This is a genomic window from Maribacter sedimenticola (assembly GCF_900188415.1).
GTDB lineage: Bacteria > Bacteroidota > Bacteroidia > Flavobacteriales > Flavobacteriaceae > Maribacter > Maribacter sedimenticola.
In genome coordinates this window covers 282,764-335,514 of record NZ_FZNV01000001.1, presented here as the reverse complement: position 1 = coordinate 335,514, position 52,751 = coordinate 282,764, and the positions used below count along the sequence as shown (strand labels likewise).

46 protein-coding genes and 1 tRNA gene are annotated in these 52,751 nt (G+C 38.3%); 22 read left to right on the top strand and 25 right to left on the bottom strand.

All coding sequences use genetic code 11. The features are described from left to right. Both CHB68_RS01415 and CHB68_RS01410 read left to right on the top strand, forming a co-directional pair. A partial coding sequence (locus CHB68_RS01415; protein ID WP_218822471.1) for a hypothetical protein occupies positions 1-582 on the top strand: 582 nt, incomplete at its 5' end. 26 nt (positions 583-608) lie between these two features. After that, the gene (locus CHB68_RS01410; protein ID WP_089258835.1) at positions 609-1,760 is read left to right on the top strand and encodes a gliding motility-associated C-terminal domain-containing protein; all 1,152 of its coding nucleotides are present in this window, start codon (positions 609-611) and stop codon (positions 1,758-1,760) included. A gap of 16 nt (positions 1,761-1,776) precedes the next feature. Here CHB68_RS01410 and recQ read toward each other — a convergent pair whose 3' ends face one another. The 5 genes from recQ to CHB68_RS01385 form a co-directional block, all read right to left on the bottom strand. Then, positions 1,777-3,861: a DNA helicase RecQ gene (recQ, locus tag CHB68_RS01405; RefSeq protein ID WP_089258833.1), complete on the bottom strand. Its 2,085-nt coding sequence runs from the start codon at positions 3,859-3,861 to the stop codon at positions 1,777-1,779. Positions 3,862-4,122: 261 nt separating this feature from the next. After that, the gene (locus CHB68_RS18850) at positions 4,123-4,338 is read right to left on the bottom strand and encodes a GIY-YIG nuclease family protein (RefSeq protein ID WP_394339885.1); all 216 of its coding nucleotides are present in this window, start codon (positions 4,336-4,338) and stop codon (positions 4,123-4,125) included. 219 nt (positions 4,339-4,557) lie between these two features. Then, entirely contained in the window at positions 4,558-4,890 is a 333-nt protein-coding gene (locus CHB68_RS01395) for a single-stranded DNA-binding protein (RefSeq protein WP_089258831.1), read from the bottom strand. Positions 4,891-5,143: 253 nt separating this feature from the next. After that, complete coding sequence (locus CHB68_RS01390) at positions 5,144-5,836, bottom strand: GNAT family N-acetyltransferase (RefSeq protein ID WP_089258829.1); 693 nt, start codon at positions 5,834-5,836, stop codon at positions 5,144-5,146. A gap of 45 nt (positions 5,837-5,881) precedes the next feature. Further along, entirely contained in the window at positions 5,882-6,517 is a 636-nt protein-coding gene (locus tag CHB68_RS01385) for a CatA-like O-acetyltransferase (protein WP_089258827.1), read from the bottom strand. A gap of 208 nt (positions 6,518-6,725) precedes the next feature. On the opposite strand from CHB68_RS01385, the gene CHB68_RS01380 reads away from it, so the two are divergent. From CHB68_RS01380 to CHB68_RS01350, 7 genes are read left to right on the top strand one after another with little or no spacing between them, the layout of a single operon-like run. Then, positions 6,726-6,935: a CDGSH iron-sulfur domain-containing protein gene (locus tag CHB68_RS01380; protein WP_089258825.1), complete on the top strand. Its 210-nt coding sequence runs from the start codon at positions 6,726-6,728 to the stop codon at positions 6,933-6,935. A gap of 21 nt (positions 6,936-6,956) precedes the next feature. Further along, positions 6,957-7,844, top strand: coding sequence for a sugar phosphate isomerase/epimerase family protein (locus tag CHB68_RS01375; RefSeq protein ID WP_089258823.1), 888 nt, complete (start codon positions 6,957-6,959; stop codon positions 7,842-7,844). Then, positions 7,841-9,004 carry a mandelate racemase/muconate lactonizing enzyme family protein gene (locus CHB68_RS01370; protein ID WP_089258821.1) on the top strand — a complete coding sequence of 388 codons (1,164 nt, stop codon included), beginning with the start codon at positions 7,841-7,843 and terminating at the stop codon, positions 9,002-9,004. Before CHB68_RS01375 ends, CHB68_RS01370 begins: the two co-directional genes overlap by 4 nt. 3 nt (positions 9,005-9,007) lie before the next feature. Next, positions 9,008-9,502, top strand: a complete 495-nt coding sequence (locus tag CHB68_RS01365; protein WP_058104161.1) for a VOC family protein — start codon at positions 9,008-9,010, stop codon at positions 9,500-9,502. Further along, positions 9,495-10,460: a 2-hydroxyacid dehydrogenase gene (locus CHB68_RS01360; protein ID WP_089258819.1), complete on the top strand. Its 966-nt coding sequence runs from the start codon at positions 9,495-9,497 to the stop codon at positions 10,458-10,460. Before CHB68_RS01365 ends, CHB68_RS01360 begins: the two co-directional genes overlap by 8 nt. A gap of 11 nt (positions 10,461-10,471) precedes the next feature. After that, positions 10,472-10,912: an SRPBCC family protein gene (locus CHB68_RS01355; protein ID WP_089258817.1), complete on the top strand. Its 441-nt coding sequence runs from the start codon at positions 10,472-10,474 to the stop codon at positions 10,910-10,912. 58 nt (positions 10,913-10,970) lie between these two features. Further along, positions 10,971-12,518 (top strand): M20/M25/M40 family metallo-hydrolase, encoded by a 1,548-nt coding sequence (locus tag CHB68_RS01350; RefSeq protein WP_089258815.1) that lies wholly within the window; start codon positions 10,971-10,973, stop codon positions 12,516-12,518. 9 nt (positions 12,519-12,527) lie between these two features. On the opposite strand, the gene CHB68_RS01345 is transcribed toward CHB68_RS01350, so the two are convergent. After that, positions 12,528-15,116, bottom strand: a complete 2,589-nt coding sequence (locus tag CHB68_RS01345; protein WP_089258813.1) for a cyclic nucleotide-binding domain-containing protein — start codon at positions 15,114-15,116, stop codon at positions 12,528-12,530. A 219-nt stretch (positions 15,117-15,335) separates the two neighbouring features. Between CHB68_RS01345 and CHB68_RS01340 the strand changes: the two genes are divergently transcribed. The 6 genes from CHB68_RS01340 (at position 15,336) to CHB68_RS01315 (ending at position 18,114) form a co-directional block, all read left to right on the top strand. After that, a complete protein-coding gene (locus CHB68_RS01340) occupies positions 15,336-15,920 on the top strand; it encodes a pentapeptide repeat-containing protein (RefSeq protein WP_245838740.1) in 585 nt (194 codons plus the stop codon). Between the two features lie 22 nt (positions 15,921-15,942). Beyond that, the gene (locus tag CHB68_RS01335) at positions 15,943-16,161 is read left to right on the top strand and encodes a DUF6500 family protein (protein ID WP_089258811.1); all 219 of its coding nucleotides are present in this window, start codon (positions 15,943-15,945) and stop codon (positions 16,159-16,161) included. A 6-nt stretch (positions 16,162-16,167) separates the two neighbouring features. Continuing rightward, positions 16,168-16,740 (top strand): hypothetical protein, encoded by a 573-nt coding sequence (locus tag CHB68_RS01330; protein ID WP_089258809.1) that lies wholly within the window; start codon positions 16,168-16,170, stop codon positions 16,738-16,740. 98 nt (positions 16,741-16,838) lie between these two features. Beyond that, positions 16,839-17,219 carry an SMU1112c/YaeR family gloxylase I-like metalloprotein gene (gloA2, locus tag CHB68_RS01325; RefSeq protein WP_089258807.1) on the top strand — a complete coding sequence of 127 codons (381 nt, stop codon included), beginning with the start codon at positions 16,839-16,841 and terminating at the stop codon, positions 17,217-17,219. A 52-nt stretch (positions 17,220-17,271) separates the two neighbouring features. Next, positions 17,272-17,763: a DUF6265 family protein gene (locus CHB68_RS01320; protein ID WP_089258805.1), complete on the top strand. Its 492-nt coding sequence runs from the start codon at positions 17,272-17,274 to the stop codon at positions 17,761-17,763. Then, entirely contained in the window at positions 17,764-18,114 is a 351-nt protein-coding gene (locus CHB68_RS01315; RefSeq protein ID WP_089258803.1) for a hypothetical protein, read from the top strand. 62 nt (positions 18,115-18,176) lie between these two features. Here the strand turns inward: CHB68_RS01315 and CHB68_RS01310 are convergent, their stop codons facing one another. Further along, positions 18,177-18,641, bottom strand: a complete 465-nt coding sequence (locus CHB68_RS01310) for a CBS domain-containing protein (RefSeq protein WP_089258801.1) — start codon at positions 18,639-18,641, stop codon at positions 18,177-18,179. 120 nt (positions 18,642-18,761) lie between these two features. Here CHB68_RS01310 and CHB68_RS01305 point away from each other — a divergent pair, with 120 nt between their 5' ends. From CHB68_RS01305 to CHB68_RS01290, 4 genes are all read left to right on the top strand, one after another. Beyond that, entirely contained in the window at positions 18,762-21,050 is a 2,289-nt protein-coding gene (locus CHB68_RS01305; protein WP_089258799.1) for a M28 family peptidase, read from the top strand. After that, entirely contained in the window at positions 21,040-21,849 is an 810-nt protein-coding gene (locus CHB68_RS01300; RefSeq protein WP_089258797.1) for an NAD-dependent epimerase/dehydratase family protein, read from the top strand. The genes CHB68_RS01305 and CHB68_RS01300 overlap by 11 nt, the downstream gene beginning before the upstream one ends. A 125-nt stretch (positions 21,850-21,974) precedes the next feature. After that, positions 21,975-22,349: a hypothetical protein gene (locus CHB68_RS01295; RefSeq protein ID WP_089258795.1), complete on the top strand. Its 375-nt coding sequence runs from the start codon at positions 21,975-21,977 to the stop codon at positions 22,347-22,349. A gap of 133 nt (positions 22,350-22,482) precedes the next feature. Next, complete coding sequence (locus tag CHB68_RS01290) at positions 22,483-23,187, top strand: hypothetical protein (protein WP_089258793.1); 705 nt, start codon at positions 22,483-22,485, stop codon at positions 23,185-23,187. Between the two features lie 49 nt (positions 23,188-23,236). On the opposite strand, the gene CHB68_RS01285 is transcribed toward CHB68_RS01290, so the two are convergent. Next, positions 23,237-23,731, bottom strand: coding sequence for a nuclear transport factor 2 family protein (locus CHB68_RS01285; protein WP_089258791.1), 495 nt, complete (start codon positions 23,729-23,731; stop codon positions 23,237-23,239). Next, the gene (locus CHB68_RS01280; RefSeq protein ID WP_089258789.1) at positions 23,718-24,218 is read right to left on the bottom strand and encodes a hypothetical protein; all 501 of its coding nucleotides are present in this window, start codon (positions 24,216-24,218) and stop codon (positions 23,718-23,720) included. Before CHB68_RS01280 ends, CHB68_RS01285 begins: the two co-directional genes overlap by 14 nt. A gap of 64 nt (positions 24,219-24,282) precedes the next feature. On the opposite strand from CHB68_RS01280, the gene CHB68_RS01275 reads away from it, so the two are divergent. Beyond that, positions 24,283-25,230: an NAD-dependent epimerase/dehydratase family protein gene (locus tag CHB68_RS01275; RefSeq protein ID WP_089258786.1), complete on the top strand. Its 948-nt coding sequence runs from the start codon at positions 24,283-24,285 to the stop codon at positions 25,228-25,230. A 17-nt stretch (positions 25,231-25,247) separates the two neighbouring features. On the opposite strand, the gene rimK is transcribed toward CHB68_RS01275, so the two are convergent. The 6 genes from rimK to CHB68_RS01245 form a co-directional block, all read right to left on the bottom strand. Continuing rightward, positions 25,248-26,618 (bottom strand): 30S ribosomal protein S6--L-glutamate ligase, encoded by a 1,371-nt coding sequence (gene rimK / locus CHB68_RS01270; RefSeq protein WP_089258784.1) that lies wholly within the window; start codon positions 26,616-26,618, stop codon positions 25,248-25,250. Between the two features lie 39 nt (positions 26,619-26,657). Further along, positions 26,658-28,184 (bottom strand): bifunctional GNAT family N-acetyltransferase/carbon-nitrogen hydrolase family protein, encoded by a 1,527-nt coding sequence (locus CHB68_RS01265; protein ID WP_089258782.1) that lies wholly within the window; start codon positions 28,182-28,184, stop codon positions 26,658-26,660. Between the two features lie 125 nt (positions 28,185-28,309). Further along, positions 28,310-28,633 carry a hypothetical protein gene (locus tag CHB68_RS01260; RefSeq protein ID WP_089258780.1) on the bottom strand — a complete coding sequence of 108 codons (324 nt, stop codon included), beginning with the start codon at positions 28,631-28,633 and terminating at the stop codon, positions 28,310-28,312. Positions 28,634-28,635: 2 nt separating this feature from the next. Next, a complete protein-coding gene (locus CHB68_RS01255; RefSeq protein ID WP_089258778.1) occupies positions 28,636-29,613 on the bottom strand; it encodes a deoxyhypusine synthase family protein in 978 nt (325 codons plus the stop codon). Continuing rightward, complete coding sequence (gene speB / locus CHB68_RS01250; protein WP_089258776.1) at positions 29,600-30,538, bottom strand: agmatinase; 939 nt, start codon at positions 30,536-30,538, stop codon at positions 29,600-29,602. The genes CHB68_RS01255 and speB overlap by 14 nt, the downstream gene beginning before the upstream one ends. Before the next feature lie 121 nt (positions 30,539-30,659). Next, a complete protein-coding gene (locus CHB68_RS01245; RefSeq protein ID WP_089258774.1) occupies positions 30,660-32,072 on the bottom strand; it encodes a type III PLP-dependent enzyme domain-containing protein in 1,413 nt (470 codons plus the stop codon). Between the two features lie 478 nt (positions 32,073-32,550). Here CHB68_RS01245 and CHB68_RS01240 point away from each other — a divergent pair, with 478 nt between their 5' ends. After that, positions 32,551-33,288 (top strand): hypothetical protein, encoded by a 738-nt coding sequence (locus CHB68_RS01240; RefSeq protein WP_245838737.1) that lies wholly within the window; start codon positions 32,551-32,553, stop codon positions 33,286-33,288. Positions 33,289-33,319: 31 nt separating this feature from the next. Here CHB68_RS01240 and CHB68_RS01235 read toward each other — a convergent pair. Next, positions 33,320-33,391 (bottom strand) — tRNA-Arg (locus CHB68_RS01235). Between the two features lie 69 nt (positions 33,392-33,460). Further along, complete coding sequence (locus CHB68_RS01230) at positions 33,461-34,036, bottom strand: RidA family protein (RefSeq protein WP_089258772.1); 576 nt, start codon at positions 34,034-34,036, stop codon at positions 33,461-33,463. 242 nt (positions 34,037-34,278) lie between these two features. Between CHB68_RS01230 and CHB68_RS01225 the strand changes: the two genes are divergently transcribed. Then, positions 34,279-35,523, top strand: coding sequence for an MFS transporter (locus CHB68_RS01225; protein ID WP_089258770.1), 1,245 nt, complete (start codon positions 34,279-34,281; stop codon positions 35,521-35,523). A 58-nt stretch (positions 35,524-35,581) separates the two neighbouring features. Here CHB68_RS01225 and scpA read toward each other — a convergent pair whose 3' ends face one another. The 8 genes from scpA to CHB68_RS01185 all read right to left on the bottom strand — a co-directional run. Continuing rightward, positions 35,582-37,744, bottom strand: a complete 2,163-nt coding sequence (gene scpA / locus CHB68_RS01220; protein WP_089258768.1) for a methylmalonyl-CoA mutase — start codon at positions 37,742-37,744, stop codon at positions 35,582-35,584. Beyond that, positions 37,737-39,110, bottom strand: a complete 1,374-nt coding sequence (locus tag CHB68_RS01215) for a methylmalonyl-CoA mutase subunit beta (protein ID WP_089258766.1) — start codon at positions 39,108-39,110, stop codon at positions 37,737-37,739. The genes scpA and CHB68_RS01215 overlap by 8 nt, the downstream gene beginning before the upstream one ends. A 116-nt stretch (positions 39,111-39,226) precedes the next feature. Beyond that, positions 39,227-40,030, bottom strand: a complete 804-nt coding sequence (locus CHB68_RS01210; RefSeq protein WP_089258764.1) for a DUF6503 family protein — start codon at positions 40,028-40,030, stop codon at positions 39,227-39,229. Positions 40,031-40,253: 223 nt separating this feature from the next. After that, a complete protein-coding gene (locus CHB68_RS01205) occupies positions 40,254-40,406 on the bottom strand; it encodes a YqaE/Pmp3 family membrane protein (protein ID WP_089258762.1) in 153 nt (50 codons plus the stop codon). A 143-nt stretch (positions 40,407-40,549) separates the two neighbouring features. Continuing rightward, positions 40,550-41,500, bottom strand: coding sequence for a DUF4382 domain-containing protein (locus tag CHB68_RS01200; protein WP_089258760.1), 951 nt, complete (start codon positions 41,498-41,500; stop codon positions 40,550-40,552). A gap of 265 nt (positions 41,501-41,765) precedes the next feature. Continuing rightward, positions 41,766-43,721 (bottom strand): OmpA family protein, encoded by a 1,956-nt coding sequence (locus CHB68_RS01195; protein ID WP_089258758.1) that lies wholly within the window; start codon positions 43,719-43,721, stop codon positions 41,766-41,768. Positions 43,722-43,733: 12 nt separating this feature from the next. Then, entirely contained in the window at positions 43,734-44,672 is a 939-nt protein-coding gene (locus CHB68_RS01190) for a PorP/SprF family type IX secretion system membrane protein (protein WP_089258756.1), read from the bottom strand. 30 nt (positions 44,673-44,702) lie between these two features. Beyond that, positions 44,703-52,751 (bottom strand): gliding motility-associated C-terminal domain-containing protein (locus CHB68_RS01185; protein ID WP_179213119.1); only part of this gene is annotated, 8,049 nt, incomplete at its 5' end.

Here is a 52,751-nt window from a genome sequence, read left to right as displayed (position 1 = left end):
ACCAACGGTACGGATGGGGCAAGTGCCTACGAAATTGCCGTAGCGGACGGATACACCGGTACGGAATCGGATTGGCTATTGAGCCTACAGGGTGCGGATGGTATTGATGGGACCACGGCAATAGTCCAAAATTTAGATAGTCCCACTACAACCACTACCCTTAGCACATCTGCCTTGGCATCTTACTTACAGATAGAAATTTTAAGCCAATCAAGTGTATTCAGCACCAGTGACCTTTTAGGTTCCAGTGCCTTAGAATTAAGTCTTGTAGCACATACCTTTAACCCGGTAATAAGTAATGTATCGGGAGCTAGATACGTAGGTGAAATTCAATGGGAAATTTTGGAAACCTTGGGAATTTTCAAGAATAGATTTGCCATTTACGTCAATGGAAACCGTGTTACCCCAATTTTAAATATTTGGCCAAACGTAATCAACCTTACCTCTGCCCCTACCAGTAGATTTTTTGAATACACTAGTAATGGCAATGATGTCATAGAATTAAGAATAGCAAGAGCTGTTGCCGCCATTGGTGTAACACAAGTACTAAATGCCCAGCTAAAACTAAAAAGAGCATTATAATTATTTAACAGACAGCTTAGCAAATTATGCAAAAGAATACACATTTTTATTTAATGATATGGGCCGTGATGACAACATTTGTCATTCAAGCACAACAAATACATAACACCGGGAATATACAAATACATGCCAACAGCCAAGTAGGTATATTCAATTCTATTGTTAATGAAGGATCATTTCAAAGTAATGAAGGGTTAGTAGGTTTTTATGGAACTTCTGGTTTTAACGTAGCTGGATCCAATGAGCTGAATCTATATGATATTGAAATTGCCAATGAAGAACGTATTGTCCTGAACACCCCTATTGCCGTAAAAAGTAACGCCAATTTCATTGTTGGGGATATAGAGACAAGTAAAGTTATAGACCAAAATTATTTGCAATTTGGTGAAAGTGCCTTTTACAATGGGTCCAGTAATTTTTCCAAAGTAAATGGTTTTGTGAAAACACACGTAGAAACTAGTTTTATATTTCCTGTTGGTGATGACGTATTGTTAAGACCTATGTCGGTTGTTACTACCGGATCGCCATCAACTTATACAGGTTGCTATATCTTTGATAATGCAACTTTGTATAACCCGTTTAATACTGATAACGAGGTAATAGCGATCAACACCAATGAATTTTGGTTGTTAAAAGGTGATAACAATACATCGGTAACGTTGCAATGGAACGATCGTAGCGCATTGGAAACCATAGCTGAAAAAAGTGCCGATATTTGCATCGTAGGGTTCGAAATAACCACTTCAACATGGCGAAATCTGGGTAGCATAAATAGTGTTGGTGACTTGGATAATGGTTTTGTCACCTCGCAAACATTTATACCCAATGAATATGCCGCTTTAACATTTGGTGTCATTAAAACTGAAGGACAACCTCAAAACGAACTTTCCATGAAAGGATATCATTATTTGGTAAGTCCAAATGGGGATGGAATCAACGATACATTCATCATTGATGAATTGGCAGAATATGAAAATAATGAACTTCAAATTTATGACAGAAATGGTCTGTTAGTGTATAAAGCTCAAAATTATACTGACGAATTTGATGGTTTTACAGGAACCAATATAAGCGCTATCAGTAGAAATAAAGGATTGCCCCAAGGTATTTATTTTTACATTGCCAATGTTAATGGTGGTGAATTCTCTATACAAGGCTTTTTATATATAGACCGATAAATAAGTATACCGTAATCTAACTTTCCAAAAGATATAAGCAAAGTTTGATTTTCCAGTATGGTATTTGCTCTTCAAAGAATTCAAAATAATCCCTTAGGCCCTTAGCTTCGGTTAATTCTGTTTTGGCGGTTTCCACTTTGGAAATTTCATCGGCACTTACAAACTGATTTAAATCAAGTTCCTCACCTTCTGCATGCTTTTTCATTAAATGTCCGTAGATAGTATTTTCAGATAGGTTTCTAGCGGTGGCAATTTCAGCGATCGTCAAACCGTCATTGAATAGTTCAAAGGTGTGGTCGTGGGTTTTCCGTTTGGTCCTTTTTGTCCCAAGATGTTTACTAATTTCCTCTATGAATACATCGGCATATTTATCCAATTTGGCCTGCCCTACCCCGGTTACCTCCATAAATTCAGTAGTAGTGGTGGGCAATTTGGCTTCCATATCCTTTAAACTGGCATCACCAAATACAATATAGGCCGGTACGTTCTGTTCTACGGCAATTTGTTGACGTAAGACCCGTAATTTATCGAACAGATCCGTCCGTTTAGAAATGGGCTTGTCAACTACTTTTTTCTTATCGGAAGCTTTTTGTAATACGGCTAGTTCTATTTTTTTGCCCATGAACAATACCTCTTTTGCCAAAGGGGTCAATCCCAGTCTTGCACCCTCCCTAAAATTTATGAACAACACCCCTTGGTTCAACAACTGTATTACGTATTGCTGTAGGTCTAGCCAAGATATATTTTTGACCGCACCATAGGTTTTTATATGTTGATATCCCTTTTCCAAAACCTGTGCATTCTGCGCACCACGTAAAACATCAATGACCAAACCCATAGGTTCCCTTTCTTTTAACCGTGCAACAGCGGAACAAACTTTTTGAGCCAATTGGGTAGCATCAAAATACGCCGGAGGTGATGTACAGATATCACAATTTCCACAACCTTTGGTAACTTGTTCCCCAAAATAATTCAATAATGCTATACGCCTACAACTTAAAGCTTCCGCAAATTGTTGCATACGTTCTAACTTGGCATATTCAACATCTGCATTCTCACTTTGTGTTATAAATCTGCGTAATTGTGCTACATCGGCAAAACTATAAAATAATAAGGCATGTGCCGGGAGTCCGTCACGGCCACCACGACCAATTTCTTGATAATACCCCTCTATATTCTTTGGTAGATTATAGTGAATAACCCAACGCACATTACTTTTGTCTATTCCCATACCAAAAGCAATTGTGGCCGCAATAATAGGAACCTTGTCCGTTATAAATTCCTCTTGTACCAAGGAACGTTCCTCAGACGACATACCGGCGTGATATGCCTTGGCCTTATGACCGGCATTACGCAATTTCTCTGCAATGGACTCGGTACTTTTTCTACTTAAACAATAGATAATTCCGCTTTCAAACGGATGCTCGTCCAGAAATTGCAGGATATGTTTTATACGGTCTTGGGCCGGTTTCACCTCCAAATATAGGTTTGGTCTGTTGAACGAAGCTAAATGGCGCTGTGCATTTGGCATTCTCAATTGATCAACGATATCGTCTTGGGTGGTCTTATCGGCCGTTGCGGTAAGTGCCATGATCGGAATATTTGGGAATCTTTTCTTTAAACTTCCCAGTTGGGTATAGGCCGGTCTAAAATCATGTCCCCAAGACGAAATACAATGTGCCTCGTCAACGGCAAACAAGCTAATTTTAAGCTGTTCCAAAATTCCATTTAGGAACCCCAAACTTTCTGGAGCAACATAAAATAGTTTCAATTGCCCTTTCTCTAATTGCTGAAGAATTTCCTGTTGTGTTTCCTGGGATTGTGAGCTATTGTAATATGCAGCTGCTATTCCGTTGGCTTTTAACACATCTACTTGATCTTTCATCAAAGCTATTAGCGGTGAAATCACAATTGCAGTTCCTTCTAAAGCCAAAGCGGTCATCTGATAACAAAGCGACTTACCACCACCTGTAGGCATAATAGCCAATACATCTTCTTTGTTCAAGGCATCTTTAATAATGGCCAACTGATTTGGCTTAAATGCATCGTAACCGAAATGATTTTTTAATAATGGGAGTAAATCTTGCTCTGTAGTTATCATGTAATGCAAAAATAAGAAGTTTAATTACCATAATAGTCTTCGACTGTACATAGACTGACATCATATTGAAATCTAAACTTTAAGTAGTGAAAAGTTTATTTAACAATAATCAATATTTGATACGGTCCCCTTTTATAAAATGGCAATATATCATCCTGAGCGCAGTCGAAGGACTTTGGAACACGAATCTGAATTATATTTAGAATGTGTAAAATTTCTACATTCCGATAATATTTGAATCATATCAAAATCTTCATTTATCTATGCAATTTTTTTAGCCCGCGTCCATACCTTAATTCTTTTTTCAGATAATATTGCTTGGATAACATCAGTAAAATTTAAAGAATAAACGAGTTTTACAGGTCTCCTCTTAAAAGTATAACAACTACGAAAGTATCCCATCTCCTGATAAACCAATAGATGTTCTATATTACTAGAAATACCGATGTAAAAAGAATCATCTGAACAATGTAAAATTTACACTACATAAGTATTCATAGATGTTTTAATTAAAACATTCTAACAAATATTGGGTATTCGACTGCGCTCAGACTGACAAGCATTTTCGCAAGTAACTTGTTATCAAATTAATGTTCAAAATTTGACAAAGATTCATTTGATAAAAATTTTGAAGCCCCAATAAAACAACTTGTTAAAATATCATCCTGAGCGCAGTTGAAAAAATTAAAAGTGTAATTACTTCCCCAACATCAACAACTCATTACATCTAATCTCAGTGATATATCTCTTTTCTCCTTCCTTGGTTTCATAGGAGCGATGGGTAAGTTTACCTTCTATGGCCACCTGTTTTCCCTTTGTTAAATAATTTTCCACGATTTCTGCCGTCTTACCCCAAGCAACAATATTATGCCATTGGGTGTCTTCTACCTTCTCACCTTGGGCATTCTTATAATTTTCTGTAGTGGCTATCGAGAATTTTGCCAATTTACTTCCGCCTTCCATATTAACGATTTCCGGGTCTTGCCCTAAATTACCAATCAACTGTACTTTGTTTTTTAATGCGTTCATTTTACTAAATTTTAATGGTTAAACAGTTTATACTATCAAGTCTCCTTGACCCGACACTGCAAACCTAGTTCAGCCTAAAAAGATTAATCGGTAATTAAACGTTTACTATCGTTTGTATTCGTTTACAGTCGTTTAAAAACAGATATTATACTGTTATACTGATGATTACACATAAATATTTATTTATAAAATATGGCCATTAAGTGGAAATAATTAAGAAACACTACGTTTTTCAACTAGTTCTAAGTTAAAATCAAGAGCCGATTTTACGGAAGGACCACCAATTCATATCCCTAGTCAATTCAAACCCTAATTTTTCATAAAGCGGAATGGCCAAATTACCCTTATTAGTATGTAATATTGGTTTCTTATTTACCTTTAATATTTGGTTTGTGGTATATGCTATCAACTGTTTTGCAAGACCTTTTCTGGTATAATCTGGATGTGTGACCACTGCACTGATCTCAATGAATAGATCGGTTTGAAGACGCTGTCCGGTTACGGCCACCAATTTTCCTTCTTTAAAAATGCCATAGTAGTTGCCCATTTCAAAAGTTCTTCTTCTATAATAACCTGGCATAACCAACCAAATTAAATTATAGATTTCATCCATATGTTCCCTGCCCAATAAAATAATATCTTCGGAAATCTTTATTTCTGGAAGTTGATTAAGCACCATTTGACAACCCTCTATTTTTTTCTCCAGAACAATTTTAGATTCATCAATTATGGGCGTTTTATTCTCGGAAACGAAGAAGAAACTATCCGTAGATTCCACATAATGTCTTGAAGCTCCCAATGTATGTGCCTCATCAAAAAAAGAGCCGAACGTACATACTTCTTGATCATAAAATTGAACCCCCTCATACGCAATAAGATACTTATTATGGGTTTCATTTAACGAATACCATACCGGGTTTTTAAGTTGATCTTCCAGATTGGACATGTAAAACAATGATTGATTATAATTAGTAAGACGTTCTATTTTAATTTAAACTTCCCCTTCCAAATTCATTAACTTTTGAAACTCCTCTACGAACAAACCAACTTCATACCCATCCATTAATGCATGGTGCACATGTATGGATATAGGCATTGACCTATCCTCACCTTCACCGGTCATCTTACCAAATGAAATTTTTGGACAACTATCCTCAAATTTAAAATGCCTGGCATGGGAAACGGATGTAAAATCTAACCAGGGCATACTGGAGCAATGAATAACGTTTAATCCACATTGGGGCAGTTCTAATCCTTTTGAATGGGCCACCTTGTCAATTTCAGTTGTTGCCCGCTCTTTAAAATCATAAAAAGATTCTTGATATGGCATATAGGAAAAACCAAAGGTGCCATCGGTTCTGGCAATAGTAGGTGAAGCATGCACATCATCATATTGGAAAACCTTACCCTCCTCAATTCTATATTTAAAAGGTTGTATTTTATTGGCTGCTTTCAATGTCCTATGCAAATAGATCAGGAAAAAGGAATTCCCGGTGTTTTTGGCATACTCATATGCCTTAGCACAATTAACCCTCACGGTAACGCCAAAAAAAGGTTCATCGAACTGGGAAAAGAAATTAAAATGTCCTGCCCTGTTCCATTCTTCAATATTCAGCTCCTTCTTCATTATATCCTTTAATTCAACGTTTACATTTAAGAGGTTAAATATACAACGTACCCGTTTTAATATAAAATGGAATATGGTCTATGGGTGTTTGCGTATAATTATTAACAATTAGGTAATTACATATTCCCTGTAAGATGCATTTTTTTCCTACCTTAAAACTTCTAAAATATTGAACAAACCTATTGTTCATTAACATAAATCAATAACAATGAATGAAAACCAACCAAAAGACCCCTGCATAACCGAAATCATCGTTGCAAACAATGGTCCGCTAAAAATCAAAGGAAATCTAGAAATACAATTGGCCTCGGGTGAAATTGTAACTAAGGAAGGTACTACCGGATTCTGCCGTTGCGGTGTTTCTAAAATCAAGCCTTTTTGTGATGGATCACATAGAAATATAGAATTTATCGGATAAACAATACAACCTTACCAACCCATGGAATTAGCCATACATAATTGGATGCGTGCAGAATCGTTAGAGCACACACTCAATAGGATCAACAAATTAGATTATACGCATATAGAAATACAGGGTGCACCAGAAAGTTATGACACCCAAAAGGCAAAGTTGCAGTTAGACCTCTACGGCATACAATGTTGGGGCTCGGTTACACTTATGTTAGAACAGCGCAATTTACTGGCAAAAGACCCCGCGCAACGTAAAATGTCTATACAATACGTAAAAGATGTTGCCAAAATGGTATATGAATTGGGCGGTAAAGTCATTTCATTGGTACCGGCAACTGTAGGCAAAATTGTACCCGATGCCAGACCTGAAGAGGAATGGAAATGGGCGGTAGAAGGCATTAAAGAAATTTACAAATATACCGAAGACCATGGTTTACAAATAGGGATAGAGCCCATTAACCGTTTTGAGACCTATTTTATCAACAGAGGCGAACAGGCATTGGCGCTTGCGGAAGCTGTTGGTCCTAATTGCGGAGTTTGCCTAGATACATTTCATATGAATTTAGAGGAGGTCAATATGTTCGATACCATTAAAAAAGTAGGCAAGCGTTTGGTGAATTTTCATGTTGCCGATAATAATAGAATGGCACCGGGCATGGGGCATCTCAATTGGACCAAAATCATAAATACGTTAAAAGAGATTGAATATGACAAGGTGCTATCTGTAGAATTTTGTTCCCCGTTAGATAGAACACCTGCCAATCCGTATCCGAATTCCATAGAAACAAATCCAGAGGGACTCACTGCAGAACAAAAGAAATTCTTGGAAGATCACGGTAGTTCTGCCGTCACCGATGAGTTTTACACCATGCTGACCAAAAAATCTATAGACACCCTAAAAGAGCTTATTAAATGAAAATCACCAATATAGAAGCGTTTTGGTTACGCTGTCCAATACCCAAAGAAAAGCAACATTTTTCCGATTATGGTCTATTGACAAATTTTGATATGACCTTGGTAGTGGTAACGACCGATACTGGGTTACAAGGTTTTGGCGAAGCAAAAGCCGCTGTAGGTTCTTCTGGGTCTTGTGCCTCTATTGTTAGCTGCATAGAAAATGAACTAAAACCACAATTAATAGGTAAGGATGCCCGAAATATCTCCCGTATTTGGGAACACGTATACAACGGCACACGAGATCATTATTCCCTATCAAGAGGTCGTAAATTTCCCATTTTAGGAAGAAGGGGATTGACCATTTCTGCCATGAGCGGAATAGACACCGCGCTGTGGGACATTAAAGGAAAGGCTTTAAAAGCTCCTGTGGTAGAATTGTTGGGTGGTAGCTGTCGCGATAAAATGCCAGCATACGCCAGTGGTGGTTGGGCAAAAGCCGATGCTATTGGCGAACAACTGTTGGGGTATACCCAAAAAGGGTTTAGCGGTGTAAAAATGCGTGTGGGTATTATGGATCAAACTGTAGCCGAAAGTATTAAACGTGTAAAGGCAGCCCGTGAAGCCTTGCCCGATCACATAAAGTTAATGACCGATGCCCATGGTACTTTTAGCGTACCCGAAGCCAAGCAGTTTACAAAGGGTGTAGAAGACTGCAACTTATACTGGTTTGAAGAACCTATTAGTCCAGATAATAAAATAGGTACTGCGGAAGTTCGCGCCAATACCTTTATACCCATTGCTGCTGGTGAAAGCGAGTACACCGCTTTTGATGTTCGAGATTTAATAGCTGAACGTGCGTTAGATGTGTTACAACCAGATTGCGCCATAATTGGCGGTATTACAGAAGCCATGCGGGTTTCACAATTGGCACATACCTATCAACTGGAATTGGCACCGCATTGTTGGGGATCAGCATTTTCCTTTATGGCGGGACTTTCGGTGGCATTCGCCTCCCCTTCTGCCAATGTAATAGAGTTTTCGTTGGGCGGCAACCCTATGATGTATGATTTGGTAGAGGAACAAATTACGGTGGATAATGAAGGTATGCTCAATGCACCCACCAAACCCGGACTCGGTTTAACCCCTAATTGGGATTTTGTAAAGGACTTTAAACAATAAATTATGGCAAAGGCAGTACATATTAATCACGTTGCATTAGTGGTAAGCAACTTAGAAGAAGCTTGTAAATTTTACGAGGAAGAACTCGGTTTGGAAGCCATACCCGCATTCTTATTTGATTATCCTACGGCATTTTTTAAATTCAACGAGGAGCAACAATTGCATTTAACCGAGTGGGAAGATGCGTATTCGTTTAGAGGTCACATCTGTGTTCAGGTAGATGACATCAATACACTATTCTTTAGAATGAAAGAGCTTGGTGTCATTGACATAAAACCGTGGGGCAATGTACGTCAACTGCCGGACGGCGCCATACAAATGTTTGTTCGTGACCCATCGGGGAATTTGGTAGAACTATCTTCCGTTCCCGGTGATTATATAGACCCAAAGATTTTTGAAGACGAGTTGTTCAAAGAAGGAATATATGTATCGGGCAGAAATGATTTCCGTGGATACAAATCCAAAGACGCCACGCTTTACCATAAATCAGATGAATAGAAAAAATATTCTTTTACTGGAAACGGTTGCCGAAGATGCCATGAATATGTTGGAAAATGCTTCGGACATGAATATTTTGACAGGGTTTGATGAAGCATCGCTAAAGCATCAGATAGAAAACAATGCTATTGATGCCATCATTACACGAGGGAAAGGTCTGGTACGTGATTCGTTCATGGAACAGTTGCCCAATTTAAAAGTAATATCCCGTTGTGGTGTTGGTTTGGACAATATTGATGTATCAAGTGCCACAAAACGAGGAATTAAAGTGGTGAACGCCCCAAATTCCAATGCCGACACCATTGCAGAACACACTATTGCCCTGTTATTAATGCTTCAGCGAAATTTGTACAATGCCGTTACCATGGTCAAAGAAAATAGATGGGGAGACCGGGGAACATATGTTGGCGATGAAACCAATAGCAAAACTTTGGGGATTATCGGTATGGGAAATATTGGAAAAAAAGTAGCACATATCGCCAAGGCTTTAGGCATGAATGTCATTTATTGGAGCTCAAAAAAAGAAGATGTACCCTTCTCATTTGTAGAATTTAAACAGCTTTTAACCACTTCAGACGCAATTAGCTTACATCTGCCCTTGACCTCTAAAACAGAAAAACTAATTGATTCCGCTGCCTTTTCATTAATGAAAACCAATGCGTTGTTGATCAATACCGCCAGAGGAGGAATCATAGATCAAAAGGAGTTGTTCAAGTCCCTGCAAAGTCATAGCATAGCAGGTTTCGCCGCCGATGTTCTGGCAGAAGAACCACCAGTAGAAAATGATCCATTACTTCAATTAAAAAATGTATTGATTACCGCACATTTAGGCAGCCTAACCAAAACCACGTATACTAAAATGTGTACAATGACGGTTCAAAATACCTTGGCAATTTTACGTAGTGAAGCTCCAATGAAAAATTGTGTTTTCAATAAAAAAGAACTGGACAACAACTAAAGCATGATTTTATGAGAAACAGTGAGCCTATAATTGTCACTCAGCTTTTTAACACTTCAATTGAGCAGGTATGGGAAGCATTGACACATGTGGAATACATGCGAAAATGGTACTTTACTGTTATTCCGGACTTTAAGCCAGAAGTTGGTTTCACCACCAGTTTTCTCATTACCAACGAAGGAAGAAATTTTACCCACAACTGGGAAGTGATAGCAGTAACACGACCATCCAAAATAAGTTATCGTTGGACGTTTGATGAATACCCCGGAGAAAGCATCAGTACTTTTGAGTTGTCCAAAAATGAACTAGGCACCCTTCTTACCCTTACTGGTGAAGTTATTAAAGATTTCCCGACCGATATTCCTGAATTTAAAAAAGAAAGTGGCAAAGCGGGTTGGGAGTATTTAATTCAGGAAAGTCTTGTCCAATTTTTAAAATCCCATAAATTTTAACAGCGGGCTATCGCCCTTAAATGAGTACCTTAGTTCAAAGAACTAAACTAACTTGAACATGAAAAAAGTACTACTCATTGGGGCATATTTTCTATGCTCCACATTTGCAATTTCACAAACGGTAGAAGATATGGTCAATGCCATAGAGAAAGAAGGCATTGAAAATTCTCAACTAGAACAATTGGCTTACGAATTAATGGACCTCAACGGTCCAAGATTAGTAGGTACGCCAGAAATGAAAAGTGCCCATGATTGGGCGGTAAACACCTACAAAAAATGGGGGATTTCTGCAGAAAACCAGCAATGGGGAACCTGGAAAGGATGGCAAAGAGGTATTACCCATGTAGATATGGTTTCACCTCGTGTAGCATCATTACATGCAACACAATTGGCATGGAACCCAAGTACTAGCTCTAAAGGTGTTACGGCTTCATTAATTACACTGCCAAGTTTTACAGATTCATTGTCCTTTGTAAAATGGCTACCTAACGTAAAAGGAAAAATAGTAATGGTGAGCATGTTGCAACCTACTGGCAGACCAGATGAAAACTGGGAAGAATACGCAACCAAAGCATCTTTTGAAAAAATGAAGAGCGAGCGCGATTCATTGGAGAAAATCTGGAGACAGAATATTAATAATACCGGCTATACCAGTAGAAACATCAATGCAGCATTTGAAAAAGCGGGTGCGGTAGGTATTGCACAATCAAGATGGTCCGAGGGTTTTGGTGCCAATAAAATTTTTAGTGCAGGCACTGAAAAAATTCCTGCTGTTGATATTTCATTAGAAGATTACGGAATGCTATATAGGATGGTAGAGCACGGTGCGGATACCAAAATTAAAATAGTGGCAGAGTCCAAAGACTTAGGCGTTGTACCAACATTTAATACCATAGCCACCATACCCGGCACAGAGTTCCCTGATGAATATGTGATTCTTTCCGCTCATTTTGATTCATGGGACGGCGGTACAGGTGCAACCGATAATGGTACAGGTACCATTACCATGCTAGAAGCAGCACGTATTCTGAAAAAAGTATATCCAAACCCAAAAAGGACCATTCTTGTAGGGCATTGGGGCAGTGAGGAACAAGGTTTAAACGGTTCTAGCTCATTTGTTGAGGATCACCCAGAGATTGTTGCCGGTGTACAAGCTTTATTCAATCAAGATAATGGTACGGGCCGTGTGGTTCGTTTATCCGGGCAAGGATTTCTTCATGCATATGATTATTTAGGGCGATGGTTAGAAGCCGTACCGGAAACCTACAAAAACGAAATAGAAACTACATTCCCCGGTTCGCCCGGTCGTGGTGGATCAGATTATGCATCTTTCGTAGCGGCAGGTGCCCCTGCGTTTTCGCTAAGCTCGTTGAGCTGGGATTATTGGAACTATACTTGGCACACCAATTTGGACACCTACGATAAAATTGTTTTTGACGATGTACGCAACAACGCCATATTAACTGCTATTCTTACCTATATGGCATGCGAAGACCCAGAAAAAACATCTCGTGAAAAAGCTGTTTTGGGCATTAACCCAAGATCTGGCAAACAAGGAGAATGGCCAACACCAAGAACGCCACAACGTAAAGGCGGACAAGATTAACGGTACCATCTAAAACTGATTTTCAAGTTCAAGGCTATCCGCTGCTTGGAGTGCTTTTTTAATAGCAGTACTCCACAGTGCATAGCCTTGCTTGTTCAAATGTAATCCGTCAGAAAGGTATAACTCTGGAATAGGTCTATTATCCGTAGTGATCATTTGTGCGAACACATTAATGTATTGAGCATTAAGTTCCGTAATAATATATTTGGACAACATTAAATTGGTTTCCATAATCAACGGAATAAGATGTTCTCGCTCAACACTTGGTTTAAGGCTAATCAATGCCAGCTCTACACCAGGATATTTATCATAAATCATTGTTACCAACTCCATGCATCCCGAAAGTACCTCTTGCGGAGTTTTGCCATCATTTAAATCGTTTTCACCTGCATATAATACAATTTTGGATGGGTGGGCTTCTTTAAAGATCTCATCAAAGTAATGAATGCACCATGCAAAGGTGGAGCCACCAAATCCTAAATTGACCACATTGAACGGGCTTAGGTCCCGTTGCATGTTCACCCATAATCGCACGGAAGAACTTCCATAAAAAGCAATAAGGTTTTCTTGGGTTTCCAGTTTGCCGATTCGCCTTTTAAGTCGTTTTATTTCATTACACCAAATTGCAGGTGGCTCTTCAAGATTATCCGATCCTGAATTGGACACATTGAGTTCATCTGCCCTATCAATGGCAGTTTGTACATAGGATGAATATTCATCTTGATATTTTTGTAAAAAGGCATACAGATCTTGATTACTCTTACTGGCTACTTTCTCACTTAACAAAAAAGGTTTTTGTATTGCGCAATAATATAATGATTTCCCTAAACGATGGTCAAAGTTGACCATGACCACAGGTACTATGTACGGTTCCGGTTCTGTGTGCAAAGCCAATTTAAATGCTCCCATTTTAAAAGGCCCCGGAGATTCTTCCGTTCTATAGGAAGTACCTTCTGGACTAATGATCAAATTGTATCCTTGTTCTAGATGCTTGGTAGCTTCACGGTAAAAAATGCTTCTTGCTTCTTCTTTCTTATCGGTTGTGGGTTGTTCAGACTCTTTAGTATAAACATTAATGTAGCCCAGGTTATCATAATAATTTTGATGCCCGTATTCCTGTCCTTTTCCTATACGTACCGTTCTAATACCTGGCTCACCATATTTCTTGTACAAAACCATGGCACTAAGAAAGTGTGAATCTAGCGTAATCTGAAAATTATTGTTCAGGGTATAATGTGCATCATTGACCAAATGGTTGTAAATAAAGATATTTCCGGTATTATGCGGTAGGTTTTCCCATCCTTCAATGATATGGGGCACGTTATTAAATACCTTAATGGTTAGCTCCGCACAGGATTTTCTGTTTTGTTTTACATCTTTGCTGTTCTTTTCGGCTACACTTTTATAAATTTCCTGTAATCCGCTCAGAAATTCATATTCCTTTTGGTCTTCTCCCAACAACTCTAAACTTAACGAAGCTATATGACGCTCTAAGGATGTTCCGCTTTTAACCAATTTGGTCAAAGCCCCATAGGCTAATTGTTTTGTAGTATTGCTCTTTAATAGATGTGGTACTTGATGTAATGGCGATGATAACAACAAACGGGATTTGTTATTCTTGATCAATTGATATACGGCCTGTAGGTTATGCTTGCCCAATAGTCCTACATAACGAACAAAGGCAGCATTTAATTGGTTGCCTATTAACCACAATAACCGTTGATAAAATTGACCCTCAAAAATATCGTCCTGTTGAAAGAGTTTCATTAAATCGCCCTCAGGAATAAAATAAGCAGATGTTTTTGTATTCGTTATTGCAGAACATATATCCTTTTCTTTTAACAGGCAAGACCATCCGAATACAAAGCCGGAATTTTTAATGGACCGTTGTTTAATTTCAATAGTGTTCTCTATCCGTTTAATGGTAACTTCACCATGTATTAATATAAAAAGTCCATTACTGGAACCATCCTGTACATAGAGCACTTCATCCGGTTCATATTCCCTACGTTCCGCCAGTGCGGCCAAAGCCATTAAATTCCTTTCTTCAAAATAATCCAAAAATGGTGAGCGTCTCATTAACGAAACAATGGCTTCTTGCTCCGCTACTGGTGAAATAAAAAACTGACGGTCCTCCACAAAGGGTTGAAAACGCACAGGATTCAACAATTCTGTCTGTTTTAACAATGCCGTGCGCAAAACATGATAAAGTTTTGAGCCTATATTTTTTAAGAGTATGTTCTGATGTCCTTTTTGCAAATACGCCTTTAGTTCCTTAAACGGTATTTCAAAAAAAGTTGCTTGTGTGGAAGCTACAATTGCCTTATAAGTAAATCTTTTAGGGGTATTGAACCCATTTAGTCCTATGGTTGAAAATGGTTCGGAATTTTGACAGACCAGAATATCGCTTTCTGGATTTTCCAATGAAATATAGTAATTGACACTACCCTCTAACAACCATCTAAATGTTGACACTTTTTTATGGATATAACTAATAGCGTACCCTTTAGAATACGTTTTAATTTGACCGTTGGGAAAATATTCCTGTAGTTTTTGGGTATTTATTTCTTGCTTTAAAAGTCTAGTTTGGTGTTCCATGGGCCTCCTAACTTAAGGCATTAAACTTAAAAAATGAAGTCTGCACGGTATTAAAATCAATTTATCATTTTAAGAAATTTAAATTGATCAAAACCTTAAAATAGGCCTTGTAAAATTAGAATTACCAAATTCAAATACACCATTATTTTATTATCAGGTCTTTTGCTATCTTCCCAAAAATATCGTCATTAAGCGGTTATCAGCAAGATGGCCAGTAAAATGAAAAATGTAGTGGAAAAGTTAATAGTGGACAAAACCTTTATGGGAGAAAATTTTTCCTCCGAGCGGTTACCTAGGGCAGAATATGAAAACTGCATTTTTGAAAGATGCAATTTTAATAAAGGTTATTTGGACAACCAGACTTTTTTGGAATGTGAATTTATTGATTGCAACCTAAGTAATGCAAACATTGTGAATACCACATTTAAGGAAATAACATTTTCACAATGTAAATTAATGGGGTTAGCGTTCAACACCTGCAATCCTTTTTTAATGCAAATGTATTTTGCGGACTGTAACCTAAGTTTTGCAAATTTTGTAGAAATGAAGTTGATCGGTCAACAATTTAAGTCTTGTAACCTAGAAGAAGTAGATTTTAGCGATTGTGATTTAAGCAATGCCAAATTTTTGGAATGTAATCTGGAACGGTCCATATTTTCGCGAACTAATCTGCAAAAGGCAGATTTTAGTACAGCGACAAATTTTAGTTTGGACCCAGAAAACAATATGGTAAAGGAGGCTGTTTTTTCAAGGGAAACACTGCAAGGATTATTGCATAAGTATAAACTAAACATCGTGGATTGATAACTAAAAAAGGCACCCTTTAATGACCCAAGAAATAAAACAAAAAATTATTCAGGTTTGCGATTCAAAAATTGCCGCTAAAGGAGAAAATGTAGGACTCTCTTTCTATGCATTCTTTAAAAATAAAAATGACAACCCAGAACTGTTAATGGAGGTGGCCCAATGGTGGATCTTGGAACATAGGTTAGATCATTTTGAGAAAGCAATAAAAATCAAGGGGATGATTAAATCGTTAAGCTAACAACAAATGAAATATTTAGTGTTTACGCTGTGTTTTGTGGGTGTATTGATCAGTTGCGCCTGTCAACGCCCAAATTATAAAGAGGCTACAAAAATATACTACAATGCTCTGGATACAGGTAATTATAATGCTTTAAAAAATGTACTACACGATAGTGTTACCATAATTTCCGGGGATTATATAACCCCCTATGACCATAATAGTTTCCATGAATTCTTTAAATGGGATTCTATTTTTAAATCCTCTTATAAAATCATTGCATTAGAAGAAAAAAACCATGTTGTTATTGCTACAGTTGCCCAAAAAAATAAAAGAAACGCATTTTTAAAAAACAACCCTTTAAAATATAAAGTGGAAATATCCTTTGCAAATGATAAAATAACCACATTTAGGGAGTTAGAATACATAGGGGTAAATTGGAATAACTGGAACCAAGAAAAAGATTCCCTTATAAACTGGATTAAGATAAATTACCCAAAACTAGATGGCTTTGTAACGGATATGACTATGGCCGGTGCTAAGAATTATATAAAGGCAATAGATGTATTTGAAACTTATAAAAAGGTAGAAGTTGAGTAAATATTTCTTAAAATATAAAATAAGTACATCATGGTTATTAAAAGGTTGATATTACCCAGCACAATACTTTCAAAAAAAGTGGATTTAAATTAATCTCAATGAACAAAGTACACCATACCGCCATAATTTGCTCTAATTACGAAATTTCCAAAAAATTTTATATAGATGTTTTAGGTTTAGAGATAATCCGTGAAGTATATCGCAAAGAACGGCAATCATACAAACTAGATTTAGCATTGAATGGAAATTATGTTATTGAATTGTTTTCCTTCCCCAACCCTCCCAAACGACCTTCCAGGCCAGAAGCCTGTGGGCTACGCCACTTAGCCTTTGAAGTAGATGATTTGGACAAAATCATAGCTCATTGCAAATCGCAACATGTAATTGCAGAACCTATTAGAATAGATGAGCATACACATAAACGGTTTACTTTTATTGCCGATCCGGATGAGCTTCCCATAGAATTTTATGAGAAATAACCCTAAGTGTTTGTAAACGTTTAATTTGTATCTTGTTTACAAATACAAATTAATGAAACCAATTACGTTATGCTTTCTTTTTGCCTCTATTTGGCTACGATCACAACAAACCGTTTCATATGAACAAGGAATGTTGAGCCCAACGGCTAAGTTGGACACTATTTCATGGTTGGCCGGCCATTGGAAAGGTGAAGCATTTGGTGGTATTGTAGAGGAAATATGGAGTCCGCCACAAAACGGTTCCATGATGTTTTCATTTCGTTTGATTGCAGATGGTGCGGTAGGTTTTTATGAGTTTGGACATATTATTGAAACGAATGGTACTTTGCTCCTTCAATTAAAACATTTTGACGCTGACTTAAATGGCTGGGAAGAAAAGGATGAAACGGTAGATTTTAAGTTGGTCAAAATAACGGAAGACCGTTTATATTTTGATGATTTTACCATTGAGTATATTTCTGATAAAGAAATAAACATGTATGTAGATGTAGGTGAAGGTGATGGAAAATCCAATGAGGTTAAATTTAACTACCATAGGCAATAGATGAAACGGGAATGTTTAGAATGTGGTAAGGAAGTTTTTGGCAGAATTGACAAGAAATTCTGTAACGATTATTGTCGCAATGCCTATAATAACAAGGTAAATCCGGAAAGCAAGAATTTAATACGGAATATCAACAACAGGTTGCGCAAGAATTATAAAATATTGGATAGTTATAAACTTACCAATGGCAAAACCAAGACCACAAGAACTCGTTTAATGAACAAGGGTTTTGATTTTGACTATGTCACCAATCTATATACTACCAAAAAAGGAACTACCTATTATTTTTTATATGATTTAGGGTATTTACCTTTGGACAATGATTTTTATATGATTGTAAAGCGAGAATAAACAAATAAGAAAAGGCACCTCAATAGAAGCGCCCATAGCTATTATTCATATAAAAATTTAAACTACTTCCAATTATGTCCGCTAAGTTTTAAGGCTGCTATCACAATATCCTTTCTACTGATCTGCCCTACCAAAATACCATTTTTCATTACCGGTAGCCTTCTTCTGTTATGTTGTGCAAAGATTCCTGCAGCATCAAATATGGATATATCATGTGGTATGGTCTCTACGGTTTTGGTCATAAATTTTTCAACGCTTTTATCCAATATCGGTTGATTAAAATAACGACTTTCGGATATTTGCTTCATGCAATCCGCTTCAGAGATGATTCCAACCAAAAACCCGTTACTGTCCAAAACCGGTCCACCGGAAATATGATGTTTGGCAAATTTCTCCATTACCGCCAAAATAGAGTCTTCTGGAGAAAAAGTGATTAACTTTGTGGTCATGTAATCGGCTACCAAAATAGGGGCCTCAAATTCTTTTTTAAATACCTTTCTAACACCTTGAAAGCTTTTGATTCCCATAACAGTTTATTTAAAGGTTGATTAATAAAGATAACAAAATATTTGACATTTACTAATAATATTCGATATAAGCAATGTAATTTTTAATAATTTGTGACTTTAAAGAAGAATACCGTAATTATGAGAAAAACACCAACCGTATTAACCCTACTCTTGATAGTACTTGCTATTTATTGGAGTTTTGATTCCCTTTTGCCCAAGTATCAAACGGACATGGAAGTTCCGCAAACCAACTTTTCTACAGACAGGGCGTTACAACATGTACAACAACTTTCCTTAGAACCACATAGTGTTGGTTTTCCCGGTCATGTCAAAGCTCGTAACTACATCATTTCGCAACTCAATGAACTAGGGCTTGAAACCTCCGTTCAAGAAGGTTATACTGCGGGAGATTGGTCCAATCTTAGCAAAGCGGAAAATATTCTTGCTAGAATCAAGGGCAGTGAAAATGGCAAAGCCTTGTTGTTATTGAGCCACTATGACAGTAACCCACATTCTGCACTAGGGGCAAGTGATGCCGCCAGTGGGGTAGCAACTATTTTAGAAGGTATACGCGCTTATTTAAAAAGTGATACCAAGCCCAAGAATGATATTATCATTTTAATTTCAGATGCGGAGGAACTAGGTTTGAACGGAGCCCAACTTTTTGTAGATCGGCATGAATGGTTAAAGGATGTAGGGTTAGTACTTAATTTTGAAGCACGTGGCAGCGGCGGACCTAGTTATATGCTTATGGAAACCAATAGGGGCAACCGTAACATGATTACGGAATTCATTGCGGCCAATCCAGATTTTCCTGTGGCAAATTCTTTGGTTTACAGTATTTATAAAATGTTGCCCAATGATACGGACCTTACTGTATTTAGGGAAAACGGGGATATTGAAGGATTTAACTTTGCTTTTATAGATGACCATTACGATTACCATACCGTAATGGATAATTACGAACGCTTGGACCGGAACACATTGGCACACCAAGGTAGCTATCTTATGCCCTTATTAAAACACTTTGCAAATGCAGATTTAAGCAGTATAAAAAGTTTGAGTGACAATGTCTATTTCAATGTACCTTTTTTCAAAATGGTTTCATACCCCTTTACATGGATAATGCCCATGTTGGGCTTGGCCATACTATGCTTTATAATGCTACTCATTTTAGGTTTTAAAAAGAAGGTATTGAATGTAAAGGATATTTTCAAAGGTTGGATACCGGTACTTTTTACCCTTGTTGTAAATGGCGTAGTAGGATTTTATAGCTGGTCTGTTTTAAAATGGCTATACCCCGGTTATAAGGACATGCTACATGGTTTTACCTATAATGGACATGCCTATATTATGGCATTTACGCTATTTTCAATAGGTATTTGTTTCTACGCCTATTATAAATTTAAGGTCGTAAAAACGGCAAATTTGTTGGTTGCCCCTATCTTTTTATGGTTGGTACTATGTGGTTTAATTGCCATATATTTAAAAGGAGCGGCATTTTTTATTGTTCCCGTATTTAGCGTTCTTGTTGCTTTGTATATACACATAAACCAAAAAAATCCAAATTCCTATTTACTGGTATTTCTAGGGCTCCCGGCCTTATTTATTTTTTCTCCATTTATAAAAATGTTTCCTATTGGCCTAGGTCTTAAAATGATGGTGGCCACAACCTTGTTGACTACCCTGACCTTTTTCCTGTTATTACCATTGTTTACCAGATATCGTAAAAAAGCGGCCTTGGCATTTTTAAGCTTCCTGTTGGGAATAGGGTTTTTGGTGTCCGCCCACATGAATTCCGATTTTTCTGAAAACAATCCAAAACCAACCAGCTTGCTATATGTTTATAATACGGATGAAAACCAAGCAATGTGGGCAACTTACGAACATGTACCTTCTAACTGGACAAAGCAGTATATTACAATGACCAACAATGCAGATAGCGTGTTGACTAAAAATACGTTAAGCAGTAAATACAGTTCTGGTTTTACCTACACCCAAAAAGCACCGTTAAAACAAATTGAACCATTACAAATGGATATACAATTGGATACCGTTATTAATGGAATACGAAACCTAAGAATATGTTTAACCCCAAAAAGGTCTATTAACAGATTGGAAATATTTAGAAACGATTCGGAAATTTTAAGCGCTGAGGTCAACGGTATACCATTATCCACATTTGCATTAAAAGACGGAAGAAATAGTAGGTTGGTCACCCACTATATTAGTGATATCAAGTATACTGAACTAGATTTAACCATACCAGAGTCAGAACAATTGGAATTAACGGTATATGAAGCTTCCAATGATCTGTTAAGCAATAGTTTGTTTACCATTCCGCAAAGACCTTCCCAAAACATTCCAATGCCCTTTGTTTTGAACGATGCAATTTTAACTATTCAAAAATTTAAGTTTGACTACTAAAATAGGCATCATAGGCTGTGGTTGGTTAGGCCTGCCTTTAGCAGTTAGTTTAATTGGTAAGGGGTATGTCGTAAAAGGCACCACTACATCCAAGGATAAATTACAGTTGCTAAAAAAGAATGGAATTGAACCTTTTCCTATTACCCTGACCGAAAACAATATACAAGGCCCAATAGAAGATTTTCTACGTACAATAACCACTTTGATTATTGATATCCCTCCAAAATTAAGGGGAAAAGGTCCTAAAGAAAGCTATATCGCAAAAATACAATTGCTTCACGAGGCTATTAAAAAATCATCCGTTCAAAATATTATATTCACCAGTAGTACGGCCGTCTATGGAGATGTGGAAGGTATGGTCAACGAAAAAAGTCTGCCCGTACCAAACACCTCATCCGGAAAACAGTTGGTGCAATGTGAACAATTGTTCAAAAATGACAGCTCCCTTAAAACGACCATTATCCGTTTTGGAGGTTTGATCGGTCCTGGCAGACATCCAATTACCATACTGGCAGGAAAGCAAAATCTAAACGGGGGTACGGCTCCGGTAAATTTAATTCATTTAGATGATTGCATCGGTATTATAGAAACGATCATTGAAACGGACCATTTTGGGGATACGATCAATGCGGTATACCCTGAACATCCAACAAAACAAGACTACTACACTCAAGAAGCCATAAAACGCAATCTCCCTTTACCACACTATACCCAAACTTTAGGAAAAGCGTACAAAAAAGTAGAATCTTGTAGTATTTTTCTTATTAATAATTATGATTTTCTCACAACTATAAATTGAATTTTTACAACACCTATTAACTATTTCACAACAAAAGCCCTTAATTACCGTTAATATATTATTGGTTTACAAGTAGTTATCGATGTATGACATACCTTTATACCTCAATTTAAAACCAAAATGTTATGGAAAAGTCGAATTTAAGGGAGAGGGTTTTAGTTGAATTAGAGAAACTCATCTCCCTAAGCTGTAAAAATCCTACGGCATCTAAAAGATATCAGCAATTACATATTGCCTTATTGAAGAAATACTATAATGCAACGAACGTTACCATTGATTATCATCGCCATAGAATTCAAATGGAAGTAATCCAAGATGAGAGTGTCTATGATCCTAAACGGGTAAACACGTACTTGCCTACCATCTATACCAATTTGCTGTTTAAAAACCTGCGAAGTTTTTTGGCAACTTGTATAGAGAAAGATAACAAGAGCGTAGGGTTCTATTCTCAATTATTAAAAATGTTCGGTACCAAACAAAAAGGGTTGGAACTGGTATAGAAACCAATGTTATAAAAATTTGAAAGGCGCTTTTATAAGCGCCTTTTTCTTTTCCGGACATTTAAACCTTTCCTTAACAGGAGGATACAAATTATTTTAATAGTTTAGCGCACCTTAAAAAGAATCTAAACAGATGAAGAAAACAGTATTAATAGTGTTAACGACATTATTATTTTCAGGCAGTTATGCCATTGCACAGACCAAGACAGAATTGCAGAAACATTATGAGGCATTTTATGACCAAATGCGCCTACAGGGTGATATAGATGGTGTAATAAATGCCCTTACCCATTTAAATGTACTATCTCCTTCCAAAGAAAGAATGGATACCTTGGCCTATATATATGCCAATGATAATCAACACTTACAAGCATTGAACACCATAGGCATTGAAAAGATTGATACGGATTCTGATCTAGCGGTACAGGTAAAGGCTATATCCCTAAAAGCATTGAACCAGCCCAAACGTTCCTTGGAACAATTTGAGATTTTAAACCAAAGAGACCCAAACGCATATTTGGCATATGAATTGGCAGACCTGAAGGTTCAATTAGGTGATAATGCCGGGGCCATGAAGCATGTGGAATATGGTATTACCAATGCAACGGATGATATGAAATATGCCTTTTATGAGCGCCAACAACCGTATGAGGTTTCTTTAAAAGCTGCCTTTCTCCATATCAAGGGCCTTATTCAATACAATATGGATAAAAATAATATTGATGCCGCTATTGCCTCAATGGATGAAGCTTTGGCCATGGACCCAAACTTTAACTTGGCAAGTTTAAGTAAACAAGCGTTGACCTCTAGAAAAGATACCCCTGAGGATAAAAAATAATAAATAGAAGGTTTTGAATTAAAAGGCGAACAGCTTTTGTTCGCCTTTTTTAATATTTGGACCTTAGGTCAACCAGAAGAAGACTATCTTTCTCATTCTTTAATTTTACCAACTCCTCAACAATAGCATTGGGTACGGTGATAGATAGCACATAGTGGGCAATTTTCCACTGCCCGTCCACTTTTTTTAGTACTCCAGAACCGCGACAAATTTTCATTTGGGTGTCCAATAACTCATCGAACCAGGCAATATCATTTGTTCCGCCAACATAAATATTACGCTCTACGGCAGTAAAATTCCATGCCCGGCCTTTATCAAAATGGGGTTTTGCATAGGCCATAAACTCTTCCCGTTGCCAATTTTCACCGGCATCCGTCCCTATAAAAACGGCATCATCCGTCATAAGTTCAAAATAGGCCTTAAAATTTGCCATTGCTGCGGCTGCATGCCAATCATCAAGTGCACGTGAGACTTCCATGTTCGTATTGTTCTGTGCAAACATGGCCGAGGATACTAAAATAAAAAGCAATTTAATTTTCTTCATTTGCACGTAATTCTTCCAACAGGGTATTGTTAACCACCACATTAACCTGATTTCGTAAATTGTTGAAGGCCACAATCATTTGTATAATGGATTCCTTTGGATTCTGTCGGTATTCCAAATCTCCTTTTGTTTTTAATATAAACGTCTTAAATACCTTTTGTCTACTTTTAATTTGCGGTATATCAAGTGAAGCAGGATATACACTATCCTCCATTTTCTTTTGGTTCTCGATCAACTCTTCTATTACAAGTACGAAGTCCTCTCTAAACTCCGTCGTGTACAGTTTATCAAAACTACGCTCAACGGCTACATATTCCTTCCAATCGCTCAAAAGTAATTGTGCTTTTGAATTTACCGGACTTTTGGCAGGAAGGCTATCTACAACAATCTCCCAACCGGAGTCTTGTGCTTCGGCCGTTTCTGAAACAGGGTCTTTACATGAAGCTATTAAGACCAGTACAACTAAATAAGCTAATATTTTAGGCATAAGCGAATGTACAAATTTTAAGAAAAGGTATCTTTATGCGGCAATTCATTTAACGCATATTTAAATGTCAAAATATATATTGATTATCGGCGCCTGTGGTCAAATTGGAACAGAACTCACCTATACCTTAAGAGAAAAATACGGTAGTGAACATATTATTGCTAGCGACATACGGGAAGGTAACGAGGATTTAATGCAATCTGGGCCTTTTGAAATCTTGGATGCTACAAATTATGATGCCCTTGAGGAAGTTATTGCCTATTATGATATTTCAGAGGTTTATTTAATGGCCGCAATGTTAAGTGCAACAGCGGAGAAATTTCCCATGCGTGCATGGAATCTTAATATGAACACCCTTTTCAACGTGCTTAATCTAGCTAAGGAAAAAAAGATAACCAAGATATTTTGGCCCTCCAGTATCGCTGTTTTTGGGCCAAATACTCCAAAGAACAATACCCCACAGAACACCATCATGGAACCTAGTACCGTTTATGGGATCAGTAAACAGAGCGGGGAACGCTGGTGCGAATATTACTTTAAAAAATTTGGTGTAGATGTGCGGAGTATTCGTTATCCCGGACTGATCAGTTGGAAAACCATGCCGGGTGGCGGCACAACGGATTATGCCGTGGAAATTTACCATAAAGCGTTAACACAGGGCACCTATACATGTTTTTTGGAAGAAGATACCAAATTGCCCATGATGTTCATGGATGATGCCATTAGGGCAACCTTACAAATTATGGAAACCCCGGAGAATGAGATTAAAGAACGGTCTTCATATAATCTGGGAGCCATGAGTTTTACCCCAAAGGAAATAGCGGCCAGTATCCAGGCTATAATACCTGATTTTACGATTGACTATGCACCGGATTTTAGGCAACAAATTGCGAATTCATGGCCAAGTAGTATTGATGACAGCAATGCACAAAAGGATTGGAACTGGAAGGCTGAATTTGACCTTGAAAAAACAACGAAAACCATGTTGGAAAATTTGAAGAACAGGGTTTAGCCTGTTCTTCAAATTGGTCAACTACTAAACTTCAATCGCTTTTCAATTGCCATGATCATGGCATTGGCTATATCTTTACCGGTAGCATTTTCTATTCCTTCCAGACCGGGAGAAGAATTTACTTCAAGCAATAATGGTCCTTTATTAGATCGGATAATATCTACCCCGGCAACCGCCAAATTCAATACTTTGGCCGCCTTTAATGCCAACTTCTTTTCATCTGCGGTGATTTTAATAATGGAAGCGGTACCTCCTTGGTGTATATTGGCCCTAAATTCACCTTTTTGGGCTTGTCGTTGCATACTTGCAACCACTTTACCATTGACCACGAAACAGCGAATATCCTGCCCGTTGGCCTCTTTAATGAATTCCTGGACCAATATATTGGTATTGACACTTTTAAAGGCATTGATAACACTTTCTGCAGCCTTGTTGGTTTCGGCCAAAACAACTCCCTTACCTTGGGTACTTTCCAATAATTTAATGATCAACGGAGCTCCGTTCACCATTTTGATCAAATCCTTGGTATCCATGGGTGATTTTGCAAAACCGGTAATAGGGATATGGATATCATAGTTTGAAAACAACTGTGAAGCGAACAATTTATCCCTGGACTGTGTAATGGCTTCTGCAGAATTTTGACAGTATACCCCCAAATTATTAAATTGACGGATCAATGCACAACCGTAAAAGGTAACCGAAGGCTTAATACGTGGTATTACCGCATCATAGTCCTTTAAAATGATACCTCCCCTATATCTAATTTCCGGGGAACGTGCATCAAGCTTCATATAGGCCTGTTCAACATTCAAAAAATCGATTTCATGCCCCCTGGCCTCGGCTGCTTCAATAATTCTTTTATTACTATATAAATTGGGATTACTTGCCAAAAGGGCAATTTTTAAACCTGTCTTTTCCTTAAAATAAGGTGCATATTTTTTGTTGACCGCACTTTCCTCAAATGATTGTAATTGATAATTTACTGCAGGGTTGACAATATAACGTTCGTTCAGTGCCTCTCTACCCAACAGCATACGAAACTCCATTGTATCCCTATTCGCCAAGGTCAGCTCAATATCAAAAGTATCTTCACCAATGGTAACCGGGGTTTTTATGACCAAACGTTCCTCAGAAATTCCGGAAGAACTTTTTACCATCCTGCGATCTACCAACCTAGCTTGGCATTCTATGGCTATACTACGGTTTTCCTGTAATGGGCTCACCTCAAATTTTACCCATTCATGTCCGCCCTTTACTACAATTTTTAAATTGGTAGCCTGTATGGAAGACGTTTTAGCCCCAGAATCTACCCTGGCCTTAATTGCCGGTATACCCAGTTCATTGAACACACACCACTCTTCACTACCTATAATCTTTAAATTATCCAAATTCTATTATTTTGTCTCCGTTGTATTTTGGAGCTTTAATTATTTCTTTCTTAATTCGAACAGATCGGTTCTTCTGTCCCTAAGGTTACGTACGGCCCCAAATTGGTTAAGTTCCCTAAGCAAGCTAATATCTATGTCTGCAATGAGGATCATTTCCGTATTAGGGGTTGCCTCTGCTTTTATTCCGTTGGTAGGAAACGAGAAATCACATGGAGTAAAAACCATGGATTGGGCAAACTGAATATCCATATTCTGTACATTGGGCAAATTACCTACACTACCGGCAATAGCCACATAGCATTCGTTTTCAATTGCCCTTGCCTGCGCACAGTTACGAACCCTTGAATATCCGTTTTGCGTATCGGTCAAAAAAGGAACAAACAAAATATCCATACCCTCATCTGCCAATAAACGGCTTAATTCCGGAAATTCAGAATCATAACAGACCAAAACGCCAATTTTACCACAATCCGTATCAAAGGCCTTTAATTGCGTTCCTCCCTGCATACCCCACACCTTAGCTTCATCTGGCGTAACGTGTAGTTTTTCATAGCGTTCCATGCTACCATCCCGTCTACAAAGGTACCCAACATTATATAGGCGGCCATCTATGATTTCTGGCATACTCCCTGTTATGATATTGATATTATAGGATATGGAAAATTCAGAAAATTTTTGGGCAATTGCCTGTGTATGCTTGGCCAGTTCCCGAATAGCATCTGGCGTGGACATGTGATTGTTTACCGCCATTAACGGTGCATTGAAAAACTCTGGAAACAAGGCAAAATCCGAGCGGTAACCGGATACGGCATCTATAAAATATTCCGCTTGTTCCAAGAGTTCGTCCAAATCTTTGTACGGTCTCATTTGCCACTGGATAAGGCCTAGACGGATAACGGTTTTCTTCGTAGCCGCTTTTTTGGAAGGTTTCTGATAATAAATATTATCCCATTCCATTAAAATAGCAAAATCCTGGGAAGCTTTATCCCCGTCCAAATACCCCTTCATTACTTTAGCGGGATGAAAATCATTACTGATCTGAAAGTTCAGTACGGGATCTTGAATTTCTTTTCTACGAACCTTGTCAATGTATTCCTTTGGTGATAGTTCCGATGCATATTCATGGTAATTGGGCATACGACCCCCAAAAACGATACTCTTTAAGTTTAACTTTTCGCAAAGTTCTTTTCTATAATCATATAAACGGCGGCCCAAACGAAGACCTCTAAAACTTGGCTTAATAAATACTTCAATACCATAGAGAACATCCCCTTCGTTATCATGGGTGTCAAACGTATATTTACCCGTAATCTGCTCATAGGTATGGTTATCGTCAAAAGCATCATAGTCTACTACAATGGACAATGCCACACCGGCCAATTGACCATTGATTTTAATGACCACTTGCCCCTCTGGAAACTTATCTATTAAGGATTTTATATGCTCCTCTTTCCAATAAGATCCGGGCATATTGGTATATGCGGATATCATGGCGGTCTTTAGTTCTTGATAATCATCAAGATCTAAAAACTTTAATTCAATATTCTCAATTTCATCTATGTTCATATACCTGTTGTAAATACAACGATCATCTATTTAAATTAGGGAAAAAATAAGTGATCCGGTCTATCTTGATTAGACCGGAAATTTGCTGGGCCTGGGCAACGGCCATAATCGATTAAATGATAAAATTAATCTTCATCATCGCCATCGACCATATCCTCAGGATTCGGCTCAACTACCGCAGTTGGATCGTCATCATCAAAATCCTCATAATCGTCCTCGTCATAATTCTCCATGGTATACTCTAATTTGGCGCTGATCTTTACCAAGTACTTAGTATCCTCGGTCAATACTTCAACTGCCTCTATACGTTCTCCTTGAGCATTTCTAAATGAGATGATATTGCGGTCATCATACCCATCCGGATATCTTTCCACCAAAAGTTTAAGTACCTCTGGTGTCAATTTTTTAAAGTCTACAATGACTTTTTTTAAATGTGCGTTCTTGTCCATAACTACATGTCTAATAGGTAAGCAAAAATTAAGGGCGCAACAATTGTGGCGTCACTTTCAATAATATATTTTGGGGTATTGATATCTAGCTTTCCCCAGGTTATCTTTTCGTTAGGTACGGCTCCGGAATATGAACCGTAACTTGTGGTGCTATCACTTATTTGACAGAAATAGCTCCAAAAAGGTGTGTTAGTACGCTCCATATCCTGATATAACATAGGCACTACGCAAATTGGGAAATCTCCTGCTATACCACCGCCAATTTGAAAGAAACCTATACCATTTTCAGAATTATCCGTATACCAATCTGCCAAAAAGGTCATGTACTCTATTCCAGATTTCATGGTGCTGGCCTTCAACTCCCCTTTTAGCACATAGGATGCAAAAATGTTACCCATTGTACTATCTTCCCAACCTGGACAAATAATAGGTAGATTCTTCTCAGCTGCGGCATACATCCAAGAATCCTTTAGGTCTATTTCATAATATTCCTCTAACACTCCGGAAAGTAACATTTTGTACATAAATTCATGGGGCAGGTAACGTTCCCCTTTATCATCGGCATCTTTCCAAATCTTAAATATATGCTGTTGTAGCCTTCTAAAGGCCTCTTCCTCCGGTATACAAGTATCTGTTACCCTATTTAGGCCTTTTTCCAATAGGTCCCACTCATCTTGTGGAGTTAAATCCCTGTAATTGGGCACTCTCTTATAATGTGAGTGTGCCACCAAGTTCATGATATCCTCTTCTAGATTGGCACCTGTACAAGAAATAATCTGCACTTTGTCTTGGCGAATAACCTCTGCGAAAATTTTACCCAGCTCTGCCGTAGACATGGCTCCGGCCAAGGAAACCAACATTTTGGCTCCATTGTCCAATTGTTGTTCATATCCTTTTGCAGCATCAACCAAGGCAGCGGCATTAAAGTGTAAATAGTATTTTTCTATAAAATTGGTGATAGCACCTTTAGTCTTCGTCATCTTCAAATTTTGAATTTGTATTTGCTTTGTAATCGATATCATAAGTATTGTCATACTCCTGATCTATATCTTGCCCGGCAAATTTATAGCTAAGCATTTTGTAATATAATTTGGCCGCCAAAAAGTCCGATGATCGATCGTTCTTATTAGGACATAGTTCAACAATATCGAAACCAACCACATTCTTGTCTTCAAATACCTGTTTTAAAAACTCTAAGGTTTCGTACCAAAACAATCCACCAGGTTCTGGAGTACCTGTAGACGGCATAATTGAAGGGTCAAAAGCATCAAGATCAAAGGTGATAAAAACATTATCTGTCATGGTATCTATAACCTTGTCCATCCAATACTCGTCGTTCACCATATCATGGGCAAAGAACGTTTTATCTTGATCCATTAATGTTTTTTCAATACTGTCCATAGAACGTATACCAACCTGCACCAAATTCGTGGTTTGGTTGGCCTCATAGACCGCACATGCATGATTGTATTTGCTACCTTCATAAGACTCCCTTAAATCTGCATGGGCATCTATCTGAAGAACGGTCAGGTTGTCAAAACATTCGTTGAAAGCCCTTATTGAACCAATGGAAATAGAATGTTCACCTCCAAATAAGGTTACGAATTTATTACGCTTGATAAAATCCTTTGTAATAGCATGCACCTCTTTTACCACGGCTTCTGGTGAGCTATTTACGGTAATGGGACTGGTTAAATGAATACCTTGCTTGTAAACTTCAGAATCTGTTTCAATATCATACAGTTCCATATTCTCAGAAGCTTCCAAAAAAGCTTCAGGGCCTTTATCCGCTCCTTTTCCCCATGTACTGGTTCCGTCATAAGGAACAGGGATCAATATAATCTTTGATTTTTCCAGTTGGGCGAATTCATCGGAAATACCCGCATAATTCTTAGATGTACTCATGTTACTTTAGCTATTGTTAAGTGGTTTTGTTTTGAAAAAATGTTCAATTTTAAAATGTAATCAATTGTTTATATATTTTTTGACCCTATGATTAATCTTCTCCTAAAGATAGGAAAATATGCTATTGGGCTGGTGAATCCACATCATATCCTAAAATTCCCAAAAGGTCTTCCGCTTTTTGTTGTCCCTTAAATAATTTATAGGAAAATTTACCGCTTTCATCCTTATCTATTAAAATATGTTTGGGCTGTGGTATAAGGCAGTGCTGCAACCCTCCATAACCCCCAATGGTTTCTTGATAGGCCCCTGTATTGAAAAATCCTATATATAATGGTTTTTCCCTTTTATATTTTGGCAGGTAGATGGCGTTCATATTCTGTTCGCTATTATAATAATCATCACTATCACAGGTAAGGCCCCCCAATAGAACGCGTTCATACTCATCGTTCCATCGATTTATGGGAAGCATTATAAATCTCTTGTTAATGGCCCAAGTATCTGGTAGCGTGGTAATGAACGAAGAATCGATCATATTCCATTTTTCCCTATCGTTCTGCTGTTTTTGATATAAAATCTCATAAATGGCCCCACCGCTCTCACCTACGGTAAAACTACCGAACTCCGTAAAAATATGAGGTACCGGTACATCTGCCTCTGAACAGGTTATATTGATCTGGTTCAAGATCTCATTGATCATATATTGATAATCATACTCAAAGGCCAATGAGTTTTTTATAGGAAAACCTCCTCCAATATTTAAACTGTCCAGGGATGGACAGATTTTCTTTAAGCGGACATACACCTTTAAACATTTAACAAGTTCGTTCCAATAATAGGCATTATCACGAATGCCGGTATTAATGAAGAAGTGAAGCATTTTTAGCTCTACCTTATCATTGTCCTTTATTTGGTTTTCATAGAATGGAACTATATTCTTATACCCTATACCCAACCTGGAAGTATAGAACTCAAATTTTGGTTCTTCTTCTGATGCAATACGTATACCCACTTTAAACGTATCGTCAATAACATCTGTCAACAAGTCTATTTCCTCATAGTTATCAATGATAGGAATACAGTTTTGGTGCCCGTTATTGATTAACCGTGCAATATTGTCAATATATTTTTCACGCTTAAATCCGTTACAAATGACAAATGTTTGATCATTTAATTTACCGTCTTCCTTTAATTTTTCAATGATATTGATATCAAATGCAGAGGAAGTCTCCATATGGATATTATTCTTAAGGGCTTCATGCATGACATGTTGAAAGTGCGAACTTTTGGTACAATAGCAATAATGGTATTTTCCCTTGTAATTATTTTTCTCAATGGCATTGGCGAACCAATTTTTAGCCCGTAATATATTTTCTGAAATTTTGGGCAGGTATGTAAACTTTAAAGGACTACCATATTCTTGCACTAGCTCATGTAAGGGTATGCCGTGAAACTGGAGGTGTTCACCATCTAGATTAAACTCTTCTTGGGGAAAATAATAAGTTTGATCAATTAGATCAATGTATTTGGTATTCATGAAATGAAATTATAATGAAAAATGAATTTTGTTAAATATAACAACTACTCTAGGCTTTGAAAGTTAAGAAAACGTAACCATCATAATAAAAAAATCAGACTAAAATCTGTTTTTGTGTAGTAGGAATGAAGAAGTAATCATGCTGGCTTTGCATGATAGCGTTGTATTTGTTGGAAGTTTGCTTTACTAATCGGCAACCTATCTTATAAGCCATTTGCGGGAAACACTTCCAATTTCCCTCAAACCCGAACATAGAATAACGATACATAATGTTCAGCTAAAAGCCTGAAATCTCCAACCCACAAAGTAGTGTGTTAGGACACGACAAATGAAATCAAAAAAATTGAAAAAACAAGGCTTTTTATTTTTTTTACGACCAGTGGCAAAAAAAAAATTTTTTACCTGAATTAAATTTTAAAAACTCATGTAACTAGTTTATTTTTAATAGTTTAAAAACAAGCTCATACTACGAAAAATAATGAAAAACAATAAACATACTCCATTTTGGCTTATCATTATGCTGTTTTTATCAATCAGTTTAGGCGTATATGGCCAAATTATGCCTGGTGTTTATACGGATACGGTTGAGACCAATGGCGTAAAAAAGGTACATCAAGTAAAAATTTTTAACGATTATTTTGTCTATAACGAATATGAAATAACACCTGCTACGTTCATTAAAACTTTAGGCGGCTTTGTGGATTATGAAATGACCGGATCTGAAAAACAGATTTTACTGCGTTTAGAATTTAATTCTGACTACAATAAAGATGCACAGACCCAACTATCCATTCCTTATACAATTGATGGAAAAAATTTAAAATTATACTGGACAGAAAATTTAACCTTAAAACCTACGGCCAATAGTAATCAAGAATTGGACGGAGCATGGCTATTTGCCACTAGGGGCCCGGATAACGGTCAGGAAAGGCGCGGGGAAAGCAATACAAGAAAGACATTAAAGTTATTGACTAACGGTACTTTTCAATGGATTGCCTATGACACACAATCCTTTCGCTTTTCTGGAACTGGTGGTGGAACATATGGTGCAAAAGATGGTATATATACGGAACAGATAGAATTTTTCTCCAAGGATGACACCAGGGTGGGCGCTACCCTAAACTTTAATTATAATCTTAAGGATGATGATTGGCACCATACCGGTAAAAACAGTAAAGGAGAACCTATGTATGAAATTTGGGGCAAGAGACGTTAATTAGTCCGTGATCAAATTATTATTTAAAAAGTAGCCTCGGCAAGAATCGAACTTGCATCTAAAGTTTAGGAAACTTCTATTCTATCCATTGAACTACGAGGCCAAGATTTTTAAAAGACGGTAAAAATAAAAATATTTTAAATATTCCTATAACATTAATGCGTAACATTTATTATTCCGGATATACTTCTACGACCATTTCTACCTCAACCGCCATGTTACCGGGTAAAGATACCATACCAACGGCGGCACGCGCATGTTTTCCTTGATTGCCAAAAACCGCGACCATAAGATCGGAATATCCATTGATTACTTTGGAATGATCGGTAAAATCAGCCGTAGCATTTACCATTCCGTGAACACTAACGATTCTTTTTACTTTTTTTAGTGATCCCAATTCCGTCTTTAACACGGATAACTGATTAATTCCTGCTTCACGTGCCGCAAGATACCCTTCTTCTACACTTAAATCCTGCCCCAATTTCCCAACAATATTTTCACCGTCGGCTTGCCTTGGTCCTTTACCTGCTAAAAACGTTAAGTTTCCACTTCTAGCGGCATGCACATAATTTGCCAAAGGATTACCTATATCCCGTAATGATATGCCCAAACTATCTAATTTGGCTTCTGGATCATAATTACTTTGTAAAACCTGGTTGTTCAATGTTGTGCTCTCTTCTAATTTTCTGTCCACATTGGTACAGCTACTCCATACTAAAACAACAAATAAATAGATTACATTTTTCATGGATATATTATTTAACGGGTTCCCTTTACGAAATACAAGGTAGTTAATAGTTAAGAATCAACATAGTAGGCGTTAAAAACTAGATTATCATGATTATATAAATAGCATTAAAATTTCTGGAAATAGTAATTTTTATGTCGTATGTCGCACTTATAGTATCATTTTACTAAAAAAGCACCGTTATAATTTCATTTTTATTAGTTTAGCATATTAACCAAAACATCAACTAAATCAATACAAATATGGAAAGTTCTAGTACAACTCCTACAGTAAATGCGAATAGGCTCTTCTATGCCAGCTGTTTTGCATTAATTACCACGGCATTTTCTTTTGCCATTGCGGCAGGTATTTTGGACCAACTTAAAACTGAGCTGGAACTTAGTGCCAGTCAAGCGGGGCTCATTACTTCTATGTGGTTTGCGGGTTTCCCGATCGCCATGGTCATAGGTGGTCTAATCTATCATAAAGTAGGCGGAAAAGCCATAATGCAGTTTGCATTTTTCGCACATACCATAGGTATCATATTACTGATTTTTTCCGGCAGTTATATGGGCCTTTTGATTGCAAACCTATTAATTGGTTTGGGTAATGGTTGTACGGAAGCAGCTTGTAATCCTATGATAGCTGATGCTTATAAAGGCAATAAAATGAGTAAAATGTTGAACCGCTTTCACATGTGGTTTCCAGGAGGTATTGCAGTAGGTAGTCTACTTTCCGGCTTTATGACAAATCTTGATATTACCGGTCAAAGTCAGGTATGGTTATTATTAATACCAGCCGTTATTTATGCCTTTTTATTTTACGGACAGACATGGCCAAAAGCCAAAATTGAGGAAGCGGCTACTATAAGCGGTAATTTAAAAGGTATGTTCACCCCATTGTTCCTGTTCATTGCCGTATGTATGGCATTAACGGCTATATCAGAATTTGGACCAAACCAATGGGTAGGGCTTATACTTTCCAAAAGTGGAGCAGAGCCAACATTAATCTTAGCTTTGACAGCAGGGTTAATGGCAATAGCACGGTACTTTGGTGGGAACATGGTTGCTAAATTTGACCAAACGGGGGTATTATTAGGTTCTGCCATCCTGGCAACCATAGGAATATATCTGTTTAGTACACAAACGGGTACCATGGCTTATGTAGCGGCCGTAATATTTGCATTGGGCATTGCCTATTTCTGGCCAAATATGATTGGGCTTACAGCAACCAAAACTCCCAAAACCGGTGCTTTGGGCATGTCTATCATAGGTGCTATAGGGATGTTTTCCACATCAATTTTTCAACCGATTATTGGAGGTTGGATCGATGCCGACAGAGCTGCAGCAGAGGCACAGGGTTTTACTGGTGATGAACTGGAACTGGTTTCCGGCCAGGAAACATTAGGTACTATGGTTCTATTTCCAGCCATACTTATTGTATTGTTCACCATATTATATTTCTGGTTAAAAAACAGAAAGAGTGAAGTAGAGGTTGCCGTAGCGTAACCAAAATACCATAACTTAAAATTGGCCGGATATACCATATATTCGGCCAATTTTAGTTTTAATCGGTAGTTAAAAGTAATTTGAGCAATTGAATTGCCGCCTCACTTATTTTTGTTCCCGGTCCAAAAACTGCCGTAGCTCCCGCTTGCTCCAAAAATGCATAATCCTGTTTGGGTATTACCCCACCCACAATTACCATAATATCCTCCCGGCCATAAGATTTCAATTCCTTGATTACTTCAGGTACCAAAGTTTTATGTCCGCCTGCAAGGCTAGAAATACCCAAAATATGCACATCATTCTCTACGGCCTGCTTTGCCGTTTCCTTTGGAGTCTGAAAAAGGGGACCAATATCTACATCGAATCCTAGATCGGCATAACCGGTAGCCACTACTTTTGCGCCCCTATCGTGACCATCTTGTCCCATTTTGGCAATCAAAATACGAGGGCGTCTACCGTCTTGCTCTGCAAATTTATCCGCAAGTTCCTGTGCCCTCTTAAAATCCTTGTCTTCCTTTATTTCTCTTGAATACACTCCCGTAAATGAATTTACTACCGCCGTATGCCTACCAAAGGCGTTTTCCAAAGCATTACTGATTTCCCCTAGTGTAGCTCTTTCCCTGGCAGCTATTATTGCTAAAGCTAGTAAATTTTCGTTCGTATCCCTTTTTTCAAGCTTAATTTTAGCAGCCTTCGTCAATGCCTTTAGAGAACGCTCAACATTCGCCGTATTCCTTTGTTTTTTTATAGTGGTTAAACGTTCTATCTGTTGTCTTCTTACCTCTTTGTTATCTACCTCCAATATCTGTAATTGGTCTTCTTCCTGAAGTTGATATTTGTTGACACCCACAATAACATCTTGCAAGCTATCTATTCTTGCTTGCTTTCTTGCTGCGGCTTCTTCAATTCTTGTTTTGGGTATTCCGGTCTCTATTGCTTTTGTCATGCCACCCAAATGCTCTACTTCTTCCATAAGTTCCCATGCTTTATGGACAAGATCGTGGGTAAGTTTTTCAACATAATAACTACCTGCCCAAGGGTCTACTGTCTTAGTTATCTGGGTCTCTTGTTGAAGGTACAATTGGGTTTCCCTGGCAATACGTGCAGAAAAATCCGTAGGTAGGGCAATTGCCTCGTCCAAAGCATTAGTATGCAGACTTTGGGTCCCCCCAAAAACCGCCGCTGTTGCTTCTATAGTGGTTCTGGCAACATTGTTAAATGGATCCTGTTCCGTTAAGGACCAACCACTGGTTTGACAGTGTGTTCTAAGCATTAAGGATTTTTCATTCTTGGGATTAAATTGCTGAACCACTTTTGCCCATAGCATTCTTGCAGCGCGCATTTTTGCTATTTCCATGAAATGGTTCATACCAATACCCCAAAAGAAAGAGAGTCTTGGAGCAAAATCATCTATTTGCAATCCTGTCCCTAATCCGGTTCTTATATATTCCAATCCGTCCGCAAGGGTGTAAGCCAGCTCCAAATGTGCTGGGGCACCTGCTTCATGCATATGATACCCAGAAATACTTATACTATTAAATTTGGGCATATGCTTACTGGTATATTCAAAAATATCTGCAACGATTTGCATGGAAGCCTTTGGAGGATATATATAGGTATTGCGCACCATAAACTCCTTTAAAATATCATTCTGTATAGTGCCTGATAATTGTTGTAGAGAGACTCCTTGTTCTTCGGCAGCTACAATAAAGAAGGCCATAATAGGTAAAACCGCCCCGTTCATGGTCATTGAAACGGACATTTCATTTAACGGTATACCTTTAAAAAGTATTTTCATGTCCTCTACCGTATCAATGGCTACTCCAGCTTTGCCAACGTCACCTATTACACGCTCATGATCACTATCATAACCCCTATGGGTGGGCAAGTCAAACGCAACCGATAATCCTTTCTGCCCAGCTTTTAAATTTTTCCTATAAAATTCATTACTTTCCTTTGCGGTAGAAAACCCTGCATATTGTCGTATGGTCCATGGACGTTGAACATACATAGTGGTATATGGTCCACGCAAGAATGGAGGAATACCTGCGGCAAAATTCAAATGTTCTACATGGGCCAAATCCGCATTTGAATATTTTGGTTTGATTTGGATGGTTTCAGCTGTTTCAAAAAATGATTTGTCCTTATTAACGGTTTGGCCTAAGGGTGCGGGTTTAACGGTATCCGCCAATTGAATATGCTGCATGTCCTTTCTACTCATGAGACAAACGGTTTTGCTCTAATTCTTCTGCCAATCTTTTTTCGATTATAGGAAGTATCAATGTCTTTCTTGGTTTTCTTTTGACAAAAGGAAAAAGTTCAATCTCATTGGACATTGTATCCGTATTCGTTACAAAAGCATTGGTACCTACTAAAACCATTTGCTTGGAATTAAATTTTTCCTGCTGTTTTTTGGCGGCAGTGGCAATCTGTTGCTGTATTGTATGACTTTTTAGCAGTTTTAAAAATCCACCTTCCTTTTCAATACGTTTAAAATACAGCAATGCCTTCTCGGCTAATTGATCTGTCAAGGTCTCTATATAATAACTGCCGTCTGCCGGGTTTTTTACTTTAGCGAAATAACTCTCTTCCTTTAAAAGAAGTAATTGATTTAAAGCAATACGATTGGAAAACTTATTTTCCTTCTTAAAAATCGCATCATACGGCATATTAAAAACCGTATCCGACCCCCCTAAAACGGCTGCCATAGATTCCGTCGTAGTCCTAAGCATATTAACATTATAATCATATACCGTTTTGTTTCTTCTTGAAGGTGTTGATATGATGTGGCACGGAATGGATATTTCGTATGCCCCGATCAAAGTGGACCAAAGTTTTCTAAGCGCCCTAATTTTTGAAATTTCGAAAAAGTAATTTCCCCCTATCGCCAATTTAAACTCCATTTTTTTTAATTGACGGAGGTCACTTTGCTCTTGACACATATGTAAATACTCATTGGCATGGGCCATGGCATATGCCAATTGCTGTACAATATCCGCCCCTGCATTTTCATATAACCCAACATTAACCTGTAGCACATTTTCAATATTTAGGGAAAGAATATCCTTTACCGCCAATAGGTCTTCTTTCATAGAATGATGCCAATTACCTGTTCTTGCCAAATAGCCGACAGGATCTATCGCAAAACTTATTTTGGAAGCATCTGGACAACGGTGTATTGAATTTGAAATATAGCTTTTGGACAAAAATTGCATATCAAAGTATATTTTTACAAGATTGATATCAATATTGTCCAAAAGTGATGACACATCAATGGTATCATTAGGGATTAAAAAAGTAATAGCCTCCGCCCCTCTTTCAATATGTCTTAAGGCGTTAGCATTTGCCATTCTTGCATTGCCGGCATAAACTAAATGGCCAATCTTCCATGAATCGCCTGTAGCGGATAATGGAGTGGTATTCCCCAAATCCTCTGAATTATAGAAAGGTTTTATCTTGATGCCTTCAGGAGTATCCCAAACAACTTCTTCATTATACTCTTTACCTTTTAGAGCATATTGAATTTTTTGTTTCCACTCTTTTGCGGAAATTTCCCGAAAATTGTCAAACAAGGTTTTACCATTCATGTGCGGTTGCTTTTAAGTGTCAACACATTAGAAAATGAGCTGTAACCACATAGGTTAAACAGCATAGTCAAAGATACAATAACAATAAGTGATGCATTAATTAGCCGAGATTATGATTATTCCTCTATATCCTTGGCGTCCATATTCTGAACATCCACGGTCTCAATTCTGGACAATTCCTTTAGTTGACCTTTTTCAAATAATGCTGGGAGGTCGCTTAATGAAGTTCCTATTGGAGCCTCCCAATTTATATAATCCTGAAATCGTATACCGTCTACGGTTCTTGGGTTATAAGCACTTCTAAACCTAACACCTCCTTCATTTACACTATAACTATATGCCAAATAGTTTATGTAATGCGATTTTTTGTTGATCCAGTACATAAAGATATCATCATGGTCCGCACCACCCCCTTCTTGTTTAAACGTGACCTTGACCACATCATAATCCTCCCCTTTTACCACGGCCTCACCAACATATTGTTTTATTACGGCATTGTCCTTTAGCTTATGGGGTAATGTAGCAAAATAAACAACAGAGTTTAAGGCATTGCTATACTTGGTCTTGTCTTCTAAAGACAACGTAACAGGGTTTTCGTTTACGGTTCTTTTAAACGTGCCATTTTTTAAATAATCTGCAATACGGTTTCCAACACTATCAATAGAATGAACCGTATAGGTATTCCCATTTTTATTGTTGAATGTATAGAGTTTGTCTCGAAAAACAAATTGATAGTTGGCACTATCATATAAAGGGCCTCCATGTGCCTTAATAGCTTCCTCTATAATTATTTCACCATTATTATCATTAACCGTTTCAACAGTGCCGTCTGCTGCCGAGCCCTTTTCCTTGGGTTGATCTTTACAATTTAAGCCTATAAGGGACAAGGCAATCAACGCAGTCTTATAATAATGATTCATTGGCTATACAATTTTATACATCAACGGAATAACACCTAAAATACATACTTATTATGGTACTAAAAATATGAATTTGATAAAGGTATTATTAATACCTACAGGTAAAAGTTAAACATATTACAAATAAAAAGTCGAACAAACCATCAACGCAATGCTGACAGCCATTCGACCTTAATTATCTTTACCATACACACAAGTAGGAAAGATAAATATTTGATTTACTTTATTGATTTACGATAAAGGCATGGATTACACCTGGCAACCATGCAAGTAAGGTCAATAAAATACTTATTAAAAGGGTTGTACCTATACCATGGTTCATAAATACGGCCAATGGTGGTAATAATATATTTAAGATAATTGTTAATAATGACATTGTATATTTTTTATTTAATACAAAATTAGGCTCTTAATACTGAACCATTTAACTCTATACCTTGAGATCGTAACTCGAACCAAAATTCAATAAAAAAGCCCTGATCATTATGACAGGGCTTTTATTTATTTAATGTTATACTATTATTTGGTACCCGTAATCGTTACGTTTGCGCTAATCTGCAGTGCAGAAGTTATACTAATGGCACCTAGGTCAAGGCCTGTAGTGGACTCGACCTCCAGTAAAGCATTGAATGCAAAACCGTCACCTTCTTGAGTGTAGGAAGCAAATACAAGTTCATATTCCCCTTCTTTCAAAAAGCTCAAGTTATAACCGTTATTTAATCCACTTACTTCAGAACTTGTAACCGCATTGGCAAATAATACATTGCTTTCCCCTTGACCATTACGCTCTACATCAGCATTAAATGTTCCCTTTTCATAGGCATATACAATGATTTTATCCGATGTATTTTCCGGATCGTTTGCAGAACCGGAAATATTGCCTGCCTGATCATTATTGACCGTTCTTATACCGGAAGACAGTTCCTGCATGGATACAAACTCAAAATTACTATTAGCGGAACCCTGTTCTTCCTTAATGGTCTTTCTTAAATCAAAATCTATAATGATTTCGTTGGTGGTCGTAGCCAACACCTCAAAAGAATCGGTAATGGAGATTTTGCTGGCCGTAGCTTCCAATTGGTCTTTTTCACCATTGACCAACTCAACATAACATCCTGGAGAGTTACCATCGGCATCGGTTTCATAATCCAATTCAAGTTCTATATTGGAATAGGAGCCTGCTTCTAACTCCAAATTACCTAGAGTAAGCGTTTCTCCATTGACAAGTGCAGATAAATCAAAGGTAGTTTTGTTAAAGCCTTCCAAAGAAGTTCCGTCAACCTTTACGTTGGATACTGTAACGAACACAGCCTCTACATTGGCATTATCAATTGGAGCATCGGTAATCTTAAAAGTGGTATCATAGGATTCTGCATCCATATTTACATCTCCGTCATCATTATTACTACAAGAAACGGCCATCAATGTTGAAATAAAAGCAACTGTAACTGTTTTCAAATAATTTTTCATTCTTTTAATTTTTAATTGTTTGGGTGTAAAACAATCCAACACGAAAAAACCCTAACTAAAGAAATGTTAATTTTTTACTATGTCTTATCCCAAAAAAACTACATCGCATCAATACTATTTACAACCTACTATATATGAACCAAATACACGCTTAGTAATTTTTAAAATTTAGTGTCAAGATATTCCAACATCTTTGGTAAAAAATTAGTGCCCATAAAAAAAGACAACTTAAAAGCTGTCTTTTTTATCAAAATAACCACTATGCTTATTCCACAACAATAAACTCTGAACGACGGTTGATCTGGTGCTGTGCATCATTACACACATCTTTGGTTACACAATCATTCAACAACTGTGTTTCCCCAAAACCATGTCCACTAAGCCTAGCCTTATTTATGCCATTTTCTTCCAAATACGCCATAGTTGCCTTTACCCTTCGTTCACTTAATCTTAAATTATACGCAGTACCTGCAGAAGCATCTGTATGGGAGCGAACCTCAATTTTAATTTCCGGATATTGTTTCATATAGGCTATGACCTCATTAAGAGTGGTTATGGCATCTTGCCTTATAAAAGATTTATCCAGATCAAAATAAATTGGAGACAAGCCTAGAAAAGTTGTTAAGTCAGAGCCCATTGAAGGGGTCTTGACCACAGGGGCAAGTTGCAATGCAATTTCATGTGCGACCTTTGTGCCATTCCACGTAAAAGACGTAGCATCTTTCTCAAAATCTAATTTAGCACCTTCCACCCTGTATGTCCCTGTTCCACAAGGACCAACTAGATTAAACCCTCCATTTTTACCTGAAATTGATTCTGCCACTTTGTTGTCCTTATTGTCATACAACGTTATTTTGGCCCCTTGTAATGCCTTACCTGTATCTTTTATCGACACGATACCTTTAATTTCCTTCTGGCATTCCAGGACAATTTCTTCGGTTTCCTTGAACGAATAAATATCATCACTACCAACACCACCTTCACGATTAGATGCAAAAAATCCTGTTTTGGAATTTTCGTCAATGACAAATGAAAAATCATCCTGTTCGCTATTTACAGGTTCACCTACATTTACCACAAAACCCTGATCCAAATGATCGTTTATGCGTGTTGCAAAAACATCTAAACCGCCCAATCCCGGGTGACCGTCAGAGGCAAAATATAGAATATTCTCTTGAGTTATATGCGGAAAGGTTTCTCGACTTTCCGTATTTACTTGATTACCCAAATTTTTAGGTGTCCCAAAACTACCATCCTCATTAATTTCTACCACAAAAATATCCGACTTGCCATAAGTACCGGGCATATCTGAGGCAAAATACATTTTACGTTCATCTGCACTAAGTGTTGGGTGCGCTACGGAATAGTTATCACTATTAAAAGGTAATTCGGTAATATGCATCCATTCGCCATCTTGAAGGGTTGCCTTATAAATCTTTAACCTACTAAGCCCTTTATCATCTCTTGCAAAATTTCCGTTTTTTGAGTTATTCCTTGTAAAATAAACCGTTTTACCATCCTTTGTAAAAGCAGTTGAGGTTTCATGGGTTTTTTTGTTCAGCTTCTTTGAAAGACGCATAGGTTCGGTAAATGTGCCATCTTCCAGAACCGTGGCGCTATAAAGATTGGAAAAAGGCCTATTGTTCCATTTATGTAAATTCTTGGAAATTTTTCCAGAATCCCTAGCGGTAGAGAATACAAGCTCTGATCCTTTTAACGATGGTGCAAAATCTGATGCAGGTGAATTAATCGCCACGTTTTTGATGTCATACCTACTGGCTTTTGCCTTTATGTTTTCCAAATATTGGGTGTCCTCCAAAAATTTGATGGCCCTTAAATCCTGTGGATTGTTTGCGCTAAAGGTTTTCATCCATTCATTGGAAGCTTTATAATCACCTACAGATTTTAAGGTATGTGCATAACGGTATTCGTATTCCGCTTCTACAGTGGAATCATTTAGAGCAAACAATTGACCATACCAGTGTGCAGCTGCATTATAATCTGCTTTTTGGTAATAAGAATCACCAAGGTTCTTGTAGATGTCCTTGGTTTCATAACCATCTTCTACCAATTGTTCATATGCCTCTATAGCCTCTGCATACGCATAATTCTTAAATTCGTTTTGTGCACTTTTCAATTTTCTATCCTGTGCATGTGTAGCGGCACCCACCAATACAATTGCGAGGAAAAGAAAATATACGTAGTTTGTTCGTTCGGTCATTTCTAGAATAGTTTAAAAGAATCTTGGTGCTATGATGTTTTTGTATCGGGTAAGGAATTCGAACCTTAAAAAGACTTCAAACGAGCCATCATTAAAGGCGGTATTGCCAAGTTCTGTTACTTCCCGGTCATAGGCAAGTCCCAACATTATTTTATCGTTCAATTGAAACCCTACGAGTCCGCTTAATGCGGCATCCCATCTATAGGCGGCACCCAATGAAACTTTATCGTTTAGAAGTACCGTAGCCGAAAGATCTGCTTGTAATGGTGCACCTTCCACCGCCTTAAACAATATTGCGGGCTTAAGCTTTACATCTGGATTAATTTCAAAAATATATCCTGAAATAAAATAAATGTTCATACGCTCTTGTGCAATAAAGGATGCGCTGGAACCTGATGAGTCAAAATGTTCCGTTTCTAAAATATTAGGCACCGAAATTCCTGCATAGAACTCCTCGGTATGGTAATAAATACCCGCCCCAAAATTTGGGGAAAAACGCTTGTCAATATTGTTCTGACCAACTGCGGCGCTAGAAGGATCATAATTTCTCAATTGATTAAAATCAATATTTAATAAATGACCTCCGGCCTTAAGTCCAAAGGACAATTTGCCAAATTCCGAAGTAGGTACCGTATAGGAAAATACAGCATCAAAATACGTGTCTTGATTGGTACCGTTACCTATTTCATCGTTTACAATGGACAGTCCAAGCCCCACACGTTGTGATATTGGGGTGTGGATATTCAAGGTCTGGGTGGTTGGCGCACCATCTATACCCACCCATTGCGACCTATGTAACGCTGCAATACTTAGCACGCCCCTATTACCCGCATATGCAGGATTTACCGCCACGGTATTATACATGTATTGGGTATACTGGGCATCTTGCTGAGCATTGGAACACCAAATGGAACCGGCCATTAATAGTGTAAGTAAGAAAAATCTTTTCATAGTAATTTTTAAAATTTTATAATGTTTTACCTATCGGTTGATATATAGGTAACCGTTCATTGTCCTTGAACTTTCATTGTTAGCATATTCAATGATATAATAATAGACACCTACAGGTAGCTCTTCGTTCTTCTTCACCGTAACCCTACCGTTAGATATGCCCCTGAAGACATTTTCTACATTGTCATAGCCTTTGGTCTCAAAGACCAATACGCCCCATCTATTGTAGATTTTCACTGTATTATTAGGGAAAGATTCAATATTATTTATAGTGAACGCTCCATCATTTGTATTTGGATTTATAAGGTCACTTTCAATACTGATATCACATACGGCATCTACCGGAGGCGTTCCTCCTTTAGAACTACAGCCATCTAGCGGATCGGTTCCGTCTAAAACTTCTTGTCCATCATTGATACCATCACCATCAGAATCTGCATTGTTGGCATCGGTACCAAGTGCTGTTTCCTCATCATTGGTGAGTCCGTCATCATCACAGTCACTTGTAGGTAACGGCGTTCCGCCTACTGAATCACAATCGTTCAAAGGATCGGTTCCTTCCTCAATTTCCTGTCCATCAGGTATACCATCCCCGTCAGAATCGGCCTCATTAGGGTTGGTGCCAATGCTAACTTCCAAACCATCGTTAAGAATATCATCATCCGTATCCGGATTATTTGGGTCCGTCCCCAATAGTATTTCTTCATCATTGGTAAGTCCATCGCTATCACAATCACTTGCAGCCAAAGGTGTACCGCCTACAGAATCACAACCGTTCAGGGGATCGGTACCATCAATAACTTCCTGACCGTCACCAATACCGTCACCATCGGTATCAAGGTTATTTGGATCGGTACCCAAACTTGCCTCCTCACCGTTGGTTAGTCCGTCATTATCACAATCTGATGTATTCAAAGGTGTACCGCCAACTGAATCACAATCATCCAGAGGGTCGGTATTATCGATCATTTCCTGATCATCCAAGATACCATCTCCATCAGTATCGCAAACTACGGTTGAAGGAGGTGTGCCGCCATTGGAATCACAAGCATTTAAAGGATCGGTATTATCCGTTATTTCTTGTCCATCTGTAATACCATCGGCATCCGTATCCCCATTTTCGGGGTCTGTACCAATTGCTACTTCTTGTTCATTGGTCAAGCCATCACCATCACAATCATTCGTAGCTACACTTAAACAATTATCTACTAGGATTGTTACCGATGCCGAACTACAATTGGATGGATTCAAGATTTCACAAATAGTATATGACAACGTATAGGTCCCTTCCGTAGTTCCTGAAGGTATAGTTAGGGTTCCATCCTCATTAAGAACGGCACCGTCCAAACCACCATTGTCATTCAACGTACTGTTAATGTCCGCATCGTCTACCGGCATACCGTTTATTGTATCGTTATCCGTTAAATCCCCTGCAATACCACCATCAACACCATTTACCGATGAGTTGCTGAAATCATCATCTACAGCTTCTATATTAGCTGAACCAACTACGATTTCTACAAAGGCACTACTACAATTGGCCGGGTTTAGATTCTCACAAATTGTATATGTAAGGGTATACGGACCGGCCGGGGTACTTGGAGGAACAACGATCGTACCATCATTGTTCATCGTAGCACCAATGAGGCCACCATTATCCGTTAAAGCAATATTGATATCGGCATCATCTACGGGGGTATCGTTCAATTGATCATTGACAGTAACATCTCCTGCTATGCCCCCGGTAATACCATTTGTTGGCGTATTGCTGAAATCATCATCAATTGCTTGCAATACCGCTGCGGAAACTACGATAACCGTTGTAGCCGAACTACAATTACCCGGGTTTAGGTTTTCACAAATTGAGTAGGTAATTGTATAATTTCCTGCCGGTGCATTTTGTGGAATAACTATAGTACCATCAGGATTTATGCCTACCCCATTTAAGCCATCGTTATCGACCACTGCAATATTAATGTCAGTATCCTGTACGGTAACACCGTTCAACATATCATTTATTGTAACATCGCCCGCAATACCACCATCTTTACCATTAACCGGAGTTGCACTTAGGTCGTCATCAACGGCATTGATTATGGCACTTTCCACAACTAGCGTGATATTGGTCGTAGCACAATTGGATGGATTAAGATTCTCACAGGCAGAATAACTTACCGTGTAAACCCCTTCTGGAGTATTTGGAGGAACAATAATGGTTCCATCATTATTGATCGCCACACCAGATAAACCGCCATTGTCCGCAATACTGAGCGTAATATCCGCATCATTTACGGCAACACCGTTCAACTGATCGTTTATGGTTACATCACCTGCAATGCCACCCTCTTTACCATTTACCGGGTTAGCATTGAAATCATCTGGGTTTACGATCAGATTTCCTGCATTAACCGTAATGGTTACCGTTGCGGACCCACAATTAGTAGGGTTAAGATTCTCACATACGGAATAGGTCAGCGTATACGACCCTGCTGGAGTATTAGGTGGAACAATTACTTCACCGTTATTATTGATCGCTGCTCCAGAAAGACCACCGTTGTCCGTTAGCGCAAGTGAAATATCAGCATCATCTACGGCACTTCCGTTCAATTCATCATTAGCAGTAACATCTCCTGCAATACCGCCATCTTTTCCAACGACAGGGTTTCCGTTAAAATCATCATCATTGGCCACCAGTGCAGATGCCGCCACTACAATGTCCACATTGGCATTATCACAATTAGTAGGATTCAAATCCTCACAAATGTTATAGGACAAGGTATATGTACCTGCCGGAGTATTTGGCGGAATGACTAGGGTTCCGTCATTATTGACGATTGCACCTGAAATACCACCATCATCGGTTAGGGTAATGTTGATATCATTATCATCTACCAAAGCACCATTTAAGAAATCGTTCGCAGTTAAATCACCTGCTACACCGCCATCTTTTCCGTTGACAGGTGTACCGGTAAAGTCGTCAATAACGGCATCTAAATCTGCTACACCAACGGTTATAATTGCCGTTGTAGTACTACAATTACCAACATTTAAGTTTTCACAAATTGTATAGGTAATGGTGTAAGTACCTTCTGGTGAATCTGGCGGAACTATTATACCTCCATTATTATTGATCGCTACACCGAACAACCCACCATTATCATCCAGATTAATATCAATTTCATCATCAATTACAGGATTATTGTTTAATAGGTCGTTTGTAGTTACATCACCTGCTACACCCCCATTTTGCCCACTGACCTCGTTCGTGGAAAAGTCGTCCGTTACCGCAGCTATAGGTGCAGCATTGACCACAACCGTTAGATCTGCAGTATCACAATTTGTAGGATTCAACACTTCACAGATTTGGTACGTAATTACATAAGTTCCAGCAACCGTTCCTGATGGTATGTTAACAGTTCCATCCGGATTTATGGTTACTCCGTTCAATCCTCCATTGGCAAGAATAGCGGACTCAACATCAGTAGCCGCAAATGGGGCGTTGTTCAGCGTATCATTATCAAAAACCGTAGCGGTTGACCCGCCGGTATATCCGTTCACTGGAGTTGTGGAGAAATCATTGCTAACCGCGTCCAATACTGGTGGAGTCACAACAATGGATACAACAGCATTGTCACAATTACCTGGATTTAATTTTTCACAAATCTGATAAATAACATCATAAGTTCCTGCGGCCGTACCAGCAGGGACATTAATATCCCCATTGGCATCAATACTAATTCCGGTAATTCTACCATCGTCTATAATGGCTATATTCACTTCACTTGCCAAGAACGGATTCCCATCAAGTTCATCATTTGGTATGACGTTACCAGGACTACCACCATCAAAACCATTGATCGCGTTTCCTGAAAAATCATCATTTATGGCATTAAGGTCTCCCGCACTTACTTCAACCGTAGCAAATGCCGAATCACAATTTGAAGGGTTGGTCACTTCACAAATATTATATTCAATAGTATAAGTGCCCGCAGCTGTTCCTGACGGCACATTCACGGAACCATTGGCAGAAATGGTCAGTCCGGCAATACCTCCATCATTTAATAGGGTAGTATTAACATCGTTTGCATCTACCGATGTACCATTGAGGGTATCATTACCTAATACATTACCCGCTGATCCACCAAAATTTCCATTCACCGTTGCCAATGTAAAGTCATCGGTAATTGCATTGATTACCGGTGCTAGGATAACCACTGTTACCGTTGCCGTATCACAATTTGTTGAATTCATAGCCTCACAAATTTGGTAACCAATGGTATATGTACCGGCAACAATATTTTCCGGTATATCCAGGGTGCCATCGGTATTGATAATTACCCCGGTTATTCCCCCATCATTGATAATAGTAGGAATTACGCTAGATGACACAAAAGCGGCATTGTTCAATTCATCGTTTGTATAAACAGTTGCCGTTGTACCGCCATCAAAACCATTGATAGGAGATGCTGAAAAATCATCATCAACGGCATCTATTGGTGCTGCAGATACCAATATGGTTATGGTAGCAGAATCACAATTGGTCGGATTTAAATTTTCACAGATTGTATAAACCACGGTATACGTGCCGGCTGGGGTATTTGGTGGTACTATAAAGTTACCGTCATTGTCTATACTGGCATTGGTCATACCGCCGTCATCGGTAATGAATACTTTACCATCGTCCAAAGGTTGTCCGTTCAACGTATCGTTCGCTGTTACATCACCAGCAATACCGCCCTCAAGACCATTAACAGGATTTCCTGAAAAATCATCATCTGTAGCACCTAATACTGCAGGTTCTACCAATACAGTAGCGGTAGCAGAATCACAATTTGATGGATTAAGTTTTTCACAGATCGAATAGGTTACCGTATAGGTATCCGCCGCTGTGATTGCGGGAACGTTCAACGTACCATCAGCATCAATACTTGCACCACTTAAGCCACCATTATCAGTTATTGTGATGACCACGTCGCCGTCCACAACTGACACTCCGTTCAACAAATCATTTAGGGTTACATCGCCCGCAGCGCCACCTTCCTGGCCATTTATGGCATTCCCGGTAAAATCATCATTTACGGCATCTATTGGAGATGCATTCACGACTACAACTACATTTGCCGTAGCACAATTACCTGGGTTTAGATTTTCGCAAATGCGATATTCCAAGGTATATGTGCCCGCAGGGGAATTTGCAGGAATGTTTACCGTACCGTTAGCATTTATGGTAACCCCTGTTAAATTATCGTTGTTGGTTACCGTTATCGTTATTTCACTATCCGATACATTTGTACCGTTCAAAGTATCGTTCAATGTAACATCACCGGCCGTTCCTCCATTTTTACCATTAACCGGATTAGCACTAAAATCATCGTTCACCGCAACAATAGGTGATGCGCCAACCACTACGATTGCGGTGGCCGCATCACAGTTTGTTGGATTCAAATTCTCACAAATGCTATAATCAATGGAATAACTTCCGACAGGTGTATTTGTAGGAATATTGATGTTTCCGTTTGACGCAATATTAACTCCTGTTAATCCATCATTATCGGTAACGGTAATCGTAATATCCCCATCATTTACCAATACTCCGTTTAATGTATCGTTAGCGGTAACATCACCGGCCGTACCCCCAGTTTTTCCGTTAATTGAATTACCGGAAAAATCATCATTGACCGCATCAATAACCGAAGGCTCAACAACCACAGTAGCAGTACCGGATTCACAATTGGTAGGATTTAAATTTTCACAGATATTATATATCACATAATAAGTTCCTGCGGGTGTATTGGCCGGAACGGTAATATTTCCGTTTGGACCAATGCTTGCACCGTTCAATCCATCATTATCAGTAATCGCAATAGTAATATCTCCATCATTGACCGGACTACCGTTCAATGTATCGTTTAAAGTCACATCACCTGCAATACCACCATCTTTACCATTAATTGGATTAACAGTGAAATCATCATCATTTGCAATTATTGGAGCGGGAGCAACCACTATGGTTACCGTATTTGATTCACAATTGGTAGGATTTAAATTCTCACAGATGCTATAGGTAATATTGTAAGTTCCAGCTGGTGTGTTAGACGGAACGTTCACCGTACCGTCCGCATTAATATTTACCCCGACCAAACCATCATTATCAATCAACGAAATATTTATTTCATTATCTATGACCGGGTCTCCGTTCAAGGTATCATTAAGAGTTACGTCCCCTGCGGAACCACCATCTTTACCGTTTACAGGATTAGTTGAAAAATCATCAGAAACAGCAACAATTGGTGCTGGGTCCACTACTATAGTAGCAGTAGCCGTACTACAATTACCAGGATTAAGTATCTCACATATGGTATATTCTATATTATAAGTCCCTGCTTTGATCTTAGCCGGTACCGTTACTACACCATCCGATCCTATGGTTACTCCAGACAATCCACCGTCATCGTTCAAAGAAATAGTAATTTCAGCATCTTGGACCTGTATACCGTTCAAGGTATCGTTGGTGGTTACATCACCGGCAACTCCGCCTTCATAACCGTTTACGGAAGCAAGGTTTGCCGGTGTAGCATCATCATTTGCGACTATAGGTGCCGCTTCAACACTAATTGTGGCTGTTGCGGTACTACAGTTTGCGGTGTTTAATTTTTCGCAAATAGTATAGTCTATATTATATGTACCTGCGGCTGTTCCAGCCGGTACAGATATGTTTCCATTAGCATCAACAGAAGCGCCTATGGTATTACTAACTGTATCTAACGTTATATTAATGTCGTTGTCATCTACCGCAACTCCGTTCAAGGTATCGTTCGTCGTTACATCACCTGCAACACCACCTTCATATCCATTTACAGGTACAAGCTCCGCTGGTGTATTATCGTCATTAGCTACAATAGGTGCAGCTTCTACAACTATCGTTGCTATGGCCGTGTCACAATTTGAAGTGTTCAGTTTTTCACAGATGCTGTATTCCACATTATAGGTTCCTGCAGGAGTGCTCGCTGGCACCGTCAACGTACCGTCCGTTGCTATCGTTACGCCTGTCAATCCATCATCATCCGTAACCAAAATATTGATGTCGTTGTCATCGACTATAACTCCGTTCAACGTATCGTTGGTGGTCACGTCACCGGCAACTCCGCCTTCAAAGCCGTTCACGGTTGCAAGGTCAGCTGGAGTGGCATCGTTGTTAGCTACAATGAGTGGAGCATCTACCACCACATTTACGATTGCCGTATCACAATTTGCGGTGTTCAGTTTCTCACAAATACTGTATTCAATTGCATATGTTCCAGCCGGAGTTCCAGCTGGTACGGTCAACGTACCATCTGTAGCAATTGCAACCCCTGTAAGACCACCTGTATCCGTTATTAGAATGGTGATATCGTTATCGTCCACTGCAATACCGTTTAAGGTATCATTGGAAGTAACATCTCCTGCATCACCACCAGCAAATCCGTTTACGGAGGTTAGGTCCGCTGGAGTAGTATCATTATTTGCGACTATAGGTGCTGCTTCTACAATTATTGTTGCTGTTGCCGTACTACAATTTGCAGTATTAAGTTTCTCACAGATTGTATACACCACACTATAATTACCGGCCGCTGTTCCTGCAGGTACAGAAATAGTACCGTCAGTTGCAATAGTAACTCCTGTCAACCCACCATTATTTGTTACGGTAATATTAATATCATTATCGTCAACTACAACACCGTTCAGGGTATCATTAGTGGTTACATCACCTATGGTCCCACCATCTTTTCCATTTACAGGATTACCAGAAAAATCATCGGTAATAGCATTGATAGGAGCAGCTTCTACAACAACATTTGCTGTTGCCGTACTACAATTTGCAGTATTAAGTTTCTCACAGATTGTATACACCACACTATAATTACCGGCCGCTGTTCCTGCAGGTACAGAAATAGTACCGTCAGTTGCAATAGTAACTCCTGTCAACCCACCATTATTTGTTACGGTAATATTAATATCATTATCGTCTACCGCAACTCCGTTCAACGTGTCGTTCGTCGTTACATCGCCTGCATCGCCTCCCGTAAATCCGTTTACGGC

Coding starts and splice junctions, on each gene's coding strand:
- CHB68_RS01275 (WP_089258786.1), top strand. CDS start 24,283: ATGTCAAAATATATATTGATTATCGGCGCCTGTGGTCAAATTGGAACA.
- CHB68_RS01290 (WP_089258793.1), top strand. CDS start 22,483: ATGAAGAAAACAGTATTAATAGTGTTAACGACATTATTATTTTCAGGC.
- CHB68_RS01215 (WP_089258766.1), bottom strand. CDS start 39,110: ATGAATGGTAAAACCTTGTTTGACAATTTTCGGGAAATTTCCGCAAAA.
- CHB68_RS01335 (WP_089258811.1), top strand. CDS start 15,943: ATGACCCAAGAAATAAAACAAAAAATTATTCAGGTTTGCGATTCAAAA.
- CHB68_RS01245 (WP_089258774.1), bottom strand. CDS start 32,072: ATGAATACCAAATACATTGATCTAATTGATCAAACTTATTATTTTCCC.
- CHB68_RS01375 (WP_089258823.1), top strand. CDS start 6,957: ATGGAATTAGCCATACATAATTGGATGCGTGCAGAATCGTTAGAGCAC.
- CHB68_RS01355 (WP_089258817.1), top strand. CDS start 10,472: ATGAGAAACAGTGAGCCTATAATTGTCACTCAGCTTTTTAACACTTCA.
- CHB68_RS01225 (WP_089258770.1), top strand. CDS start 34,279: ATGGAAAGTTCTAGTACAACTCCTACAGTAAATGCGAATAGGCTCTTC.
- CHB68_RS01285 (WP_089258791.1), bottom strand. CDS start 23,731: ATGAAGAAAATTAAATTGCTTTTTATTTTAGTATCCTCGGCCATGTTT.
- CHB68_RS01390 (WP_089258829.1), bottom strand. CDS start 5,836: ATGTCCAATCTGGAAGATCAACTTAAAAACCCGGTATGGTATTCGTTA.
- CHB68_RS01255 (WP_089258778.1), bottom strand. CDS start 29,613: ATGACGAAGACTAAAGGTGCTATCACCAATTTTATAGAAAAATACTAT.
- CHB68_RS01350 (WP_089258815.1), top strand. CDS start 10,971: ATGAAAAAAGTACTACTCATTGGGGCATATTTTCTATGCTCCACATTT.
- CHB68_RS01315 (WP_089258803.1), top strand. CDS start 17,764: ATGAAACGGGAATGTTTAGAATGTGGTAAGGAAGTTTTTGGCAGAATT.
- CHB68_RS01370 (WP_089258821.1), top strand. CDS start 7,841: ATGAAAATCACCAATATAGAAGCGTTTTGGTTACGCTGTCCAATACCC.
- CHB68_RS01365 (WP_058104161.1), top strand. CDS start 9,008: ATGGCAAAGGCAGTACATATTAATCACGTTGCATTAGTGGTAAGCAAC.
- CHB68_RS01360 (WP_089258819.1), top strand. CDS start 9,495: ATGAATAGAAAAAATATTCTTTTACTGGAAACGGTTGCCGAAGATGCC.
- CHB68_RS01280 (WP_089258789.1), bottom strand. CDS start 24,218: ATGCCTAAAATATTAGCTTATTTAGTTGTACTGGTCTTAATAGCTTCA.
- gloA2 (WP_089258807.1), top strand. CDS start 16,839: ATGAACAAAGTACACCATACCGCCATAATTTGCTCTAATTACGAAATT.
- CHB68_RS01195 (WP_089258758.1), bottom strand. CDS start 43,721: ATGACCGAACGAACAAACTACGTATATTTTCTTTTCCTCGCAATTGTA.
- CHB68_RS01380 (WP_089258825.1), top strand. CDS start 6,726: ATGAATGAAAACCAACCAAAAGACCCCTGCATAACCGAAATCATCGTT.
- CHB68_RS01410 (WP_089258835.1), top strand. CDS start 609: ATGCAAAAGAATACACATTTTTATTTAATGATATGGGCCGTGATGACA.
- CHB68_RS01395 (WP_089258831.1), bottom strand. CDS start 4,890: ATGAACGCATTAAAAAACAAAGTACAGTTGATTGGTAATTTAGGGCAA.
- CHB68_RS01240 (WP_245838737.1), top strand. CDS start 32,551: ATGAAAAACAATAAACATACTCCATTTTGGCTTATCATTATGCTGTTT.
- scpA (WP_089258768.1), bottom strand. CDS start 37,744: ATGAGTAGAAAGGACATGCAGCATATTCAATTGGCGGATACCGTTAAA.
- CHB68_RS01210 (WP_089258764.1), bottom strand. CDS start 40,030: ATGAATCATTATTATAAGACTGCGTTGATTGCCTTGTCCCTTATAGGC.
- CHB68_RS01205 (WP_089258762.1), bottom strand. CDS start 40,406: ATGTCATTATTAACAATTATCTTAAATATATTATTACCACCATTGGCC.
- CHB68_RS01345 (WP_089258813.1), bottom strand. CDS start 15,116: ATGGAACACCAAACTAGACTTTTAAAGCAAGAAATAAATACCCAAAAA.
- CHB68_RS01320 (WP_089258805.1), top strand. CDS start 17,272: ATGAAACCAATTACGTTATGCTTTCTTTTTGCCTCTATTTGGCTACGA.
- CHB68_RS01330 (WP_089258809.1), top strand. CDS start 16,168: ATGAAATATTTAGTGTTTACGCTGTGTTTTGTGGGTGTATTGATCAGT.
- recQ (WP_089258833.1), bottom strand. CDS start 3,861: ATGATAACTACAGAGCAAGATTTACTCCCATTATTAAAAAATCATTTC.
- CHB68_RS01340 (WP_245838740.1), top strand. CDS start 15,336: ATGAAAAATGTAGTGGAAAAGTTAATAGTGGACAAAACCTTTATGGGA.
- speB (WP_089258776.1), bottom strand. CDS start 30,538: ATGAGTACATCTAAGAATTATGCGGGTATTTCCGATGAATTCGCCCAA.
- CHB68_RS01310 (WP_089258801.1), bottom strand. CDS start 18,641: ATGGGAATCAAAAGCTTTCAAGGTGTTAGAAAGGTATTTAAAAAAGAA.
- CHB68_RS01230 (WP_089258772.1), bottom strand. CDS start 34,036: ATGAAAAATGTAATCTATTTATTTGTTGTTTTAGTATGGAGTAGCTGT.
- CHB68_RS01200 (WP_089258760.1), bottom strand. CDS start 41,500: ATGAAAAATTATTTGAAAACAGTTACAGTTGCTTTTATTTCAACATTG.
- CHB68_RS01260 (WP_089258780.1), bottom strand. CDS start 28,633: ATGGACAAGAACGCACATTTAAAAAAAGTCATTGTAGACTTTAAAAAA.
- CHB68_RS01265 (WP_089258782.1), bottom strand. CDS start 28,184: ATGAACATAGATGAAATTGAGAATATTGAATTAAAGTTTTTAGATCTT.
- CHB68_RS01190 (WP_089258756.1), bottom strand. CDS start 44,672: ATGAAAAGATTTTTCTTACTTACACTATTAATGGCCGGTTCCATTTGG.
- CHB68_RS01305 (WP_089258799.1), top strand. CDS start 18,762: ATGAGAAAAACACCAACCGTATTAACCCTACTCTTGATAGTACTTGCT.
- CHB68_RS01295 (WP_089258795.1), top strand. CDS start 21,975: ATGGAAAAGTCGAATTTAAGGGAGAGGGTTTTAGTTGAATTAGAGAAA.
- CHB68_RS01385 (WP_089258827.1), bottom strand. CDS start 6,517: ATGAAGAAGGAGCTGAATATTGAAGAATGGAACAGGGCAGGACATTTT.